A 49009-nucleotide genomic window follows, 5' to 3' on the forward strand; every position below is an offset into this window, starting at 1 on the left:
CGACGCCGCGACGCACTGGCCGGCAATCCGCTGTTCGCTGGTACCGAATTGATCACCGATCCCGACGAATTCACCCGTCGGCTGCCGTTGATGGCCGCAAAACGTGACTTCTCCGAGCCGGTTGCGCTCAACTGGGCCCACAACGGTACCGACGTCGACTTCGGCGCATTGTCGCGACAGCTCATCGGCTTTGCCCTGCGCAACGGCACCCGCGCGCTGTTCGGTCACCAGGTCAGTAACGTGTCCCGGCAATCCGACGGCAGCTGGACGCTGAGCCTCGCCAACCGCCGCACCGGCCAAATGCGCAAGCTGAACGCCAGATTCGTCTTCGTCGGCGCCGGCGGCGACGCGCTGCGGTTGCTGCAGAAGTCGGGCATCAAGGAGGTCAACGGGTTCGCCGGCTTCCCGATCGGCGGCCGGTTTCTGCGTGCCGGAAAGCCGGCGCTCACCGCCGCGCACCGCGCCAAAGTGTATGGCGTTCCGTCGCCGGGGGCTCCTCCGCTGGGTGCGTTGCACTTGGATCTGCGGTTCGTCAACGGCAGACCGTGGCTGGTGTTCGGGCCGTATGCGGGTTGGTCGCCGAAGTTCTTGAAACATGGCCACTTCACCGATCTGCCCCGCTCCATCAAGCCGAACAACGTGATGTCCATGCTCGGGGTGGGCGCTACCCAGCTCCCATTGCTGAACTACCTGATCGGTCAGTTGCGGCTGTCGCAACCCGACCGGATTGCGGTGCTGCGCGAATTCGCGCCCAGCGCAACCGATTCCGACTGGGAGCTGACAGTGGCCGGACAACGCGTTCAGGTGATCCGGCGGGACCGGCGCAAAGGCGGGGTGCTTGAGTTCAGCACTGCCCTCGTCGGCGCTGCCGACGGCAGCATCGTCGGCCTGCTCGGCGGCTCGCCGGGCGCATCGACCGCCGTGCCGATCATGATGGACGTACTGCAGCGGTGCTTCGCCGACCGCTACCAGGCCTGGCTGCCCACCCTGAAGGAGATGGTGCCGTCGCTGGGCGCCAAGCTGTCCGAGGAGCCGGCGTTGTATGACGAAGTGCGGTCCTGGACCGACCAGACCCTGCAGTTGGCGGCCTTATGACTCGCGCCGGCGACGATGCAAAGCGGAGCGATGAGGAGGAGCGGCGCCATTGACTGAAGCCTTGCGCCGCGTCTGGGCCAAAGACCTTGATGCACAGGTACTTTATGAGCTACTCAAATTGCGGGTGGAGGTGTTCGTGGTCGAGCAGGCCTGCCCGTATCCCGAGCTGGACGGCCGTGACCTACTCGCCGAGACGCGGCACTTCTGGCTGGAAACGCCGGAGGGTGAAGTGATCTGCACGCTGCGGCTGATGGAAGAACACGCCGGCGGCGAGAAGGTGTTTCGGCTCGGGCGGCTGTGCACCAAACGCAGCGCGCGCAGTCAGGGCCACGCCACCCGGTTGTTGCGCGCCGCGCTGGCCGAAGTGGGGGACTACCCGTGCCGAATCGACGCCCAGACCTACCTCGCGGACATGTACTCCCAGCACGGCTTCGTGCGTGATGGCGATGATTTCCTCGACGACGGCATTCCGCATGTCCCGATGCTGCGGCCCGGTTCCGGTCAGGCGGCCCAGCGTTGAGGCAGTATCCGTTCAGCGCGATCGTCGGTCACGATCAGCTTCGGCTGGCGTTGCTGTTGTGTGCCGTTCGGCCGGAGATCGGGGGCGCGCTGATCCGCGGCGAGAAGGGCACCGCGAAATCCACCGCAGTGCGCGGGCTGGCCGCGCTGCTGTCGGCGGCGACCGAAGCTACCGGCGCCGGGCTGGTCGAAATGCCTTTGGGGGCAACCGAAGACCGGGTGGTGGGTTCGCTCGATCTGCAGCGTGTGCTGCGTGACGGCGAGCACGCCTTTTCACCGGGACTACTGGCCCGGGCTCATGGCGGCGTGCTCTACGTCGACGAGGTGAACCTGCTGCACGACCATCTGGTCGATATCCTGCTCGACGCCGCCGCGATGGGGCGGGTACACATCGAACGCGACGGTATATCCCATTCGCACGAGTCGCGATTCGTGCTCATCGGCACGATGAATCCCGAAGAGGGCGAACTACGTCCCCAACTGCTGGACCGCTTCGGGTTGACCGTCGACGTGCACGCATCGCGTGACGTCGACGTACGGGTGCAGGTCATCCGCCAGCGGATGGCCTACGAGGCGGACCCGGACGGGTTCGCGCAGCGCTACGCCGATGCGGACGCCGAACTGGCCCGGCGGATCGCCGCGGCGCGGGCCATCGTCGACGATGTGGTGCTGCCCGACAACGAGTTACGCCGCATCGCCGCGTTGTGCGCGGCGTTCGACGTCGACGGTATGCGCGCCGATCTCGTGCTGGCTAGGACCGCCGTCGCGCATGCGGCCTGGCGCGGTGCGCACACCGTCGCCGAAGAGGACATCCGGGTGGCCGCGGAATTGGCGTTGCCGCACCGGCGCCGCCGCGACCCCTTCGACGATCACGGCATCGACCGCGAACAGCTGGATGAGGCGCTGCGCCAGGCCGGTGCGGAATCGCAGCGCGACCCGCAGCCCGAACCGGATCCGCCCGGCGGAGGTGGGCAGTCCGCGGATCAGCCTGAGCCGCAAATGAATTCGACGCCAGCCCAGCCTCCCAAGCCCAGTGCGCCGCCGTCCAAGGTGTTTCGCACCCGCGCCTTGACCGTGCCCGGCGTCGGCGAAGGCGCACCGGGACGACGCTCGCGGGCGCGCAACGCCTCGGGCAGCGTGGTGGCTGCCGCGGACGGCAACGACATCGACTCAGGTGCGCACGGCCTGCATCTGTTCGCCACCCTGCTGTCGGCCGCAGAGCATGCCGCCGGAGCCGGGCCGTTGCGGCTGCGGCCGGACGACATCCGCCGGGCCATCCGCGAGGGGCGGGAAGGAAACCTGGTGATCTTCCTCGTCGACGCCTCGGGGTCGATGGCCGCCCGTGATCGCATGGCCGCCGTCAGCGGTGCCACCATGTCCCTGTTGCGCGACGCCTACCAGCGGCGCGACAAGGTTGCGGTAATCACCTTCCGCCAGCACGAGGCTAGGTTGCTGCTGCCGCCGACGTCGTCGGCGCACATCGCCGGACGGCGGCTGGCCCGGTTCGACACCGGCGGCAAGACGCCGCTGGCCGAAGGGCTGTTGGCCGCGCGCGAGCTGGTGATGCGGGAAAAGGTGCGCGACCGGGCGCGCCGGCCCCTGGTCGTGGTACTCACCGACGGACGGGCCACCGCGGGCCCGGACCCATTGAGCCGCAGCAGGGTTGCGGCGGCCCGGTTGGCCGCAGAAGGTGCGGCGGCGGTCGTGGTGGACTGCGAGACGTCGTATGTGCGGCTGGGTCTGGCCGGGCAGCTGGCACGTCAGCTGGGTGCACCGGCCGTGCGACTGGAGCAGTTGCATGCCGACCATCTGACCCTGGCCGTGCGCAGCGCCGCCTGAAAGCTAACCACTTATGCCACAAGGTAATCCGCTTGAAGTTCCCGACGACGGCCTGACCACCCGGGCGCGGCGCAACACCCCGGTGCTGGCCGTGCATACCGGTGCGGGTAAGGGAAAGTCGACCGCGGCTTTCGGAATGGCGTTGCGGGCCTGGAACATTGGACTTGACGTCGCAGTGTTTCAGTTCGTCAAGAGCGCGAAGTGGAAGGTGGGCGAGGAGGCGGTATTTCGTCAGCTCGGCCAGTTGCACGACGAGCGCGGAGTCGGTGGCGCGGTGGAGTGGCACAAAATGGGCGCCGGGTGGTCTTGGAGCCGCAAGTCGCGTAAGGCCGGTAGCGACATCGATCACGCGGCCGCGGCGGCCGACGGCTGGGCCGAGATCAAACGGCGGATGGCGGCACAACGCCACGACTTCTACGTACTCGACGAATTCACCTACCCGTTGAAGTGGGGCTGGCTCGACGTCGCCGACGTGGTCGACACCCTGCTGTCGCGGCCGGGTTATCAGCATGTCGTGATCACCGGGCGCGACGCGCCGCCCGCGCTGGTCGAGGCCGCGGACCTGGTGACCGACATGACCAAGGTCAAGCACCCGATGGACGCCGGTCGCAAAGGCCAGAAGGGCATCGAGTGGTGACCGCCCCTCCTGTTCGCCGCGAGCGTGCAGGTCGGCCCGCCGACACGGCGCGCAAGGTGGCCTTTTGCGCACCCTCGCGACACCGAGCCGCACCGTGACCGCGACACCGGCGGTGGTCGTCGCAGCCCCGGCGTCCGGTACCGGAAAGACCACGGTGGCAACAGGTTTGATCGGCGCCCTGCGCCAGGCCGGCCATACCGTCGCGCCGTTCAAGGTCGGCCCGGACTTCATCGACCCCGGTTACCACACACTCGCCGCGGGACGGGCCGGGCGCAATCTGGACCCGGTATTGGTGGGGGAGCGGCTCATCGGCCCGCTATATGCCCACGGCACCAGCGGCGCGGACGTCGCCGTGATCGAAGGCGTGATGGGTCTGTTCGACGGCCGCATCGGCCCGGACACCACCCGGCCCGCGGTGGGGTCCACCGCGCACGTCGCCGGTTTGCTCGGTGCCCCGGTGATCCTGGTGATCGATGCCCGTGGCCAGAGCCACAGTCTGGCCGCGCTGCTGCACGGGTTTTCCACGTTCGACGCCGCCACCCGGATTTCCGGGGTGATCCTCAACCGGGTCGGGTCGGCCAGGCACGAGCAGGTGTTGCGACAGGCATGCGAGCAGGCCGGCGTACCGGTGCTGGGCGCCATTCCGCGCCATGCCGAATTGGAGCTGCCGACAAGATATCTGGGCCTGGTCACCGCCGTCGAGTACGGCCGGCGGGCGCGGGAGGCGGTGGAGGCGATGACGGCCCTGCTCGCCAGCCACGTCGATGTCGGCGCGGTGCTGTCGGTGGCCGGTTGTGCGGTAGCCGATGCCCCGTGGGACCCACTGACCGCGGTAGGGGAGCCATCGACGCGGCGGCCGACCGTCGCACTGGCCGGGGGCAAGGCATTCACTTTCGGCTACGCCGAGCATGCCGAGCTGCTGGGCGCCGCCGGAGCCCAGGTCGTCGAGTTCGACCCGCTCAGCGAAACGTTGCCGCACGGTACCGACGCGGTGGTGCTGCCCGGCGGGTTTCCCGAGCAGTTCGCCGCGGAGCTGTCCGGCAACGACGTGGTGCGCGCTCAGATCCGCGAGTTGGCCACCGCCGGTGCGCCCGTACACGCGGAATGCGCCGGACTGATCTATCTGGTCTCCGAACTCGACGGCTACCCGATGTGCGGCGTGCTGGCCGGATCGGCGAAGTTCACCTCGCAGCTCAAACTGGCGTACCGCGACGCGGTTGCCGTCGCCGAGTCGTCGCTGTACGCGGTCGGCCAGCGTGTCGTCGGGCACGAATTCCACCGCACCGCAGTCACCTTCACCGCTGCTTACCAGCCGGCGTGGGCATACCGCGGACACGGTGCCGAAACCGTGCGGGACGGCGTCGTGCGCGCCGGCGTGCACGCTGCCTATCTGCACACGCATCCGGCCGCGACGCCCGGCGCGGTGGCGCGCTTTGTCGCACACGCCGCCGGAGAGGCAACCTCGTCCTGAGGTAGCTCTAAACTTGCCCGGTGACCGAGAACCCCTATCTGGTCGGTTTGCGGCTGACCGGCAAAAAGGTCGTCGTGGTAGGTGGAGGATCGGTTGCCCAGCGCCGGTTGCCCCTCCTCGTCGCCAGCGGTGCCGACGTGCACGTCATCTCCCGCACCGCGACACCCGCCGTCGAGGCGATGGAGCGCATCACCGTGTCGGTGCGCGAATACAACGACGGTGACCTTGACGGAGCCTGGTACGCAATCGCCGCCACCAACGATCCGAAGGTGAACGCCGACGTCGTCGCCGAAGCCGAGCGCCGCCGCATCTTCTGCGTGCGCGCCGACATCGCCGTCGAGGGAACCGCGGTCACTCCTGCGACCTTCAGCTATGCCGGCCTGTCGGTCGGCGTGCTGGCCGGCGGTGCGCATCGCCGTTCAGCGGCCATTCGCTCGGCCATCCGCGAGGCATTACAACAAGGCCTTATTACCGCGGAGAGCTCCGAGACCTCCGACGTCGTCCGCGGCGGGGTAGCGCTGGTCGGCGGCGGTCCCGGCGATCCGGAGCTGATTACCGTCCGCGGCCGCCGGCTGCTCTCCCATGCCGACGTCGTGGTGGCCGACCGGCTCGCGCCCCCTGAGTTGCTCGCAGAGCTGCCGCCACACGTCGAGGTCATCGATGCCGCCAAGATCCCCTACGGCCGGGCCATGGCTCAGGACGCGATCAACACGGTCATGATCGAACGGGCCAAGGCCGGCAAGTTCGTGGTCCGGCTCAAAGGGGGAGACCCCTTCGTGTTCGCACGGGGTTATGAGGAGGTGCTGGCATGCGTCGATGCCGGGATTCCGGTGACCGTGGTGCCGGGTGTGACAAGTGCCATAGCTGTGCCCGCTTTAGCTGGTGTTCCGGTTACTCATCGGGCGACAAATCATGAATTTGTGGTGGTCAGCGGCCATCTCGCGCCCGACCATCCCGAATCGTTAGTGAATTGGAATGCTTTGGCAGCAATGTCCGGCACGATTGTTTTGCTGATGGCGGTCGAACGCATCGAACTTTTCGCCGAAGCTTTGCTGAAAGGCGGCCGACCTGCGGATACGCCGGTAATTGTGGTTCAACACGGAACGACGGCCGACCAGCAGACGTTGCGGGCGACTCTTGCCGACACGCCGGAAAGGGTCCGCGCAGAGGGGATTCGACCTCCCGCGATCATCGTCATCGGGCCCGTGGCGGCGTTCGGGGTTTAAACGATTCTTAAGATTACTGTAAGGTAACCCGTTATGACGGCTCTCAACGACACAGAGCGGGCAGTCCACAACTGGACGTCCGGCCGCCAGGAACGTGCCGCCTCGACGCGCTCATCGCGCTCGGCTGAAACCCCTTCGGAACGCACTAGCAGGTATTACCCCACGTGGCTGCCCTCTCGTCGGTTCATCGCAGCAGTGATCGCGATCGGCGGCATGCAGCTGCTGGCGACCATGGACAGCACTGTCGCTATCGTCGCGCTTCCTAAGATTCAGAACGAGCTGAGCCTGTCCGACGCCGGTCGTAGCTGGGTAATCACCGCCTACGTGCTGACTTTCGGTGGCCTGATGCTGCTGGGTGGCCGCCTCGGCGACACCATCGGCCGCAAGCGCACCTTCATCGTCGGCGTCGCGCTGTTCACCATCTCCTCCGTGCTGTGCGCGGTGGCCTGGGACGAGGTCACGCTGGTTATCGCACGGCTTTCGCAGGGTGTCGGGTCGGCCATCGCCTCGCCGACAGGTCTGGCGCTGGTAGCGACGACCTTCCCGAAGGGGCCGGCGCGTAACGCTGCGACGGCTGTGTTCGCTGCCATGACGGCGATCGGCTCGGTGATGGGCCTGGTGGTCGGCGGAGCGCTGACCGAGGTGTCGTGGCGGCTGGCCTTCATGGTCAACGTGCCGATCGGTCTGGTGATGATCTACCTGGCGCGCACCGCGCTGCGGGAGACCAACCGCGAGCGGATGAAGCTCGATGCCGCCGGAGCCATGCTGGCCACGCTGGCGTGCACCGCAGCGGTGTTTGCTTTCTCGATCGGCCCGGAAAAGGGCTGGATCTCCGTCACCACCATCGGTTCCGGCGTGGTGGCCTTGGCGGCCGCTATTGCTTTCGTCATCGTGGAGCGAACCGCCGAAAACCCCGTCATTCCGTTCGAGTTGTTCCGCGACCGCAACCGGCTGGTCACGTTCGGCGCGATCTTCCTGGCGGGTGGCGTGATGTTCAGCCTGACTGTGTCCATCGGTTTGTACGTGCAGGACATCCTGGGCTACAGCGCCCTGCGTGCCGGCGTGGGCTTCATCCCGTTCGTTATCGCGATGGGAATCGGCCTGGGCATCTCCTCTCAGCTGGTTGCCCGTTTTTCGCCGCGGGTGTTGACCATCGGTGGTGGATGGCTCCTGCTCGGGGCGATGCTCTACGGGTCGATGTTCATGCACCGCGGCGCCCCATATTTCCCCAACCTGGTGCTGCCAATCGTCGTCGGCGGCATCGGTATCGGCATGGTGGTCGTCCCGTTGACGCTGGCGGCGATCGCGGGTGTCGGTTTCGACCAGATCGGTCCGGTATCGGCGATGACGCTGATGTTGCAGAGCCTGGGCGGTCCGCTGGTGCTGGCCGTCATCCAGGCCGTGATCACCTCGCGCACGCTCTACAACGGCGGTATCACCGGTCCGGTGAAGTTTATGAACGACGCGCAGTTAACCGCTCTCGACCACGGCTATACCTACGGCCTGCTGTGGATTGCCGGGGCGGGCGTACTGGTCGGCTGTGCGGCACTGTTCATCGCCTACACCCCTGCTCAGGTCGCGCACGCGCAAGAGGTCAAGGAAGCGATCGACGCCGGCGAGCTGTAGCCGCCGGTAATCGGGCGCGACGCCCGGCCATATCGCCCTTTGAACGCGATATCGGACTCATATCGCGTTTGCAATTTGGCTGTGCCAAGCCGCCGCGGTGCTGCTGCGACTGGTGTGACTGCCAGTGCGCCCAGTGCGCGCGTCCGCCCCGCATCTACCTCAAGTTAGGCTAGCCCGCTGTGATCACCCGGATGTCCGAGCTGTTCCTGCGCACTCTGCGCGACGACCCCGCCGACGCCGAAGTGGCCAGCCACAAGCTGCTGATCCGGGCTGGATACATCCGGCCCGTCGCGCCCGGGCTGTACAGCTGGCTACCGCTGGGCCTGAAGGTGCTGCGCAACATCGAACGCGTCGTCCGTGACGAGATGAACGCGATTGGGGGGCAGGAGATCCTGTTTCCCGCACTGCTGCCCCGCGCCCCGTACGAGACGACCAACCGCTGGACCGAATACGGCGACGGCGTCTTCAGGCTGCAGGACCGCCGCGGCAACGACTACCTGCTGGGACCGACACACGAAGAGCTGTTCACCCTGACGGTGAAGGGCGAGTACAGCTCCTACAAGGACTTTCCGCTCACGCTCTACCAAATCCAGATCAAGTACCGCGATGAGGCGCGCCCGCGAGCCGGCATCTTGCGCGCCCGGGAATTCGTGATGAAGGACTCCTACTCTTTCGATACCGACGCGGCCGGGCTCAAGGCGGCGTACCACGCACACCGCGAGGCCTATCAGCGCATCTTCGACCGGCTGGAAGTGCGCTACGTGATCGTGTCCGCGGTCTCCGGCGCCATGGGCGGCAGCGCCTCAGAAGAGTTTCTGGCCGAGAGTCCCATCGGCGAGGACACGTTTGTGCGGTGCCTGGAATCCGGATATGCCGCCAACGTGGAAGCCGTGCTCACCGCCCGCCCGGAAGCACAGCCGACCGATGGTCTGCCCGAGGCTGTGGTCTATGACACCGGCGATACGCCCACCATTGCCAGTCTGGTGACTTGGGCGAACCAAGCCGACCTGGGCCGCACGATCACCGCTGCGGACACCTTGAAGAACGTGCTGGTCAAGGTGCGCCAGCCCGGCGGGGAGTGGGAGCTGTTGGCCATCGGCGTGCCCGGTGACCGCGAAGTCGACGACAAACGGCTTGGCGCAGCGCTGGAACCGGCCGAATACGCATTGCTCGACGATGGCGATTTCGCCAAGTACCCATTCCTGGTGAAGGGTTACATCGGCCCGAAAGCGCTGCGGGACAATGAAGTCCGTTACCTCGTCGATCCCCGCGTCGTGGACGGCACCAGCTGGATCACCGGCGCCGACGAGCTCGGCCGGCACGTGGTCGGCCTGGTCGCCGGCCGCGATTTCACCGCCGACGGCACCATCGAAGCGGCCGAGGTGCGGGAAGGCGACCCCTCTCCCGACGGCGCCGGGCCGCTGGTCCTGGCGCGCGGCATCGAAATCGGGCACATCTTCCAGCTCGGCCGTAAGTACACCGATGCCTTCACCGCCGATGTGCTGGGCGAGGACGGCAAGCCGGTGCGCCTGACCATGGGCTCCTACGGGATCGGGGTATCGCGGCTGGTCGCCGTCGTTGCCGAACAACACCACGACGAGCTCGGCCTGCGCTGGCCGTCATCGATCGCGCCGTTCGATCTGCACCTGGTGATCGCCAACAAAGACCCCGAAGCCCGCGCCGGGGCTGTGGCCCTGGCCGGCGACCTGGACCGGCTGGGGCTCGAGGTGCTACTCGATGACCGCCAGGCGTCACCCGGCGTGAAGTTCAAGGACGCCGAGTTGCTCGGGATGCCCTGGATCGTGGTGGTAGGCCGAGGCTGGGCCGAGGGCACCGTCGAGCTGCGCAACCGCTTCAGCGGGGAGAAGCGCGAATTGGCGGTCGGCGCCTCGCTGGCCACCGACGTCGCGGCCGCTATTTCCGGCTAGTTACTCGTTGCCGCCCGGGAACGACGTGGTGATGGGCCAGCCGCCCAGCACCTTGTTCCAGCGGGCAGCCATGACGGCGCTCTGGGTCAATGCCGTCGAGGCGAACGCCCGGTCATCGGCCGTGTCGGCATGCTCGACGACGGCCCGCCACGCCGTGGCGCCGTCGTTTTCCATCCGTGCGGCAAGCCGCGCCGCGTCGGCCGGGCTGCCCACCGGCGAGGGCAATTGGTAGCCGGGCGCGGCCGCCTGAGCGCTGGCCTTGCGCGCGGCCAGCATCGCGATGACGTCGTCGCGGCGTTGCCGGTGCTGGTTCAACGCCTCCACCACCAGGTCGTTGACACTGGGCGGCGACATCGCCGACACGATGCCGTAGCCGTAGATGGTGGCGTGTTCGACGGCAAGCGCGTCGTTCAGCGCCGCGATGTCGGCTTCTTTTCCGGCGGGGGAGCGTTTCGGGGTCATATCGACGGACCCCCGGGCACCAGGGCCACCGTGTAGGACGCGGTGCAGGATGCCGCGATGGACGCCAGCAGACCTGCCCGATAGCCCGACGACGTCGCCACCAGCCGGCTCGCGCTTTCCGCCGACGCGCGCAGCGAATCGACCACATCGGACACCGGCGGCGGAGGTGGCGGCGGCGCGGCCGGGTCGGTTGGGCTGGGGCTCGAGCTGCTTGTCTCGCTGGTGGCCGAGACCAGCTTGCCGGCGGCCCGGGCGATCTCGGTGGACAGCGCGCGGGCATGTGCGGCGCGCTGCGAGGCGACGACGGTCAGCGCGGCGGCGATCTGCGGCGGGCTGCCGACGGCACCAGCGGCGGCCGAGGCGAGTGCGCTGTCGCGTCGGGCCTGGTCCAGCGGTCCCAACAGCTCTTCGACTGCGGGTGGCTTGGGCGTGGACTCGCCGCAGGCGGTGGCGACCACCCCAAGTGCAGCAAGAGCGGCACCGCCGGCGAGCACACCCCGCCTATTGACGACGGGTACTGCTCTGGGCACAGCAACATCCTGCCACTAGCGGCCCGGGCGACACGATCACGGCGTCATTTGCGATTACTGGCGTATCGTTGATAGCTGGTTCACGCGGCCACATCCCCCAGTGACCGGACAACTCAAGATGAGGAGCTCGCCGTGACCACCGGGCTACCTTCGCAGACGCAGGTGATCGAGCTACTCGGTGAAGAGTTCGCGCGCGCTGGATACGAGATCGAAGACGTGGTCATCGACACCCGCGCCCGCCCCCCGCGGATCACTGTGGTCGCCGACGGCGACACGCCCCTCGACCTCGACACGGCGTCCGCGCTGTCACGCACAGCGTCGGCTTTGCTGGACGGGCTGAACGGTGGCGACGACCCCTATGTGCTCGAGGTCAGCTCACCAGGTGTGGAACGGCCGCTGACCAGCCAGAAGCACTTTCGCCGCGCGCGTGGCCGCAAGGTCGAGCTGGCGCTGTCGGATGGTTCACAGCTGACCGGTCGGGTCGGCGAAACGAGCGACGACACGATGTCGCTGGTGGTGCGTCAGGGCGGCAATTGGACAGTGCGCCAGATCTCGCTTTCTGAGATTGTGAAAGCTGTTGTCCAGGTTGAATTTTCGCCTCCAGCCCAAGCGGAGCTGGAATTGGCGGGTATGGGTCGGGCCGCTGGGACGGAGGCCGAAGCATGAACCGCGCCGGCGACGATGCAGTGGGGGCGCCCCCAGCCGCGAAGCGGCGAGGGGGACCTAGCGATGAGAAGGAGCGGCGCTGATGAATATCGACATGGCCGCGCTGCATGCGATCGAGGTCGACCGGGGCATCTCGGTCAATGAATTGCTCGAAACCATCAAGTCCGCGCTGCTGACCGCCTATCGGCACACCCAGGGCCACCAGCTCGACGCGCGTATCGAGATCGACCGCAAGACCGGTGTCGTTCGAGTGATCGCCCGCGAGACCGACGACGACGGCAATCTCATCAGTGAATGGGACGACACTCCCGAGGGTTTCGGTCGCATCGCCGCTACCACGGCCCGTCAGGTGATGCTGCAGCGATTCCGCGACGCCGAGAACGAGCGCACCTACGGCGAATTCTCCACCCGCGAAGGCGAGATCGTCGCCGGAGTGATCCAGCGCGACAGCCGGGCCAACGCCCGCGGCCTGGTCGTCGTCCGGATCGGCAGCGAAACCAAGGCATCCGAAGGCGTGATTCCCGCCGCAGAACAGGTGCCCGGTGAAAGCTACGAGCACGGCAACCGGCTGCGCTGCTACGTGGTCGGCGTGAGCCGCGGTGCCCGCGAGCCGTTGATCACGTTGTCGCGCACCCACCCCAACCTGGTGCGCAAGCTGTTTTCCCTGGAAGTCCCTGAGATCGCCGACGGATCGGTGGAGATCGTGGCGGTGGCCCGTGAGGCCGGCCACCGTTCAAAGATCGCCGTGGTGTCACGTGTTCCCGGTCTGAACGCCAAGGGCGCTTGCATCGGTCCGATGGGGCAGCGGGTTCGCAATGTCATGAGCGAGCTCTCCGGAGAGAAGATCGACATCATCGACTACGACGAAGACCCCGCCCGCTTCGTTGCCAATGCGTTGTCGCCGGCCAAGGTGGTGTCGGTATCGGTCATCGACCAGACCGCCCGGGCGGCCCGGGTGGTGGTTCCGGACTTTCAGTTGTCGCTGGCCATTGGCAAGGAGGGGCAGAACGCGAGGCTGGCGGCCAGGCTCACCGGCTGGCGTATCGACATCCGCGGCGATTCGCCGGGCCAGGCGGCCGGCCAGCCCGAACCGGGCGCCACCAGGGGAATGGCGCACGAACGCTAACGGCCACACCCGCATCGCCGGGTGGTTCGGACGGCTTGTTCGGTGACGCTAGACTGAGCCGTGATCCAGCGCGAGCCTTCGGCCCCCCGAACCAGCTGGGCACACAGATGCACCGATGGTCCGGTGCGGACGTGTGTCGGGTGCCGGAAGCGAGAGTTGGCCGCCGAACTGCTTCGAGTGGTGGCTGCGTCGGACGGGAACGGCAAGCACGCCGTGATCGTTGACACTGCCAGAAGCCTGCCGGGCCGGGGTGCGTGGCTGCATCCCTCACCGCAGTGCCTGCAACAAGCGATTCGGCGGCGAGCTTTCACCAGAGCGCTGCGCATCACCGGTTCACCGGATACATCCGCGGTGGTCGAGCACGTCGGTTTTCTCGACGCGCCCGCACCACCAGGCAATAGAACAGGTAGCAACGAACATGAGCACACCGTGAAGTCCCGATGACTCCCACCTTTATGCGTTACAGCTAGCACCCGAGGCGCGGCCCACGACTGTCGCCTCATAGACAGGAGATGTAGTGGCAGGTAAGGCCCGCGTACACGAGTTGGCTAAGGAACTCGGTGTCACCAGCAAGGAAGTTCTCGCCCGGCTGAATGAACAGGGCGAATTCGTTAAATCGGCATCGTCGACGGTGGAGGCACCCGTCGCTCGCCGGCTTCGGGAATCGTTCGGTGGCGGCAAGCCCGCCGCCGGTCCGGCAGCCCAAAAGGGCGGCGCCGCTAAGGCGCCCGAGAGGGTGCCCGGCCCTGCTGCGGCCAAGGCGCCAAGTAAGTCGGTCGATGCAGCCCTAGAGTCGGCGATCGACAACGCGGTGGGCAATGGCGCACCGGCCGGCGCGCCCGCGAAGGCCGACTCCGGCAGGCCCACCACCGCCACTCCAGCCTCGGCGGCCTCCCAGGCCCCGGCGGCTGCTGCCCCAGCGCCCGCTCCCGGGGAGGCTCCGGCGCCGCCGGCCGGGCAGCCGCCCAGCCCGCAGGCCCCGCACCCGGGAATGACGCCCGGTCCGCGGCCAGGCCCGGCGCCCAAGCCAGGGGTTCGCACCCCGCGCGTCGGCAACAACCCGTTCTCGTCGGCGCAGCCCGTCGACCGGCCCATCCCGCGTCCGCATCCGCAGGCGCCGCGTCCCGGCGGCCCCCGTCCTGGTGCACCTCGTCCGGGTGGTGCTTCGCCCGGCAGCATGCCGCCGCGTCCCGGCGGCGCGGCCGGCGGACCCCGTCCGCCTCGCACCGGCGCCCCCCGGCCCGGTGGCGCCCGGCCCGGCGGCGGTCCCGGTGGCGGCCGCACCGATGGTGGCGGCGGTAACTACCGCGGCGGAGGCGGCGGCGTCGGTGCCGCACCCGGCGGCGGTGGCGGTTTCCGGGGCCGTCCCGGCGGCGGTGGTCCCGGCGGTGGCGGCGGTGGCCGTCCCGGCCAGCGCGGCGGTGCCGCCGGCGCGTTCGGTCGTCCCGGCGGCGCGCCCCGGCGCGGCCGTAAGTCCAAGCGGGCCAAACGCGCCGAGTACGAGAACATGCAGGCGCCGGTCGTCGGCGGCGTGCGATTGCCGCACGGCAACGGCGAGACGATCAGGCTGGCCCGCGGCGCGTCACTGTCCGACTTCGCCGACAAGATCAACGCCAACCCGGCGGCGCTGGTGCAGGCTCTGTTCAACCTCGGCGAAATGGTGACGGCCACCCAGTCGGTGGGCGACGAGACGCTCGAGCTGCTGGGCAGCGAGATGAATTACGTCGTGCAGGTCGTCAGCCCCGAGGACGAGGACCGCGAGCTGCTCGAGTCGTTTGACCTGACCTACGGCGAAGACACCGGCGACGAGTCCGAATTGCAGACCCGCCCGCCGGTGGTCACGGTTATGGGCCACGTCGACCATGGCAAGACCCGCTTGCTGGACACCATCCGCAAGGCCAGCGTCCGCGAGGGCGAAGCCGGAGGCATCACCCAGCACATCGGTGCTTACCAGGTCAGCGTCGACCTCGACGGTGACGAGCGGCTGATTACCTTCATCGACACCCCCGGTCACGAGGCGTTCACCGCCATGCGCGCCCGTGGTGCCAAGGCCACCGACATCGCCATCCTGGTGGTCGCGGCCGACGACGGCGTGATGCCCCAGACAGTGGAGGCCATCAACCACGCACAAGCCGCCGATGTGCCGATTGTGGTGGCGGTCAACAAGATCGACAAGGAAGGCGCCGACCCGGCCAAGATTCGCGGCCAGCTCACCGAATACGGTTTGGTGGCAGAGGATTTCGGTGGCGACACCATGTTCGTCGACATCTCGGCGAAGGTGGGCACCAACATCGAGGCGCTGGAAGAAGCGGTGCTGCTGACCGCCGACGCCGCACTGGACCTGCGGGCCAACCCCGACATGGAGGCCCAGGGTGTGGCGATCGAGGCCCACCTGGACCGCGGTCGCGGCCCAGTGGCCACGGTGCTGATTCAGCGCGGCACGTTGCGGGTCGGCGACTCGGTGGTCGCCGGCGACGCCTACGGACGTGTCCGCCGCATGGTCGACGAGCACGGCGAGGACGTCGAGGAGGCGTTGCCGTCGCGTCCGGTTCAGGTCATCGGGTTCACGTCGGTGCCCGGCGCCGGTGACAACTTCCTGGTTGTCGACGAAGACCGCATCGCCCGCCAGATCGCCGACCGGCGCAGCGCGCGCAAGCGCAACGCACTGGCCGCGCGCAGCCGCAAACGGATCAGCCTGGAGGACCTGGACTCGGCGCTGAAGGAAACCAGCCAGCTCAACCTGATCCTCAAGGGCGACAACGCCGGTACAGTCGAGGCGCTGGAAGAGGCCCTGATGGGAATCGAGGTCGACGACGAGGTGGCGCTGCGCGTCATCGACCGCGGTGTGGGTGGCATCACCGAAACCAACGTCAACCTGGCATCGGCGTCGGACGCCATCATCATTGGCTTCAACGTGCGTGCCGAGGGTAAGGCGACCGAGCTGGCCAACCGCGAAGGCGTCGAGATCCGCTACTACTCGGTCATCTACCAGGCGATCGACGAGATCGAGAAGGCCCTGCGCGGCATGCTCAAGCCGATCTACGAGGAAAACCAGCTGGGCCGCGCCGAAATTCGGGCGCTGTTCCGGTCCTCGAAGGTGGGCAACATCGCCGGCTGCCTGATCACCTCCGGCGTGGTGCGCCGCAACGCCAAGGCCCGGCTGCTGCGGGACAACATCGTGGTCACCGAGAACCTGACGATCAACTCGTTGCGGCGGGAGAAGGACGACGTGACCGAGGTCCGTGAGGGCTTCGAGTGCGGTATGACGCTGGGCTATTCCGACATCAAGGAAGGCGACGTCATCGAGTCCTACGAGCTGGTGCAGAAAGAACGGAGCTGATGGCTGATCCCGCGCGGGCACGCCGGCTGGCCAAGCGGATCTCGACAATCGTCGCCTCGGCTATTGAGTACGAGATCAAGGATCCGGGACTGGCCGGGGTGACCATCGTCGACACGAAGTTGACCGCCGACCTGCATGACGCGACGGTCTATTACACGGTGATGGGACGGACACTGGACGACGAGCCGGACTATGCCGCTGCGACGGCGGCGCTGGAACGGGCCAGGGGAGTGCTGCGTTCCAAGGTCGGGGCGGGCACGGGTGTACGATTCACCCCCACCCTGACCTTCGCCCGCGACACGACGTCCGACACCGTGCATCGCATGGAGGAGTTGTTAGCCCGCGCTCGCGCCGCAGATGAGGATCTGGCCCGAGTGCGGGTGGGAGCAAAGCCGGCGGGGGAGGCCGATCCGTACAGGTCGGTGGCATCAGAAGAAGTGTCAGCTGACCCTGAGGAAGCCGGTGACGACGATCGAGCCGAAGACTGAGCTGACCGACATGCCCCGTCGCTCGGCCCTTGAACGAGGGGTCCGCGTCGATGCGGTCGGCGCCGTCGAGCTGCTGTCCGCCTCCGACCGGATCGCGGTGGTCTGTCATGTCCATCCCGACGCCGACACCATCGGGGCCGGGCTGGCATTGGCGTTGGTGCTCGACGAGTGCGACAAGCAGGTGGAGGTCAGCTTCGCAGCGCCCGCGACACTGCCCGAGTCACTGCGGACGCTTCCCGGCTGTCATTTGCTGGTAAGTCCGGATGAGATATGCCGCGACGCGGATCTGGTTGTGACGGTTGACGTTCCGAGTGCCAACCGGCTCGGCAGGCTGATTGATCTGGCGGCTCCGCCTCAGGAGCTGCTGGTCATCGACCATCACGCCTCCAACGACATGTTCGGCACCGCGAACTTTGTTGACCCGACGGCGGACTCCACCACGATGTTGGTTGCCGAGATTCTCGACGCGTGGGGCAAGCCTATAGAAAAGGGTGTCGCACACTGCATCTACGCCGGCTTGACCACCGACACCGGGTCGTTCCGCTGGGCCAGCGCGCGTGCCCTTCGGTTGGCGGCCCGGCTGGTTGAAGCCGGCGTGGACAACGCCGCGATCAGTCGGTCGCTGATGGATACGCACCCGTTTGTGTGGTTGCCGTTGCTATCGCGGGTACTGGGCTCGGCCCGGTTGATTCCCGAGGCGGTTAACGGTCGCGGGCTGGTGTACGCCGTCGTCGACAACCAAGACTGGGTCACTTCGCGTCCGGAGGAAGTCGAAAGCATCGTCGATATCGTGCGCACCACGCAGCAGGCCGAAGTGGCTGCGGTGTTCAAGGAGGTCGAGCCGCAGCGGTGGTCGGTGTCGATGCGGGCCAAGCGCGACGTTGACCTGGCCGCGGTCGCGGCCGGGTTCGGCGGCGGCGGCCACCGCTTGGCGGCGGGGTATACGGCCACCGGCTCGATCGACGACGCGGTCGCCTCGTTGCGCGCCGCCCTTGCCTGAGCAGTCTTGACCGACGCGGCCCGGCCCGCCGCCGGTGGCTGGCTGATCGCGAAGCTGGCCTTGCCCGCGCTTGGAGTGTTGGCCGCCGAGCCCCTCTACTTGTTGTTCGACACCGCCGTGGTCGGACGGCTGGGTGCGCTTTCACTGGCCGGTTTGGCCATCGGCAGCCTGGTGCTGGGCATGGCCAGTTCCCAGTCGACTTTTCTGTCCTATGCCACGACGTCGCGCGCGGCGCGGTACTACGGCGCCGGGAACCGGACGGCCGCGGTCAACGAAGGTGTGCAGGCGACCTGGTTGGCGCTGGCTTTGGGTGCATTGATCATCGCCGTGGTGCAGGTCGCCGCGGTGCCGCTGGCAAAAGTGGTCGCCGGGCCTGATTTCGGAGGCGGCGACATCGCCGCCGCGGCCCTGCCATGGCTGCGGATCGCGATCATGGGTGTTCCGGCGGTTCTCGTCTCGCTGGCCGGCAACGGCTGGATGCGTGGCGTGCAGGACACGGTGCGGCCGCTGCGTTATGTGGTTGCCGGCTTCGGGGTCTCGGCGCTGCTGTGCCCGCCGCTGGTGTACGGCTGGCTGGGCCTGCCGCGGATGGAATTGGCCGGTTCGGCGGTGGCCAATCTGGTCGGCCAGTGGCTGGCGGCGCTGCTGTTCGGGAGTGCATTGCTGGCCGAACAGGTGCCGCTGCGACCGGACCGAATTGCAATGCGCGCCCAGCTGGTGATGGCCCGAGACCTGTTCGTGCGGAGCCTGGCTTTCCAGGCGTGCTTCATCTCGGCTGCGGCGGTGGCCGCCCGGTTCGGCGCGGCGGCGCTGGCCGCCCACCAGGTGGTGCTGCAGGTGTGGGGGTTTCTCGCGCTGGTGCTCGATTCGCTGGCCATCGCGGCACAGTCGCTGGTCGGTGCCGCACTGGGGGCCGGCGATGCCGAGCACGCGAAGTCGGTGGCGTGGCGGGTGACGGTGTTCTCCGCGCTGGCGGCCGCACTGTTGGCGGCGGTATTCGCCGCGGGCGCCCCGGTCATGCCCGCGCTGTTCACCGGCGATCGATCGGTGCTTGCCGCGATCGGCGTGCCATGGTGGTTCATGGTCGCCCAATTACCGCTCGCCGGAATTGTTTTCGCGCTGGACGGGGTCCTGCTGGGCGCGGGCGACGCGAAGTTCATGCGCACCGCGACCGTGGTGAGCGCCCTGGTGGGGTTTTTACCGCTGACCTGGTTGGCGCTGGCGTTCGGCTGGGGGCTCGCGGGCATCTGGTCAGGGTTGAGCACCTTCATTGGCCTGCGGCTGATCTTCGTCGGATGGCGGGCCTTATCCGGGCGCTGGGCGGTGACCGGGACGGCGTAGAGCGCAGGCCCCAGAGCTACACTGCGCGCGTGACCACGACGCGCCGAATGCGGCAAAGGTCGCAGGGCAACGCCCTCAGAAGTGCGGCGCTGTTTGCCGTTCTGGTCGGACCCAATGTGGCCTTGTTGGCGATGTTCGTCTACCGCCCGCTCGCCGACAACATCCGGCTGTCCTTCTTTGACTGGAACATCTCCGATCCCAGAGCAGAGTTCGTCGGGTTGTCCAACTATGTGGAGTGGTTCACCCGGTCCGACACCCGCCAAATCGTGCTCAATACCGCGCTGTTCACCGTGGCCGCGGTCATCGGCTCCATGGTGCTGGGTCTGGTTCTGGCGATGCTGCTCAATCAACCGCTGCGCGGCCGGAACCTGGTGCGCTCAACGGTATTCGCCCCGTTCGTGATCTCCGGTGCTGCGGTCGGACTGGCGGCCCAATTCGTCTTCGATCCGCACTTCGGTCTGGTTCAGGACCTGCTGCACCGCGTCGGCGCCGGCGTGCCCGACTTCTACCAGGACGCGCATTGGGCGCTGTTCATGGTGACCGTCACCTATATATGGAAAAACCTCGGCTACACCTTCGTCATCTATCTGGCGGCGTTACAAGGGGTGCGCCGGGACTTGTTGGAGGCGGCCGAAATTGACGGGGCAGGACGGTGGGTGACCTTCCGTAGCGTGCTACTGCCCCAGCTGCGCCCCACCACGTTCTTCCTGTCCATCACCGTGCTGATCAACTCGTTGCAGGTGTTCGACATCATCAACGTGATGACCCGCGGCGGGCCCGAGGGCACCGGCACCACAACGATGGTCTACCAGGTGTATCTGGAGACGTTCCGAAATTTCCGGGCCGGCTACGGCGCCACCGTCGCCACGATCATGTTCCTGGTGCTGCTGGCTATCACGTATTACCAAGTGCGGGTGATGGATCGGGGGCAGCAATGAAGGCGGATCCTCGCATTGCCAGGCTGCTCGGCTACCTGGCAATGCTGCTGGTTGTCTTAGTCATTGCCGCGCCACTGCTCTTCGTGTTCTTCACGTCGTTCAAGGATCAGCCCGACATCTACTCGCAGCCGACCACCTGGTGGCCGCCGCGCTGGCATCCGCAGAACTACCGGACCGCCACCGAGCAGATTCCGTTCTGGACGTTCCTGCGCAACTCGGTGATCATCACGTCGGCGCTGGCCGCAGTCAAGTTCACGCTCGGTGTGCTCAGTGCGTTCGGCTTGGTGTTCGTCGAGTTTCCGGGCAAGACCGCGGTGTTCTTGTTGATCATCGCCGCGCTGATGGTGCCCAATCAGATCACCGTGATATCCAACTACGCCCTGATCTCACAACTGGGTCTGCGCAACACTTTTCCAGGCATCATCCTGCCCTTGGCCGGCGTGGCGTTCGGAACGTTCTTGATGCGCAACCACTTTCTGTCGCTGCCGGCGGAGATCATCGAAGCGGCCCGGATGGACGGTGCTCGCTGGTGGGAGCTGCTGCTGCGGGTCGTGTTGCCGATGTCGGGGCCCACGATGGTGGCCTTCGGCGTCATCACGATCGTCAATGAATGGAACGAGTACCTGTGGCCGTTCTTGATGTCCGACGACGAATCGGTGGCGCCGCTCCCGGTGGGCCTGACCTTCTTGCAGCAGGCCGAGGGCGTGACGAACTGGGGTCCGGTGATGGCGGTCACCCTGCTCGCCATGCTGCCGATCCTGCTGATTTTCATTGTCCTGCAACGTCAGATGATCAAGGGCCTCACGTCCGGCGCGGTCAAAGGTTAGCGGCATGGATGCATTGAGCCGCCGCGGATTGCTGTGTTTGTCAGCCCTGGCTACCGCCGGCTGCGCCGGCATGGGCGGCACGACTGTGAAGTCGGGGAATGGGCCGATTGCATTCTGGTCCAACCATCCTGGCCAATCGACGGCGGTGGAAAAGGAACTCATCGGCCGGTTCGAGCACGAATTCCCCGGCTTGTCGGTCAAGCTGATCAACGCCGGCAAGGACTACGCCGAGGTGGCCTACAAGTTCAATGCGGCATTGATCGGCAGTGATGTGCCCGATGTTGTTGTGCTATCCGATGTTTGGTGGTTTCATTTCGCCCTCAACGGCGTCATCGCGCCGCTTGACGAAATGTTCGGCCCGGCCGGGGTGGATCCGTCCGACTACGTCGACTCGATGCTGGGCGACTACCTCTTCGATGGCCGGCACTACGCGCTGCCGTATGCGCGCTCGACTCCGTTGTTCTACTACAACAAGGAGCTGTGGTCCCACGTCGGACTGCCCGACCGGGGACCCAACTCCTGGCAGGAGTTCGACCAGTGGGGTCCAGAGTTGCAGCGCGCCGCCGGCTCCGGAAAATGGGCACACGGCTGGGGCAATGCCGAAGTCCTTCCCTGGACTTACCAGGGGCCGGACTGGACGTTCGGCGGCGCATACTCGCGACAATGGAACCTGACATTCACCGATGCGGCCACCGTCGCGGCCGGTGAGTTCCTACGAGACTCCATTCACAGTAAGCGTTATGCCGCGATCGCCATCGATGTCGCCAATCAATTCGCCACCGGCATCCTGGCTTCGACGATGTCCACCACCGGTGATCTGGCCGGTGTGACCCGAACGGCCAGATTCGATTTCGGCGTCGCGCCGTTGCCCACCGGACCCGGTGGGACTCCGGGCTGTCCGACGGGTGGGTCGGGGCTGGCGATCCCGGCCAAGCTCTCGCCGGAGCGAAAGCTGAACGCGCTCAAGTTCATCGCGTTCCTCACCAACCCGGCCAACACCGCTTACTTCGGCCAGCACACCGGGTATCTGGCGGTGCGGAAATCGGCGGTCAATGATCCCAGCGAAAAGAAGTACCTAGCCGAAAATCCGCGCGCCCGAGTGGCGCTCGACCAGCTACCGCATACCCGGTCGCAGGACTACGCGCGGGTCTTCCTACCCGGTGGCGACCGCATCATCGGCGCCGGCCTGGAATCCATCGGACTCAAGGGAGCCGACGTGACGAAGACGTTCACCAGTATCCAAAAGCAGCTGAAGGTCGTCTTCGATCGCCAGATCGTGCGGAAACTCCCGGGTCTGCGCCACGGTTAGCGTGGTTGCCGGCTGGCCGGTCAGATGTCGACCCTGTCGCGTTGCCCCACGGATCGCTGGGACGCGGCATGGGATTTATTGCGGCCGATCAGGTACCAGGTGCGCATGACGCCTTTTCCCTTGATGTCGACTTCGCCGCGCTCTTGCAGAGTGAAGTCGTCCTTGAGGCGTTCGTATATCGCCTGCGGCACCTGGATCCGGCCAACCGAACCGGTCGATTCCATCCGCGACGCGAGGTTTACTACGTCGCCCCATACGTCGTAGAAAAAGCGGCGAGAACCCACGACACCGGCAACCACCGGGCCAGCGGCAAAGCCGATCCGAATTTGGACCGGTTGATCCTGCGCGTCTTTCAAGGTAGCCGCGGTTTCGGCTAGATCGAGAGCAAAGTCGGCCAGCGCGTGGATGTGGTCCGGCGTTGCGTCCGGAACGCCGCTGACGACCATATAAGAGTCACCGGTGACTTTAATCTTTTCCATGCCGTGCTTCTCGGCCAGCTCGTCGAATGCATTGTATTGGCGGTCCAACAATTGCACGAGGTCGGGAGCGGGGGTATGACTGGCGAACTTGGTGAATCCCGCAATGTCGGCGAACAGAACCCCAGCGTCGTCGTATCTATCGGCGATCACCTTTTGTCCGGGCTGTTTGAGGCGATCGGCGATGCTGACGGGCAAGATGTTTGCCAGCAACGCCTCCGAGCGTGCGTACTCCGCTTCTAAAGCGGCCTCGGCGCGAGCGGTGTCTCTTAGCGTGAACCATATCGTCGCGACCACAATCCCGCACGCCGAAACCGTCGTGAGAATAAACGCCACCGAAACTACCCAAGCCGGCTCCAGTCCCGTATTGCGCGGGACGGAGAACTCCAAAATGATGACCAAGCACGCGGCCACGCCGGCGAGTACGGCAGCTAATTTGATGTGCTCAATCCCTAGCAGCACCACCAGCAGCGAGGCGGCTACCAGGTAGAAGAGCTCCGAACCCAAACCGGTGCCCACGTCCCAGCAGCTGGCGAAAATAGACGCATAGGCCGCTATTATCAGCGTAATGGGCGGAACTAATTCTCCGAAGCGCTGTAATGCCGGTACGATGAGAAAAATAAGCGAAGCGCTGATATTCACCCATTCAAGTTGCCAGGACCATGCGCCGATTACGAGCTGAACAATTATAAATCCGCCGCTGATGATTGCCGCTAATAGGGCGGTGATCCGCAGCGCTCGCTTACGCCGGGCTGCACTTTCAGCGTAATGCTGCCGGCGAACACCGCTTCCGGCCTGCACGACTGCTCTACAGTCGCTCGGACAGCGCGGCGTGCAGTCGCCGCCGCATCGACAATCGTCGGGGCAGCCCCCCGACGGGCTAATGCATTTCCCCTCCGCCATGAGCAAAGCCTAGCCGCTGGCTAGCGCCCATTTGAGCGATTGAAGATCGCCTATCCGCGCGCAATTGTCATATCGGTTATCGGCTATCCGCCGATGGGGCAGCGGGGCATCACGGTGGGGCGTATATCGAACCGAGGCGTCGCTCCGGTTGTCTCACTCTCGCCTCGCCTGCCTGAGGCTGCCAGCGGAGGAGCAAGCAGGGCAGGGGCCCCCTGACCTGCTCCCGCCTCGTAGGGCCGCCCCGCCAGGAACGGCTTAAGTCCTAACGACGGCGCGGCGCCCGGGTGGCTGGCAGTAGCCCAACTAGGCGGGACGGACAACGCGCCGATCGTGCCGGACGCACCGACTGAGGCGACTGGAGCCGAGGCCCCGGCCGCAAAGCTGGTCGAGGCTGCGGGGCTCGTCGCCGCGGCAATCCCATTGGCGGCGGCTGCCTCGAGCCCACTGACTCCCTTGTCAATTGTCGTGGCCGTGTTGCCCGTCGACTTTATGACCGACGACAACGACGACATGGTCGACATGATCGAACTCAAACCGTACAGCGGTATGACCATCGGTGACATCAGCGATGCCAACGAGGTCAACCACGACAGATACGACGGCGGCGAAGACGCCGGCGATGCGAGCTGTTGCAACGCGCCGGGTAGGGCGGCAGTCAGTTCGGTCAGGGCGGCGTAGTTGTTCGCTGCGGCTTGCTGGGCGGTTGACAGTTGGCCGGCTGAACTGCCGAGATTTGTGTTCGCCGGTGGAGATCTGAAGGACGACAACCTCGCCGCGGCTCCCGAGTTGCCGGCATAGCAATACATCGCGTCCACATCCTGCGTCCACATTCGGTCGTACACGGCTTCCGCGGTGGCAATGGCGGGGCTGTTTTGCCCGAATGTATTCGACTCGATGAGAGACATCACCAGACTGCGGTTGGCACTGATCAATGACGGTGGCACTGTCATCGCGAGCGCCGTGTCGAACGCCGCCGCGGCCGCCCGAGCCTGGCATGCGGTCTGCTGTGCCACGTCGGCGGTGGTCATGAGCCACACCGCATAGGGTTCGGCCGCCAACGCCATTGCCGTCGCTGCCGGTCCTAGCCACGGTCCGCTGATCAGCTGTGTGATCACCGAAGAGTAGGCAGTCGACGACGAATACAGCTGCTCACCAAGTCGGTCCCATGTTGCCGCGACGGTCAGCATCGGCTGCGCGCCGGGACCGGTGTACATCCTCGCCGAAATGACTTCCGGCGGCAATAGCGCGAAATCCATTGCAGAGGCCGATTACTCAGCCGCCAGCGCGAGTATTTGCGCGGCGGCCCTCCGGCGCACACCGGGTGAATACGTGTCCAGCTGATGCAGTCCGACTACCGTCACCAGGCCGACCACAATTAACGTCAACCAGATTATTTCATCGATACCGAATTGATGCGCCGCGCTCATCAACGAGCCCATAGCGAGGTTGCCGAAAAGAACCCCGACACCCACGACGGTGCTATAGAACCCGTAGTGCGTGGCTACGAGTTGGTCGTCTGCCAGCGCTGCGACCTTACGCATCTCGAAAGGAAACATGGTCGCGGAAGCGGTGTTAAGCAACGCGGTCGACAACAACAATGCGGCCACCGCGGGCAGCAAGCCGAACCGCGCGGCATTGGGCACCACCGCGAGCGGTACGAATGAAGCCGCCATGGCAATCGCTGTAATCACCAGGCTGCCGCCCGTTCCCCATCTTGTGGCAAGCCACTGGGTGATGCGCAATTGGCTCGCGATAGCGACCACGCCCGACACCGCGAACATTGCTGCCACCAAAACGGAGTGGTTTTGCGGCGCTATGAACGCGGCCTGAATTGGCAGAACAAAATGGATCTGGAAAGACAGCACGTAACGGCCTGCCATGGTAGCGGCGAACCACATGAAACGCCGATTGCGGATAACGACCCACCAGCTCTGACGAACAGATTTTCGTGCCGCAGTTGTCGGTTCGGGATCGGCGGCCCGCTGCGGCAGTACAAGCAGTTGGGTGAGGGTCAGCATCGCGAAGACAGCAGCTGCGGCCAAGATGGCAATCCTGAAGTTGAGTGTCAGCAGCGCCACACCCAAGAGTGGTCCGAGCAGGATACCCGCCTGGTAGAAGACGTTGAACACTGCAAAGGCTTCAATTTTCCGGTCCGCGGAGTCGGCTGCGACATACGCACGTACCGCGGGGTTGAATAGCGCCCCTGCCAAACCCGTTGCCGCAGCAGCAGTCAACAAACTCGGCAACGACTGCGCGATTCCCAGAAGCGCAAATGCGCCGGTCTGCAGCAGACACCCGCCCACAATTACCGGCTTGTATCCGAACCGGTCGGCGAGAGAGCCGCCCAGAAAAAACATGCCCTGCTGTGTGAAGTTGCGGACACCAAGCACTAAGCCGACGGCCCACGCGGCTAATCCAAGAGGCCCGGCCAGGTAGCCGGCCATGTACGGCATCAACATGTAGAAACCGACGTTGATACCCAAGTGGTTAACCATCAAAACCTGGGTGGGCCTGTTAAAGGTGCGAAATCGGTCAACGATTTCCCTCATGGCGCCGACCCCGTTGGAACGATCCATGGAACGCGCGTGAAGCCACGCTCGCCGTGCATTTTTACCGTCGTGAATAAACGATCTATCATTACTTTTACTTTCCGGCATGCTGCTAATGCGCCGCGGCATCATGCCGGACGCATACGACAGATTTATTGGGAAGCAGGAGTGCTCCCGCCACTCGTGGTCGCGCACAGCACGCGCACATACCTCGGTGACCTCGCGTTACCTGGTTCGATTATGACACGGCGATATCGGCGGAAGGCAGGGCGCGATGCATCAACTGTTAGCCGCGGCGCCGCCGAATTGGCCTGACAGTGACTGATATGTCAGGATTTTGCACAAAATCGCCCGCCGCGTCCCGGCAATGGTGGCAATATGCCCTCAATCCTTCGGGGAAATTGCGGCGGAAAACAGCAGCTATTCGTAAAGTTATTTGACAGGGGCCGGCTTCGCCGCGCTTGCGATCGCCGCTTGGCCCGATGGCGGCGACCCGCCGCGCCCGGCTTCGCCGCGCTTGCGATCGCCGCTTGGCCCGATGGCGGCGACCCGCCGCGCCCGGCTAGCGCACCTGGGAACGCCCGCGCTGCAGCACGGCCTCGCGGTTGGCGGCGATGTCGTCGCCGCTGGTGCGAAACTGCCTGGCGGCCATCGCTTCCTGCCACAACCCCGCTGCGTTCTGCGACTCGTCGATCCGGTGGTAGGAGGCAAGCAACGCGCGCACCGCGTCCTGGTTGTTGCCGACGATCGAGGCCGCCACCTGGCGGGCGGTGGCAAGCAGTTGTTCGTGCGGCACCACTTCGGTGACCAGACCGGCCCGCAGCGCGTCGGCGGCCGACAGGTAGTCCCCGGTCATGCTCATCCGCCGGGCCAGCCCCACACCCACCTTCTGCGGCAATCGCACGCTGAGTCCCCAGGTGGGCAGCAACCCGACGCGGGCGTGCGTATCGGCAAACCGCGCCTGTTCGGAAGCGATCAGGATGTCGCAGTAGAGCGCCAGCTCCAGCCCACCCGTTACCGCGGCGCCGTTGATCGCGCCAATCACCGGCTTGGTCAGGGCCGGCCAGCGCGGTGAGATGTCCGGCAGCGCCGATTGTCCGCCCAGCTCCTTAAGGTCCAATCCGGCGCAGAACACCGGATCGGTGCCGGTAACGATTACGACGTCGACGCTGTGGTCGGTCTCTGTGTCGGCCAGGGCGCCGAAGAATTGATCTCGCAGAGCCGAAGACAGTGCATTGCGTGATTGCGGCCGGTTCAGGGTCAGCGTGCGCACCCGCTCGGTTGTGTCGATTAACAGGATGTCGTCGGCCATGTGAATCCTCCTTTGTCGCCCGGGCGGGGGTGCGCCCCGGTCAACACGTTACCGACCAGCGGTTTTGTCCGCGTACACCGCGAGGGCTAAGGTCCCTGCACTGCACGAATCAGTTTGGCGTTTTCAGAAACTCGTGGCGGCGCGAGGTGTACGCCGGATGAACAATTGTCAACGATCTTTGACTTTTGGCGGTGGACCGTTACCTTGGTCTCGAAGCGCCAATAGGTGCAGATGACAACGGTTTCATTAAAATACTGTTACCGACTCACTCTTTGAGATCAACGGTTAGTGCGAGCGCCAACGGTGAACGCCGCCACTTCCCTCAGCAAGGAGACGAAGCGATGGATTTTGGTGGTTTACCACCGGAAATCAATTCCGCGCGAATGTATACCGGCCCGGGGTCGATGCCGATGACGGCCGCGGCATCTGCCTGGAACGGGCTTGCAGTAGAACTGGATTCGGCCGCCACCTGCTATGAAACCCTGATCACGCAGCTGACTGGGGAAGAGTGGCTGGGTCCGGCGTCGACGGCGATGGCCGATGCCGTCACACCCTACGTCGTGTGGACCAGGGCCGCCGCCGCCCAAGCCGAGCAGACGGCCATGCAGGCCAGAGCATCGGTGGCTGCCTACGAGACCGCCCTCGCCGCGATGGTGCCACCGCCGCAGATTCTGGCCAACCGGATGCAGCTGGCCGAGTTGCGCTCGACGAATATCTACGGCCATAACAGTGCAGCCATCGCCGCTCTGGAAGCCGAGTACGGCCAAATGTGGGCCCAAGACGCCGCGGCGATGTACGAGTACGCCGCCGCTAACGCATCGGCCACGCGGTTGACCCCGTTCGAGCAGCCGCCGCACATCGTCAATCCCGCCGCCGGTGCCGGACAGGGCGCTGCGGTCGCTCACGCCGCCGCCACCGCAGCCGGTGCCAGCCAGTCGGCGCTCGCTCGTCTCATTTCGGGCGTTCCCCAGGCGCTGTCCGGCCTGTCCGGGCCGATCGCCTCGCATCTGCTGGCGGACAACCCACTGCAGTGGCTTTGGCAGATTCTGTTCGGCACCACCGTTTTTCCCACCTCGCTCGCGGCGCTGCTCACCGACCTGCAGCCCTATGCCAGCTTCTTCTACAACACCGAGGGTTTGCCCTACTTCAGCATCGGTATGGCCAACAACTTCGTTCAGTCGAGCAAGACGTTGGGGTTGCTCGGCGGCAGTACCGCCGCAGCCGCCAGCGCGGCCGCCCCAAGCGGTTTGGCGGGGCTCGGCGGCTTGTTGGGCAGCGGTGGGCCGGTCTCGGCCAGCATGGGCCATTCCTCCTCGCTCGGCCGGCTGTCGGTTCCGCCGTCCTGGGCAGGAGCCGGACCGCAGCCCGAGCCAATGCCGGTGCGCATGCCGATCGAAACGCTGAAATTCACTCCCGACGCAGCCGCGGGCACCGGAAACATGTTGGGCGGCATGCCGTTTGCCGGACCAGGGCACAGCGCATCTGGCTCCGGACCGCGATACGGTGTGCGCCCCACCGTCATGGCGCGCCCACCGTTTGCCGGATAAGACTTCTGCCGCAGATGGCTATGGATTACGGGGCGTTGCCCCCGGAGATCAATTCCGCGCGCATGTACTCCGGTCCCGGTTCGGGATCCCTGCTCTCAGCCGCGGCTGCCTGGGATGGCTTGGCTGCCGAACTGGGCGCGACGGCGTCTGGCTACGCGTCGGTGATCGCCGAGCTGACCAGCGGACCGTGGATCGGCCCGGCGGCCGCGGCGATGGTGTCGGCCGCCAACCCCTTCGTCACGTGGCTCGGCGCCACCGCCACCCAGGCCGAAGAGACTGCCAGCCGCGCACGGATGGCCGCCGCCGCCTATGAGACGGCATTCGCCATGACCGTGCCTCCGCCGGCCGTCGCCGCCAATCGCGCCTTGTTGATGGCGCTCGTCGCCACCAATTTCTTCGGGCAGAACACCGCTGCGATCGCGGCCACCGAGGCCGAATATGCCGAGATGTGGGCTCAAGACGCAGCCGCGATGTACTGCTATGCGGGTTCCTCGGCAACCGCGACCGTGCTCACCGCGTTCACGCCCGCGCCGGCGACGACCGACCTGACTGGACCACAGCGGCAAGCGGCCGCGGTAGCCAAGGCTACGTTCGAATCGACGATGTCGTCGAGGGCTTGGCAGTTTGTCTCCAGCTCTGCCGTATCCCTTGCGCTGCAGCAATTGTCGACGCACTCGGTGCTCTCGTGGTGGGAAGAATTCGTGCAGTGGCTCGAGGCGCATCTGCCCGACCTCACGCCCGCCGAACGGACCACGCTGGTTCGGCTCCTCGGGCAGAGTTATTTACTGTTGGGGGCAACGCTGTATAGCGTCTCCATCGTGCAGCAGGCCATACCGGGGACACCCGGTGGCGCCGGTGACTCAGGGTCTTCGGTGCTGGACAACTGGGGCGCAAAATTTCCGATCGGGGCGCGCGGTGGTGCCGGGCAAGTCCAGCCCTATTTCGATGAGCTGGACCACCTCGAGAGGATGGCCAGACCGGTGTCGGCGGTGATGGGCAAGGCCGGCTCGACGGGATCCTTGTCGACACCGAGAAGTTGGGAAGCCACCGTCCGGGCGTTTCAGGGCGGCCCGTGGGAGGAGCAGCTCGACATCGTGGGCAAAATGGCCGCCGCTAAGACGAACGCGGTCCTGTCGGGTGTGCCGATGACCTCGGCCGCCCGGCATAGCTCGGTGGCCGACCAAAGATACGGATTCCGTTACCGCGTGATGCACCGTTGCCCCTCTGCCGGGTAGCCCCGCACACCTATCGTTGAGACATGTGCCGGAACATCACCGAATTGCGTGGGCTGGAACCACCGGCCACAGCTCAGGAGATCGCGGCCGCGGCGCGCCAGTACGTGCGCAAGGTCAGCGGCATCACCCATCCGTCAGCGGCTAACGCCGAAGCCTTCGAAGCCGCCGTCGCCGAGGTCACTGCCACCACCACGCGGCTACTGGACGCCCTGCCGCCGCGGCGCCAGCCGCCCAAGACCATGCCGCCGCTGCGCCGCCCCGAGGTGCTGGCCCGGCTGGCGAGATCGCAATGACGCCCGCGCTCAAAGAGTGGAGTGCGGCAGTGCATGCGCTGCTGGACGGCCGCCAGACCGTGCTGCTGCGCAAGGGCGGCATCGGCGAAAAGCGGTTCGAAGTAGCCGCCCAGGAGTTCTTGTTGTTCCCGACGGTGGCGCACAGCCACGCCGAACGGGTTCGACCCGAACACCAGGACTTGCTGGGGCCCGCGGCCGCCGACAGCACCGACGAGCGGTTGCTGGTACGCGCGGCGGCGAAAGTTGTTGCCGCACTAACAGTTAGCCGGCCCGAAGGACTGGAAGAGATCGAGGACCTGCATATCTGGACCACTGAGTCGGTGCGCGCTGACCGGCTCGATTTCCGGCCCAAGCACAAGCTCGCCGTACTGGTGGTCTCCGCCATTGCGCTGACGCGACCGGTGCCACTGGCCAGGATCCCCGACTACGCCGGCTGTACCAGTTGGGTTCAGCTCGACGTGTGTCCGCCGTTGGCGTCGCCGGTGCACGACGATGCGACGCTAGCCCAGGTCGCTGCCCGGGTTCGCGACGCCGTCGGCTGAGAGTTCGCCCACCGGGAGCAATAACCGCGAGTCGCCGAAGTGCACCGCGTGGGTGACCGGCGTGACCTGCCGGGCGGTCAAGGCCGGTTCGTGGTTGCCGAGATTGCGCGCGTAGCGGGGAAACCAGCTGCCGGCGATCAGCACCCGAATGCGTGAGCCCGCCTTGAATCGGTGTGCGATCGCGTCGAGTTCGACTGTGACGGTCTGCGGGGCGTCACCGAGACGTTGGTAGCCGTCGCTGACGTTGCGCGACCTGCCCCGCGCGTCGACCTCGCTGACCCGGGCGAACAGATCGACGTGTGGGTTGTCCGAAGAGTGCCTCAGCTCGATGACGGGGTTTCCGTAGACGTACAAGTCGTGGGTCAGGGTGGGGCCCGTGAAGGCCAGCACATCGTCGCGCAACGCCAGCCGGCTGTCGTCGCGGTAGCCGCCGGTCGGCGCCAGCAGCGGACCGCCCGTGGTCGGGGTCGGGTCGGCCGGGTCGTAGCGGAACGTTGCCGGCGGCGGTTGTCCAGTTGAGGTGGCCGCCGGTGCGGATTCGCCGAGGCGGCCGTTGGGCTGTAGATACAGTGCACGCCGGCGGGTTTGCGGCGGCCAATCCGAGAGGTGACGCCAGCCTTGGCCGGTCACGAAGATCCGCACGGTGCTGGGGCGCTGTAGCGCTGGCGCGCCGCCCAGGTGGGCGCCGAGCCAGTCCAGTGACTCCTGCGCGCCGATCGCCAGGCCCTTGGTGAGCATCTGGGTGTGTGTCCATGGCCCGATGGTCAGCGCGACGTTCACGCCCCGGTCCCGCAAATGCCGGTATTGCTGCAGCGTCTGGTGCAAAAAGATGTCCTGCCAGCCGCCGATGAGCAGCACTGGTACCTGAACGCGGTCCAATGCCGCAGGAAAGCGCAACCGGTCCCAGAACGGGTGGTCGCCGTCGGCGTGTTCCAACCACGATTCGAACCACGGTGCGCCTTCACCGAGCAATGCCCGCGCCGCGGGGCCCATCGGCACCGCCTCAAGGGCGCGCGCCACCCGCCGCGGGGACGTCAGCTGGCGGATCCCAGCGCGGATGCGCACCGGATCTTCCTGGCGGGCAACCAGATCGCTCCACCCCAGGAAGTCGTTGACCGCGAACGACCCGGTGCCCCACGTCGAGGCCCGGAAATCGTGCGGCCCCACGGTGATGACGGCCGCGGCCAGCTCCGGCGGCGGATCGTGCAGCAGCGCCCACTGCGTGAAGCCCAGGTAGGACAGGCCGATGGTGCCGAACTGGCCGGTGAACCAGGGTTGCTCACGCAGCCACTTGACCGTGTCGGCACCGTCGGCTGCTTCATTGACCATGGGCTCGAACTCGCCGGCGGATCCGAAGGTGCCCCGCACGCTTTGCAGCACCACGTGATACCCGCGGGCTGCGTACAACCTGGCGAAAACCAGTGAGAACGGAAGCCTGCGCCCATAGGGACCCCGCACCAGCAAGGTGCCGGCCGGCTCGTCGGTGATCGGTGCGTAGTGGTCGGCCACCAGGTTGACCCCGTCGCGCATCGGGATCCGGACGCGGCGTACGGAGTAGCGGGCGGTCGCAGGCGGCAGACCCAGCAGTCTGCCGACAGCGGCGCGGATCGGGTTGGTCAACCTGTAACTTGCTAGAACTTGTAGAACGGGACGAGGTCGTTCGCGCGTTGCAGGTTGGTCGAAGGGCAGTCCACATCGGGCTCCGAGTAGACCGTCGAGTAGAACAGCGCCTGCTGGATCACTCCGTAGCTGGTCTTGAAGGCGACCATGCAGGAGGCGAACCAGTAGCTGTTGTGATAGGTCGGCTTCAAAACCCAGTACTGCGCGGCGCGGTGCCCGGCGATCGTGGTCTCGATGGCGTCGGCCGGCAGCGTCTGGGCGTAGGTTCGCCAGGTGATGGGTTCAACGGCGAGCTGGTAGTTGCCGGCGTCGTAGTGGCACCGCAACCCCTCCTCGGCTTCCGGCGGGGTGAATGCCAGGCCGAGGCGTTGCACCGCATCGAAGGGAATCTGGTTGCAGGGGTCGAAGGGGCTCGGATCGTTGGTCGCCACGATCGGGCTCTTCATGGTGGTCGACATCGGTTCGGCGGTCGACCGCAACTCGAACGTCGCGCCGCCGGCCGGCGAAGGCGGCATGCTCTGCCAGCTCGCGACACCGATTACCACCGCGGCAACCACTGCACCAAGCGCTCCGAGCAAACGCACCCTGGCGAACACGACACCCCCTGGCGTTGGCGGTCCCTTTGCCGGGAGTGTACAAGTCGCGTGCGCGCCGTCACAGTCGAACCTGGACGTTAGGGTGGTTAGTCGTGACGAGACACGAGTCGGGCGGTGGCGGACAGCCGACGCTGTGGGCGGTCTCCGATCTGCACACCGGTCATCTGGGCAACAAGCCCGTCACCGAATCGCTGCACCCGTCGTCACCCGACGACTGGCTGATCGTCGCCGGGGATGTCGCCGAACGCACCGACGAGATCCGTTGGGCTCTCGACCTGCTGCGACGGCGGTTCGCGAAGGTGATCTGGGTGCCCGGCAACCACGAACTGTGGACCACTAACCGGGATCCGATGCAGATCTTCGGCCGGGCGCGCTACGAGTATCTGGTCAACATCTGTGACGAGATGGGCGTCGTCACACCCGAGCATCCGTTCCCGGTCTGGACGGAGCGGGGCGGGCCGGCCACCATCGTGCCGATGTTCTTGCTGTACGACTATTCGTTCTTGCCGGCCGGGGCGACGAGCAAAGCCGAGGGCGTGACCATCGCCCGGGAACGCAATGTGGTGGCCACCGACGAATATCTGCTCTCGCCCGAGCCGTATCCCACCCGCGAAGCCTGGTGTCGCGAGCGGGTGGCAGCCACCCGGGCCCGGCTAGAACAGCTCGACTGGATGCAACCGACCGTGCTGGTCAACCACTTTCCGATGGTGCGAGAACCCTGCGAAGCGCTGTTCTACCCGGAGTTCTCGCTGTGGTGCGGAACTACCAAGACCGCCGACTGGCACACGCGCTACAACGCCGTCTGTTCGGTCTACGGCCACCTACACATTCCGCGGACCACCTGGTACGACGGCGTGCGCTTCGAAGAGGTGTCGGTGGGCTACCCGCGCGAGTGGCGCCGTCGCAAGCCCTACAGCTGGCTGCGCCAAGTACTGCCGGATCCTGAGTACGCGCCTGGCTACCTCAACGACTTCGGCGGTCATTTCGTGATCACGCCCGAAATGAAGGCGCAGGCCACCAAGTTCCGGGAACGATTGCGGCAGCGGCAGTCACGATGACCGCAAGCATGCTGGTGCCGTCGGTGTTGCCGGGCACCGTGGTCGACGAGCTGGCGTACGCCGAGTTGTATTCCGATCCGCCCGGGCTGACGCCGCTGCCCGAAGAGGAGCCGCTGATCGCTAAATCGGTGGCCAAGCGGCGCAACGAATTCATCACCGTCCGGCACTGCGCCCGCACCGCACTGCGTCAGCTCGGCGTGCCACCGGTGCCAATCCTCAAGGGCGACAAGGGCGAACCGTGCTGGCCCGACGGCGTGGTGGGCAGCCTCACGCACTGCACCGGCTACCGGGGTGCCGTGGTGGGGCGCAACGGCGCGCTGCGTTCGGTGGGTATCGACGCCGAACCGCACGACGTCCTGCCCGGTGGTGTGCTGGATGCAATCAGCCTGCCGGCCGAGCGCAGCGAGATGCCTAATGCCATGCCCGACGGGCTGCATTGGGATCGAATCCTGTTCTGCGCCAAGGAGGCGACGTACAAGGCGTGGTTTCCGCTGACCAAGCGGTGGCTGGGATTCGAAGACGCGCACATCAGCTTCGAAGCCGACAGCTCGACGACGGGTCGCTTTACCTCTCGGATTCTGATCGACCCGGCCGCCCTTTCCGGTCCGCCGCTGCGAACGTTGGCCGGGCGCTGGTCGGTCGAACGCGGACTGGTGCTGACCGCGATCGTGCTATGAGTTCGGCGGGTCCGGGCATCGTCGTTGTCGACAAACCGGCGGGGATGACCAGTCACGACGTGGTGGGCCGGTGCCGGCGCATCTTCGCCACCCGCCGGGTGGGCCATGCGGGCACGCTGGACCCGATGGCCACCGGCGTGCTGGTGATCGGCATCGAGCGTGCCACCAAGATCCTGGGCTTGCTGACGGCAGCCACCAAGTCGTATGCCGCCACCATTCGCCTGGGGCAGACCACCTCCACCGAAGACGCCGAAGGTGACCTGCTGCGAGCGGTTCCGGCCGAGGCGATTACCGATGAGGAGATTGCGGCAGCGATCGCGGGGCTGCGTGGCGACATCAGCCAGGTGCCGTCGGCGGTCAGTGCGATCAAGGTCGGCGGTCAGCGCGCTTATCAGTTGGTACGCCAGGGTCAGGCCGTCGAGCTCGCATCCCGGCCGGTGCGTGTCGATCGGTTCGAGGTGCTGGCGGCCCGACGCCAGGATCAGCTCGTCGATCTCGATGTCGAAGTCGACTGCTCGTCGGGGACCTACATCCGCGCGCTGGCACGCGATCTGGGCGATGCGCTGGCCGTCGGCGGCCATCTGACGTCGCTGCGCCGCACCCGCGTCGGCAGTTTCGATCTGGCGCAAGCGCTGACGCTGGACGATTTAGCCGAGCGGCCGCGGCTGAGCCTGAGTCTCGACGAGGCTTGCCTGCTGTTGTTTACCCGCCGCGACCTCAGCGCCGAGGAGGTTGACGCCGCGCGCAATGGCAGGCCGCTGTCGGCGGCCGGTATCGAAGGCGTGTACGCGGCCGCCGACGCCGACGACCGGGTGATCGCGCTGCTGCGCGACGAGGGTGTACGCACCAAGTCGGTAGTCGTGATCCGCCCGTCGACCCTGTAAATCTGCAGACAACGTGCGAGTAGGGGCCTGCGAAATTGCAGGCTCGGCGATAACGCAACAGGCCCCGGTCCGTAGCTGCACACGACCAGGTTGCACACTTGGGATCGAGTCGCTTCTCCGGTGAAGGGGGCAATGATGCCTAGCAAGTCAGCTCATAGGGTCTATGTCGTCGGCGTCGGCATGACGAAGTTCGAAAAGCCCGGCCGTCGCGAAGGCTGGGACTACCCGCAGATGGCCAAGGAGTCCGGCACCAAAGCGCTCGAGGACGCCGGCATCGACTACAGCGAGATCGAGCAGGGCTATGTCGGCTACGTTGCGGGCGACTCAACCTCCGGGCAGCGCGCTCTCTACGAACTCGGCATGACGGGCATCCCGATCGTCAACGTGAACAACAACTGCTCTACCGGGTCCACCGCGCTGTTCCTCGGCGCGCAGGCCATCCGCGGGGGAGTGGCCGACTGCGTGCTGGCGCTGGGCTTCGAGAAGATGCAGCCCGGTGCGCTGCAGGGCGGCGCACAGGATCGGGAGTCGCCGATGGGTAGGCACGTCAAGGCATTGGCCGAGATCGATGAATTCGCATTTCCGGTCGCGCCGTGGATGTTCGGGGCAGCCGGCCGGGAGCACATGAAGAAATACGGCACCACCGCCGAGCATTTCGCGAAGATCGGTCTCAAGAACCACAAGCATTCGGTGAACAACCCCAATGCGCAGTTCCAGGAGGAGTACACCCTCGAGGACATCCTGGCCGCCAAGATGATCTCCGATCCGCTCACCAAGTTGCAGTGCTCGCCGACCTCTGACGGCTCGGCCGCGGTGGTGCTGGCCAGTGAGGATTACGTCGCCAAGCACAACCTGGCCGGTCAAGCCGTGGAGATTGTCGGGCAGGCGATGACCACCGACTTCGCCTCCACGTTCGACGGCAGCGCCCGTAACATCATCGGGTACGACATGAATGTGCAAGCCGCCCAACAGGTTTACCACCAGTCCGGGCTCGGGCCGGAAGACTTCCAGGTGATCGAGCTGCACGACTGCTTCTCCGCGAACGAACTGCTGCTCTACGAGGCACTGGGGCTGTGTGGCGAGGGCGAGGCACCCAAACTGATCGACGACAACCAGACCACCTACGGCGGGCGCTGGGTGGTCAACCCCTCCGGCGGGCTGATCTCCAAGGGCCACCCGCTGGGCGCGACCGGACTGGCCCAGTGCAGCGAGCTGACGTGGCAGTTGCGCGGCACCGCCGACAAGAGACAGGTCGACAACGTCACCGCGGCACTGCAACACAACATCGGGCTGGGCGGCGCCGCCGTCGTCACCGCCTACCAGCGCGCCGAACGCTAGGGAGCCAACCTTGATCGAGTGGTCCGACACCGACTTGATGGTCCGCGACGCCGTTCGCCAGTTCGTCGATAAGGAGATCCGTCCGCACCTGGACGAATTGGAAACCGGCGCGCTGTCGCCCTACCCGATCATGCGCAAGCTGTACAGCCAGTTCGGGCTCGACGTGATGGGCGCCGAGTCGGTCAAAAAGATGTTGGACCGCGAACGCGCGGGCGGCGGCGAAAAGCGGGGCAGCTCAGATGGTTTGGGCGGCGGCGCGCAGGGATCGATGATGGCGGTGCTGGTGTCCGAACTCGCGAGGGTCAGCATCGGTGTGCTGAGCACCGCAACCGTCAGCATCGGCCTGGGTGCGGCGACCATCGCCAGCCGCGGGACGCTAGCCCAGAAGGAACGCTGGTTGCCCGACCTGATGTCGCTGACGAAGATCGCGGCATGGGCCATCACCGAGCCAGACTCGGGCTCGGACGCGTTTGGCGGCATGAAGAGTTACGTCAAACGCGACGGGGAAGACTACATCCTCAACGGGCACAAGACGTTTATCACCAATGGGCCCTACGCCGACGTCCTGGTGGTCTACGCGAAACTCGACGAGGGTGACTCCTCGGTCGACAAACGCAACCGGCCCGTGCTGGTATTTGTGCTCGACGCGGGAATGCCGGGCCTGACCCAGGGCAAACCGTTCAAGAAGATGGGCATGATGTCCTCGCCGACGGGCGAATTGTTCTTCGACAACGTGCGGCTGAGCCCGGATCGGCTGCTCGGCGAGAGCGAACAGGCCAGCGGGGACGGCCGTGACAGCGCCCGCGCCAATTTCACCGTCGAACGGATTGGGATCGCGACGATGGCGCTGGGCATCATCAACGAATGCCACCGGCTGTGCGTGGATTACGCGAAGGCTCGCACGCTGTGGGGCAAGAACATCGGGCAGTTCCAGCTGATTCAGCTCAAGCTGGCCAAGATGGAGATCGCCCGGATGAACGTGCAGAACATGGTGTTTCAGTCGATCGAGCGGGAGCGGGCGGGAAAACCGCTGACGCTGGCCGAAGCATCGGCGATCAAGTTGTACTCCTCGGAGACCGCCACCGACGTCGCGATGGATGCCGTGCAGTTGTTCGGCGGCAACGGGTACATGGCCGAGTACCGCGTGGAACAGCTAGCCCGCGATGCGAAGTCACTGATGATCTACGCGGGCAGCAACGAGGTACAGGTGACCCACATCGCCAAGGGCCTGTTGTCGGGTTAAAGCCCGAATTAGCCAACTACCCAGATGGCTCGGGCCGCCGGGCTACCCAGATCCACGGTGGATGCCGCGCCGTCCGCTGACTCGATGGCAACCGAGACCATGCCGGCGAATTCCCGGCGGGTCAGCACGCGCAGCCGCGAGTCCAGGCTGATCCCGACGCTGTCGAAGTAGCGCAGCATTTCCGGGTCGGAGTCGGAGATGCGCGCAACTGTTCCGGTCTCGCCGTCGCGGCAGGCCCATAGCTGACGCGCCGGCGGCGTCGGCACCTGACCATCGGTGGCCGGGATCGGATCGCCGTGCGGATCGCGCCGCGGGAAGCCCAGTTTGGCGTCGATGCGTGCCATCAGGCGATCGGATACCGCGTGCTCGAGCACCTCGGCCTCGTCGTGCACTTCGTCCCAGCTGTAGCCGAGTTCATTGACCAGAAAGGTCTCCAGCAGCCGGTGCCGGCGCACCATGGCCAGGGCCGCGCGCCGCCCCGAGTCGGTCAGCGTCACCGCGCCGTACTTCTCGTGATCGACCAGGCCCTGCTCGGCGAGCTTGCGGATGGACTCCGAAGCGGTGCTGGCCGACACCCCGATCTTCTCGGCCAGCATCTTGGTGCTGACCTTCTCCCGCGACCACTCCTGAGCGGTCCAGATGACTTTCAGATAGTCCTGGGCAACCGCGGTGAGACCGCCACGTTCGTCGTCAGCCTTCACAACCAGAAAGTTTAGGCAACCCTGCGCCGGATGGGTTTTTTATTACCCCACGCGCGGGGTCGGGTCGTAGGCTGGCGATCGTGCAGCGGTGGCGTGGGCAAGACGAAATCCCCACAGACTGGGGCAGATGCGTGCTTACCGTCGGGGTGTTCGACGGGGTGCATCGCGGGCACGCCGAACTGATCGCACACGCGGTAAAGGCCGGCCGCACCCGCGGTGTGCCGTCGGTGCTGATGACCTTCGACCCGCACCCCATGGAGGTCGTCTATCCCGGCAGCCACCCGGCGCAGCTGACGACGCTGACCCGCCGCGCCGAGCTGGTCGAGGAGCTCGGCATCGACGTATTCCTGGTGATGCCGTTCACCACCGACTTCATGAAACTCACGCCCGAGCGCTACATCCACGAGCTACTTGTCGAGCACCTGCACGTGGTCGAGGTCGTGGTCGGGGAGAACTTCACCTTCGGCAAGAAGGCGGCCGGCAACGTCAACCTGCTGCGTAAGGCCGGCGAGCGATTCGGGTTCGCCGTGGAGGGCATGTCATTGCTCTCCGAGCACCACAGCAACGAGACCGTCACCTTTTCCTCCACCTACATCCGGTCGTGCGTGGACGCGGGCGACGTGGTTGCGGCCACCGAAGCGCTGGGCCGCCCACACCGCGTCGAGGGTGTGGTCGTTCGCGGATACGGGCGGGGCGCCCAGCTGGGGTTTCCCACGGCGAACGTCGCGCCGCCGATGTATTCGGCAATCCCGGCCGACGGTGTGTACGCCGCGTGGTTCACCGTGCTCGGGCATGCACCGGTGCCCGGCACCGTCGTTCCGGGGGAGCGTTACCAGGCCGCGGTATCGATTGGCACCAATCCGACCTTCTCCGGACGCACCCGCACCGTCGAGGCGTTCGTGCTGGACACCACGGCCGACCTGTACGGTCAGCACGTCGCGCTGGATTTCGTGGCGCGGGTGCGGGGTCAGAAGATGTTCGACTCGGTTCGCGATCTCGTCGCCGAAATCGGCGCCGACACCGAGCGGACCCGGGCGCTGCTGGCCGCGAGTTAACCCGCGGTGCGGGTGCGCTGCTAAACTGCCCGACGACATCGGCGCGTGCTGCGGTTCGCGGTGGCCGCGCCGTAAGAATCTGATCGCGGACCCCAATGATGGAGATATTTCGTGGCGCTTACCGCCGAGCAGAAGAAAGAAATTCTGAAGTCCTACGGACTGCACGAGACCGACACCGGGTCGCCGGAAGCGCAGATCGCGCTGTTGACCAAGCGGATCGCCGATTTGACCGAGCACCTCAAGGTGCACAAGCACGACCACCACTCCCGGCGTGGGTTGCTGCTGCTGGTGGGTCGCCGCAAGCGGCTGGTCAAGTACCTCACACAGGTTGACGTGGAGCGCTACCGTTCGCTCATCGAGCGCCTGGGCCTGCGTCGCTGACCGTCGGCGCCATGCGCGCCTTGCTCTTGGCGGTGTGCGCCGCCGCGGCAGTGGCCGGATGCTCGACCGCAAACAACGTCGCCGATTTCAAAGTGGGCGATTGCCTCAAACTCGGCGGCACACCGGATCGGCCGCAGGCCGCGAAGGCACAGTGCGGCAGCCCGACGTCGAACTTCAAGGTCGTCGCCGCGGTGGCCGAACGGGCGCAGTGCCCGGCCGACATCGATTCCTCCTATTCGATGCACAATTCGATCAGCGGCTCGAACAACACCGTCTGCCTGGACATCGACTGGGTGATCGGTGGCTGCATGAGCGTCGACCCCCGCCATATCGCCGACCCGGTCCGGGTGGACTGCAACGACGCGTCGGTGCCGCATCGTCAGCGCGCCACCCAGATCCTCAATGACCTTGACCCGCCTGTCACCGTCTATCAGTGCGCCAGCGGTCTGGGCTACGCCTATAGCCAGCGGCGGTTTGCGGTTTGTGTCGAGAACGTGTCCGGCTAGTTCTCGCAATGCTGCGATATTGCCCGTGTAGAGTGAGGCTGTTCTGGGCCTGATCGGTCCAGCAAATGGTGCGGTCCACGCAGATCCGCGAGTTCCGTTCCAGCGAGTCACTATGCATGGTCAAGGGAGCAGCCCAGCCTGTCTCGGGCGGTCCTCGGTAGTGGCTGCCGGGCTCTCCGGATCTGGGGTAAGGTCGGCCGCTTCGATCGATGGCCGTAGCCGCATTCAGGTTTTGCTGTTAGGGATTCCTTCGGCGTGCGTGACGCGCGAAACAGCTGAATTACTCAGAGAGGCCGCACGGACACACATGTCTGCAGCTGAAATTGAAGAAGGCGTGTTCGAATCAACCGCCATCATCGACAACGGGAGCTTTGGCACCCGCACCATTCGTTTCGAGACCGGCCGGATGGCCCGACAGGCCGCCGGAGCCGTGGTCGCGTATCTGGACGACGAGAACATGTTGCTGTCGGCAACCACCGCCAGCAAGAGCCCCAAGGAGCACTTCGACTTCTTCCCGTTGACGGTTGATGTTGAGGAGCGGATGTATGCCGCCGGCCGCATCCCCGGTTCGTTCTTCCGGCGCGAGGGCCGTCCGTCCACCGACGCGATCCTGACCTGCCGGCTCATCGACCGCCCCCTGCGCCCGTCGTTCGTCGACGGCCTGCGCAACGAGATCCAGGTCGTGGTGACGATCCTGAGCCTGGATCCCAACGACCTCTACGACGTGCTGGCAATCAACGCCGCGTCGGCCTCCACCCAGATAAGCGGGCTGCCGTTCTCGGGACCCGTCGGGGGCGTGCGGGTGGCGCTGATCGATGGCACCTGGGTCGCGTTCCCCACCGTCGAGCAGCTCGAGCGCGCCGTGTTCGACATGGTGGTGGCCGGCCGGACAGCCGGCGATGGTGACCAAAAAGACGTCGCGATCATGATGGTCGAGGCTGAGGCCACCGAAAAGGTCATCGAGCTGGTCGAGGGCGGCGCCCCCGCGCCGACGGAAACCGTTGTGGCCGAAGGCCTGGAGGCCGCCAAGCCGTTCATCGCCGCGCTGTGCACCGCTCAGCAGGAGCTGGCCGACGCGGCCGCCAAGCCCGTCGGTGATTACCCGACCTTCCCCGACTACCACGAAGACGTGTACTACTCGGTCGCCTCGGTGGCCACCGACGAGCTGGCCAAGGCTCTGACCATCGGTGGCAAGGCCGAACGCGAGCAGCGCACGGACGAGATCAAGGCCGAGGTCATCGAGCGGCTCGCCGCCACCTACGAGGGCCGGGAGAAGGAGATCAGCGCCGCGTTCCGGTCGTTGACCAAGAAGCTGGTTCGCCAGCGCATCCTCACCGACCACTTCCGCATCGACGGCCGGGGCATCACCGACATTCGGGCGTTGTCGGCCGAGGTCGCGGTGGTGCCGCGGGCGCACGGCAGCGCGCTCTTCGAGCGTGGCGAGACCCAGATCCTGGGCGTGACCACGCTGGACATGGTCAAGATGGCCCAGCAGATCGACTCGCTGGGGCCCGAGACGTCCAAGCGCTACATGCACCACTACAACTTCCCGCCGTTCTCCACCGGCGAGACGGGCCGGGTCGGCTCGCCCAAGCGGCGTGAGATCGGGCACGGCGCGCTGGCCGAGCGGGCCCTGATTCCGGTGCTGCCCGGCGTCGAGGAATTCCCCTACGCCATCCGCCAGGTATCCGAAGCGCTGGGTTCAAATGGCTCGACGTCGATGGGTTCGGTGTGCGCGTCCACGCTCGCTCTGCTCAACGCCGGTGTGCCGCTGAAGGCGCCGGTGGCCGGCATCGCGATGGGCCTGGTGTCCGACGACATTGAGGGTGAAACCCGCTATGTCACCCTGACCGACATCCTGGGTGCTGAAGATGCATTCGGCGACATGGACTTCAAGTGCGCCGGCACCAAGGACTTCGTCACCGCGTTGCAGCTGGACACCAAGCTCGACGGCATCCCGTCAAAGGTGCTCGCGGGCGCGCTCGCGCAGGCCAAGGATGCCCGCTTGACCATTCTCGAGGTCATGGCCGAGGCCATCGATTCGCCCGATGAGATGAGCCCGTTCGCTCCCCGGGTGACCACCATCAAGGTCCCGGTGGACAAGATCGGCGAGGTCATCGGACCCAAGGGCAAGGTGATCAACGCGATCACCGAGGAGACCGGCGCGCAGATCTCCATCGAGGACGACGGGACGGTGTTCGTCGGCGCCACCGATGGGCCCTCGGCGCAGGCCGCGATCGACAAGATCAACGCCATCGCCAACCCCCAGTTGCCGACGGTAGGCGAGCGGTTCCTCGGAACCGTGGTCAAGACAACGGATTTCGGTGCCTTCGTTTCGCTGCTGCCCGGACGCGACGGTTTGGTGCACATCTCCAAACTCGGCAAGGGCAAGCGGATCGCGAAGGTCGAGGACGTAGTCAACGTCGGCGACAAGCTGCGGGTGGAGATCGCCGATATCGACAAGCGGGGCAAGATCTCGCTCGTCCTGGTAGCCGAAGACGACACTGCAGAGGCCGCAGCGCCCGCTGATTCGGGGGCAGCGCCAGCCGATGCCGCGACGGTCACCAGCTGATCCAGAGACCGCCCGTGCCGTGCGTCGCACGACGCTGCCGGGCGGTCTGCGGGTTGTCACCGAATACCTTCCAGCGGTGCGCTCGGCGTCGGTCGGCGTCTGGGTCGGGGTGGGCTCACGCGACGAGGGAAGCACGGTAGCCGGGGCAGCGCATTTCCTCGAGCACCTGCTGTTCAAGTCCACACCGACGCGCACGGCCGTGGATATCGCGCAGGCAATGGACGCCGTGGGCGGCGAACTCAACGCGTTCACCGCCAAAGAGCACACCTGCTACTACGCGCATGTGCTCGATAGCGACCTGGCGTTGGCCGTCGACCTGGTTGCCGATGTGGTACTCAACGGGCGCTGTGCGGCCGGTGACGTCGAGTTGGAACGCGACGTCGTCCTCGAAGAGATCGCGATGCGCGACGACGACCCTGAGGACGCGCTGGCCGACATATTCCTGAGCGCATTGTTCGGCGACCACCCGGTGGGCCGCCCGGTGATCGGCAGCGCGCAATCCGTGTCGGCGATGACGCGGGCTCAGTTGCACTCGTTTCACCAGCGGCGCTACACGCCGGACCGGATGGTCGTCGCGGTGGCCGGCAATGTCGACCATGCCGAGGTGGTAGCGCTGGTGCGCGAACATTTCCGGGCGCGGCTGGTCCGCGGGCGACGGCCGGTGGCCCCGCGCAAGGGCGGCGGGCGGGTCAACGGAAGTCCGGGGCTGACGTTGGTCAATCGCGACGCCGAGCAAACCCACGTGTCGATGGGCGTCCGGACGCCCGGTCGCGGCTGGGAGCATCGCTGGGCGCTGTCGGTGCTGCATACCGCGCTGGGCGGCGGCCTGAGCTCGCGGTTGTTCCAGGAGATCCGGGAAGCCCGCGGGCTGGCCTACTCGGTTTACTCAGCGCTGGACATCTTCGCCGACAGCGGGGCGCTCTCGGTGTATGCGGCATGCCTGCCAGAACGTTTCGCCGACGTCATGCGGGTAACCGCCGAAGTGCTGGAGTCGGTGGCACGCGATGGCATCACGGAGGAGGAGTGCCGGATCGCCAAAGGGTCGTTGCGGGGTGGGCTGGTGCTCGGGCTGGAGGACTCCAGTTCGAGGATGAGCCGAATCGGGCGCAGCGAATTGAACTACGGCATGCATCGCAGCATCGAGCACACTCTGCAGCAGATTGAGCAGGTTACCGTCGAGGAGGTCAATGCGGTGGCCCACCGCCTGCTGAGCAAGCGCTACGGTGCCGCGGTCCTCGGCCCCTATGCCTCGAAACGGTCACTGCCGCAACAACTTCGAGCGATGGTAAGTTAAGCCGATGGTACTGGGTTTCTGGGATATCGCGGTGCCGATCGTCGGTGCACCGATGGCCGGCGGTCCCGGCACGCCGGCATTGGCCGCGGCGGTGTCCAACGCCGGTGGGCTGGGCTTCGTGGCCGGCGGCTACCTCACCGCCGAGCGGTTCGCCGAAGACATCACCGCGGCGCGTGCGGCGACCACCGGCCCCATCGGAGCCAATCTGTTCGTCCCGCAGCCCAGCGTCGCCGATTGGCTGCAGCTGGAGTACTACGCCGAAGAACTCGAAGAGGTCGCCGATTTCTATCACGTCGAGGTGGGTCGCCCGACTTACGGGGATAACGACGACTGGGACCGCAAGCTCGAAGTCGTCGCCGACATCCGCCCGGAATTGGTCTCCTTCACCTTCGGCGCGCCAGCACCGGATGTCATTCGCCGGTTGAGCGCGCTGGGACTGCTGGTGTCGGTCACCGTGACGTCAGCCTATGAGGCCGGGGTGGCTGTCGCGGCGGGGGCGGACAACTTGGTGGTCCAGGGCCCGGGCGCCGGTGGGCACCGGGGCACCTTCGCACCGGATATGGAGCCCGGCGAGGAGTCACTGAATCAGCTGCTCGAGCGGATCGGCAGCGCACACGATGTTCCGCTCATCGCGGCCGGCGGTCTGGGCACCGCCGACGACGTCGCGGCCGTGCTGCGCCGGGGTGCGGTCGCTGCACAAGTCGGTACCGCGCTGCTACTCGCCGACGAAGCCGGCACCAACTCCGCACACCGGGTCGCCCTGAAGAATCCCGAATTCGACTCGACTCTGGTCACCCGGGCGTTCTCGGGCAGGTATGCGCGCGGGTTGGCCAACAACTTCACGCGGCTGCTCGACCACCTGGCGCCGCTGGGCTATCCCGAGGTCAACCAGATGACGAAGCCGATCCGCGCGGCGGCGATCCAGGCCGAAGATCCGCACGGAACCAACCTGTGGGCGGGAACGTCCTACCGCGACGCCTGTGCCGGGCCAGCGGCCGACATCATCGCTGCCCTGACGCCCGATCCGCGCGCGTTGTAGTTGTCCCGGCCGGCGGTTAAGCCAGTACGCTTTCCGGTTGGGTGAACGGCATACCCAGGTCGGTGGCCACCTGCTCGGATAGCAGTGCGCCGTCGTGTGTCGAAAGGCCTTTGGCCAGAGCATGATCCGACCGGCAGGCCGCTTGCCAGCCCTGGTCGGCGAGCTTGAGCACATACGGCATGGTTGCGTTGGTTAAGGCGAATGTCGACGTCTTGGGGGTTGCGCTCGGCATGTTCGCCACGCAATAAAACAGCGTGTCGTGCACGGCGAACGTGGGGTCGTCGTGGGTGGTAGGCCGCGAATCTTCGAAACAGCCACCCTGATCGATGGCGATGTCCACCAGCACCGCTCCGGATTTCATATGTGCGACAAGCGAATTCGAAATCAGCTTGGGCGCCCTGGCGCCGGGCAGCAGAACGGCTCCGATCACAAGGTCGGCACGCTTGACGGCGTCCTCGAGCTCGTAGGGCAGCGAATAGCGGGTACGGATGCCGACGCCGAATTCGGCGTCGAGAGCTCGAAGCGTGGCGATGTTGACGTCGAAAACCGTGACCGCAGCACCCATGCCGCTGGCGATCCGTGCGGCGTTGTGGCCCGCGCTGCCGCCGCCGATCACCACGACGTCAGCGGGCTCCACTCCGGGGACACCGCCCATCAGCACGCCCCGCCCGCCGTGTGTCCGCATCAGGTGGTAGGCGCCCACCTGGGCGGACAGCCGCCCGGCGACTTCGCTCATCGGGGCCAGCAACGGTAGTGCGCCGTCGGGCGTCTGGACGGTCTCGTAGGCGATCGAGGTGGTGCCGGAAGCCAGCAGTGCATCGGTGCACGGTCGCGATGCGGCCAGATGCAGGTAGGTGAACAGGGTCTGGCCACGGCGCAGCCGGTCGTATTCGACCGGCATCGGCTCTTTGACCTTGAGCAGCAGATCGGCCTCTGCCCACACCTGTTCGGCGGTCGTAATCAATTGGGCGCCCGCCGCTTTGAAATCTGAGTCGGTGATGGCTGAACCTTCTCCGGCGCCGGACTGGATTAGTACTTCGTGGCCGCGATGGGTCAACGCGGCCACGCCGGCGGGGGTGATGGCCACCCGGAATTCGTTGTTCTTGGTCTCGGTAGGAATGCCGATTCGCATGGGTCTTAGTGTGAAGAAACTTCGGTATAAGCGCAATCTGAACGATGAAGATTCTATATGATGGCTGCATGGCTGATGATTCACCGACGCGAGAGCATTATTCCGGCGACTTGCCGAAGGATGTTCGGCCGGCTGATCTTGATGACGTGGATCGCGCCATTCTGAGCGCGCTGCACGGTGATGCCAGGATCACCAACAATGCGCTGGCCGAGGCGGTGGGGATTGCGCCCTCAACCTGTCATGGCCGGTTCAAGCGCTTGGTAGACCTGGGCGTGATTCGCGGCTTCTACACCGACATCGATCCGGTCGCAGTGGGGTTGCCGCTGCAAGCCATGATCGCAGTGACCCTGCAGTCGCACGCGCGGGGAAAGATCCGCAGCTTCATCCAGCAGATCCGGCGCAGGCGTCAGGTGATGGACGTCTATTTCCTGGCCGGCGCCGACGATTTCATCCTGCATGTCGCGGCACGCGACACCGACGACTTGCGTTCGTTCGTGGTCGAGAACCTCAACGCCGACGCCGACGTCGCGGGTACCCAGACGTCGCTGATTTTCGAGCATCTGCGCGGGGCCGCCCCGATCTGACGGCTGGCTATGATCAGCCAATGACTGATCCTTCGGCAACGGAGACCGTGCAGATCGACGCCAGTCCGGATGAGGTGTATCGACTGGTCACCGACTTACCGACGTTGGCCACGCTGGCCGAGGAAGCGGTGGCGATGGAATGGCGCAAGGGCGGTGGCGTCGCGCAGGGGGCCGTCTTCGTCGGACACAACGAAAACAACGGCAAGCGCTGGACCACCAAGTGCACCGTCACCGATGCAGATCCGGGTCGCACGTTCGCGTTCGATGTCAGCCACACCCTGCTGCCGATCGCGCGCTGGCAGTACGACATCGTCGCGGCCGACGGCGGGTGCCGGGTCACCGAGAGCACCTGGGATCGGCGGCCGGGGTGGTTCCGCAAAATCGCGAGCAGGGCCACCGGTGTCCCGGATCGCGCCGCCGCCAACGCCGAGCACATCCGGCTCACCCTGCAGCGCCTCAAGCAACGCGCTGAGGCCGGTTAGCAGGAACTCCGTCCGGCGTTGCGCATAGGCCCTGCGCTGCCTGCCGGCTATGGCGATCCAGATACTCCGGCGTGACCGTAGAGCGCCCCGGGATGGCCGCCCGCCCCGCCCGCCGCCCCGCCAGCACCGGCTCCGCCGTCACCGCCGTCGCCGATGAGATCGGCGTTGCCGCCATTGCCGCCGGAGCCGCCGGACCCGCTGGCCAGACCGGAGCCGCCGGCGCCACCGGCCCCGCCGGCGCCACCGTTGCCCACTCGCCCGCTGTCGCCGCCGTTAGCGCCGTTGCCGCCGCCACCGCCGATTCCGGCGGCCCCGTCAGCGCCGTCGCCTATGCCGCCTGCGCCGCCTTGGCCGCCGTTGCCACCGGATCCGCCAGCTCCACCTGCCCCGTACAGCAAGCCACCGTGGCCGCCGTTGCCACCGCCACCGCCGGTGTCGCCATTGCCGCCGGTGCCGCCGGCCCCGCCGACACCGCCGCCGATTCCGCCTGTACCACCCGCGCCGCCCAGGCCGCCAGTCCCGCCTGCGCCGCCGGTGCCCCCCTTGCCGCCGGCCCCGGCGATACCGCCCGCCCCGCCGTCGCCGCCGTCGCCGAAGAGCAGCCCGCCGGCGCCGCCATGAC

General features: G+C 66.1%; 45 protein-coding genes and 1 pseudogene (1 of these 46 only partly in view). 35 read left to right on the plus strand and 11 right to left on the minus strand.

The genetic code is table 11. The annotated features are described in order from the left end of the window. The 8 genes and pseudogenes from mqo to AWC27_RS04150 form a co-directional block, all read left to right on the plus strand. Nucleotides 1–1095: the 3' portion of a malate dehydrogenase (quinone) gene (gene mqo / locus AWC27_RS04115; RefSeq protein WP_085669329.1), read on the plus strand. Its footprint begins 387 nt before the window's first position; the window shows 1095 of its 1482 coding nt (coding positions 388–1482); the start codon falls outside the window, past its left edge; it ends in the stop codon at nt 1093–1095. Between the two features lie 49 nt (nt 1096–1144). Then, nucleotides 1145–1615, plus strand: a complete 471-nt coding sequence (locus AWC27_RS04120) for a GNAT family N-acetyltransferase (protein WP_083111569.1) — start codon at nt 1145–1147, stop codon at nt 1613–1615. Further along, nucleotides 1612–3453 (plus strand): magnesium chelatase subunit D family protein, encoded by a 1842-nt coding sequence (locus AWC27_RS04125; RefSeq protein WP_085669330.1) that lies wholly within the window; start codon nt 1612–1614, stop codon nt 3451–3453. The genes AWC27_RS04120 and AWC27_RS04125 overlap by 4 nt, the downstream gene beginning before the upstream one ends. Nucleotides 3454–3466: 13 nt before the next feature. Next, nucleotides 3467–4090, plus strand: coding sequence for a cob(I)yrinic acid a,c-diamide adenosyltransferase (gene cobO / locus AWC27_RS04130; RefSeq protein ID WP_085669331.1), 624 nt, complete (start codon nt 3467–3469; stop codon nt 4088–4090). A 94-nt stretch (nt 4091–4184) separates the two neighbouring features. Continuing rightward, complete coding sequence (locus AWC27_RS04135; protein WP_139836757.1) at nt 4185–5561, plus strand: cobyrinic acid a,c-diamide synthase CobB; 1377 nt, start codon at nt 4185–4187, stop codon at nt 5559–5561. Between the two features lie 20 nt (nt 5562–5581). Beyond that, nucleotides 5582–6798 (plus strand): annotated as a pseudogene (gene cobA / locus AWC27_RS04140) (uroporphyrinogen-III C-methyltransferase). 22 nt (nt 6799–6820) lie between these two features. Beyond that, nucleotides 6821–8413 carry an MFS transporter gene (locus AWC27_RS04145; protein ID WP_085669333.1) on the plus strand — a complete coding sequence of 531 codons (1593 nt, stop codon included), beginning with the start codon at nt 6821–6823 and terminating at the stop codon, nt 8411–8413. Nucleotides 8414–8592: 179 nt separating this feature from the next. After that, nucleotides 8593–10341, plus strand: a complete 1749-nt coding sequence (locus AWC27_RS04150; RefSeq protein ID WP_085669334.1) for a proline--tRNA ligase — start codon at nt 8593–8595, stop codon at nt 10339–10341. Here the strand turns inward: AWC27_RS04150 and AWC27_RS04155 are convergent, their stop codons facing one another. Together AWC27_RS04155 and AWC27_RS04160 are read right to left on the minus strand one after the other, a co-directional pair. Beyond that, nucleotides 10342–10803, minus strand: coding sequence for a ferritin-like domain-containing protein (locus AWC27_RS04155; protein ID WP_083111562.1), 462 nt, complete (start codon nt 10801–10803; stop codon nt 10342–10344). It lies immediately after the preceding gene. Then, nucleotides 10800–11333, minus strand: a complete 534-nt coding sequence (locus tag AWC27_RS04160; protein WP_085669335.1) for a hypothetical protein — start codon at nt 11331–11333, stop codon at nt 10800–10802. Before AWC27_RS04160 ends, AWC27_RS04155 begins: the two co-directional genes overlap by 4 nt. A gap of 132 nt (nt 11334–11465) precedes the next feature. On the opposite strand from AWC27_RS04160, the gene rimP reads away from it, so the two are divergent. From rimP to AWC27_RS04210, 10 genes are all read left to right on the plus strand, one after another. Further along, complete coding sequence (gene rimP / locus AWC27_RS04165; RefSeq protein WP_085669336.1) at nt 11466–11999, plus strand: ribosome maturation factor RimP; 534 nt, start codon at nt 11466–11468, stop codon at nt 11997–11999. Nucleotides 12000–12081: 82 nt separating this feature from the next. After that, a complete protein-coding gene (nusA, locus tag AWC27_RS04170) occupies nt 12082–13125 on the plus strand; it encodes a transcription termination factor NusA (RefSeq protein ID WP_085669337.1) in 1044 nt (347 codons plus the stop codon). 180 nt (nt 13126–13305) lie between these two features. Further along, nucleotides 13306–13569 carry a YlxR family protein gene (locus AWC27_RS04175; protein ID WP_425437468.1) on the plus strand — a complete coding sequence of 88 codons (264 nt, stop codon included), beginning with the start codon at nt 13306–13308 and terminating at the stop codon, nt 13567–13569. A 73-nt stretch (nt 13570–13642) separates the two neighbouring features. Next, nucleotides 13643–16465, plus strand: a complete 2823-nt coding sequence (gene infB / locus AWC27_RS04180; RefSeq protein ID WP_085669338.1) for a translation initiation factor IF-2 — start codon at nt 13643–13645, stop codon at nt 16463–16465. After that, the gene (gene rbfA, locus AWC27_RS04185; protein WP_085669339.1) at nt 16465–16953 is read left to right on the plus strand and encodes a 30S ribosome-binding factor RbfA; all 489 of its coding nucleotides are present in this window, start codon (nt 16465–16467) and stop codon (nt 16951–16953) included. Before infB ends, rbfA begins: the two co-directional genes overlap by 1 nt. Further along, on the plus strand, nt 16928–17953 hold the full coding sequence (locus AWC27_RS04190; protein WP_139836753.1) for a DHH family phosphoesterase: 1026 nt from the start codon (nt 16928–16930) through the stop codon (nt 17951–17953). Before rbfA ends, AWC27_RS04190 begins: the two co-directional genes overlap by 26 nt. A 6-nt stretch (nt 17954–17959) precedes the next feature. Continuing rightward, complete coding sequence (locus tag AWC27_RS04195; RefSeq protein ID WP_085669340.1) at nt 17960–19294, plus strand: MATE family efflux transporter; 1335 nt, start codon at nt 17960–17962, stop codon at nt 19292–19294. 47 nt (nt 19295–19341) lie between these two features. Further along, entirely contained in the window at nt 19342–20232 is an 891-nt protein-coding gene (locus AWC27_RS04200; RefSeq protein WP_139836758.1) for a carbohydrate ABC transporter permease, read from the plus strand. Beyond that, the gene (locus tag AWC27_RS04205) at nt 20229–21059 is read left to right on the plus strand and encodes a carbohydrate ABC transporter permease (RefSeq protein ID WP_085669342.1); all 831 of its coding nucleotides are present in this window, start codon (nt 20229–20231) and stop codon (nt 21057–21059) included. The genes AWC27_RS04200 and AWC27_RS04205 overlap by 4 nt, the downstream gene beginning before the upstream one ends. A 4-nt stretch (nt 21060–21063) precedes the next feature. Further along, a complete protein-coding gene (locus tag AWC27_RS04210; RefSeq protein ID WP_085669343.1) occupies nt 21064–22368 on the plus strand; it encodes an ABC transporter substrate-binding protein in 1305 nt (434 codons plus the stop codon). Between the two features lie 20 nt (nt 22369–22388). Here AWC27_RS04210 and AWC27_RS04215 read toward each other — a convergent pair whose 3' ends face one another. From AWC27_RS04215 to AWC27_RS04230, 4 genes are all read right to left on the minus strand, one after another. Next, nucleotides 22389–23747, minus strand: coding sequence for an adenylate/guanylate cyclase domain-containing protein (locus AWC27_RS04215; RefSeq protein WP_085669344.1), 1359 nt, complete (start codon nt 23745–23747; stop codon nt 22389–22391). Nucleotides 23748–23830: 83 nt separating this feature from the next. Then, the gene (locus AWC27_RS04220; protein ID WP_085669345.1) at nt 23831–25003 is read right to left on the minus strand and encodes a PPE family protein; all 1173 of its coding nucleotides are present in this window, start codon (nt 25001–25003) and stop codon (nt 23831–23833) included. 12 nt (nt 25004–25015) lie between these two features. Beyond that, nucleotides 25016–26296, minus strand: a complete 1281-nt coding sequence (locus AWC27_RS04225) for an MFS transporter (RefSeq protein WP_085669346.1) — start codon at nt 26294–26296, stop codon at nt 25016–25018. A gap of 562 nt (nt 26297–26858) precedes the next feature. Further along, nucleotides 26859–27608, minus strand: a complete 750-nt coding sequence (locus tag AWC27_RS04230; RefSeq protein WP_085669347.1) for an enoyl-CoA hydratase — start codon at nt 27606–27608, stop codon at nt 26859–26861. 341 nt (nt 27609–27949) lie between these two features. Between AWC27_RS04230 and AWC27_RS04235 the strand changes: the two genes are divergently transcribed. The 4 genes from AWC27_RS04235 to AWC27_RS04250 are packed head-to-tail and all read left to right on the plus strand — an operon-like array spanning nt 27950 to nt 31225. Continuing rightward, nucleotides 27950–29155 (plus strand): PPE family protein, encoded by a 1206-nt coding sequence (locus AWC27_RS04235; RefSeq protein WP_085669348.1) that lies wholly within the window; start codon nt 27950–27952, stop codon nt 29153–29155. 20 nt (nt 29156–29175) lie between these two features. Continuing rightward, nucleotides 29176–30390 (plus strand): PPE family protein, encoded by a 1215-nt coding sequence (locus AWC27_RS04240; RefSeq protein WP_139836759.1) that lies wholly within the window; start codon nt 29176–29178, stop codon nt 30388–30390. A gap of 23 nt (nt 30391–30413) precedes the next feature. Beyond that, entirely contained in the window at nt 30414–30683 is a 270-nt protein-coding gene (locus AWC27_RS04245) for a DUF2277 domain-containing protein (protein WP_085669350.1), read from the plus strand. Then, nucleotides 30680–31225, plus strand: a complete 546-nt coding sequence (locus AWC27_RS04250) for a DUF1802 family protein (RefSeq protein WP_085669351.1) — start codon at nt 30680–30682, stop codon at nt 31223–31225. The genes AWC27_RS04245 and AWC27_RS04250 overlap by 4 nt, the downstream gene beginning before the upstream one ends. Here AWC27_RS04250 and AWC27_RS04255 read toward each other — a convergent pair. Then, the gene (locus AWC27_RS04255; RefSeq protein WP_085669352.1) at nt 31184–32845 is read right to left on the minus strand and encodes a CocE/NonD family hydrolase; all 1662 of its coding nucleotides are present in this window, start codon (nt 32843–32845) and stop codon (nt 31184–31186) included. The two genes, AWC27_RS04250 and AWC27_RS04255, sit on opposite strands and share 42 nt — an antisense overlap. Nucleotides 32846–32856: 11 nt before the next feature. Continuing rightward, entirely contained in the window at nt 32857–33441 is a 585-nt protein-coding gene (locus AWC27_RS04260) for a DUF3558 domain-containing protein (RefSeq protein ID WP_085669353.1), read from the minus strand. A 92-nt stretch (nt 33442–33533) separates the two neighbouring features. On the opposite strand from AWC27_RS04260, the gene AWC27_RS04265 reads away from it, so the two are divergent. The 5 genes from AWC27_RS04265 (at nt 33534) to AWC27_RS04285 (ending at nt 38641) form a co-directional block, all read left to right on the plus strand. Further along, a complete protein-coding gene (locus tag AWC27_RS04265; RefSeq protein ID WP_083111542.1) occupies nt 33534–34499 on the plus strand; it encodes a metallophosphoesterase family protein in 966 nt (321 codons plus the stop codon). Further along, on the plus strand, nt 34496–35176 hold the full coding sequence (gene pptT, locus AWC27_RS04270) for a 4'-phosphopantetheinyl transferase PptT (RefSeq protein WP_085669354.1): 681 nt from the start codon (nt 34496–34498) through the stop codon (nt 35174–35176). Before AWC27_RS04265 ends, pptT begins: the two co-directional genes overlap by 4 nt. Continuing rightward, the gene (gene truB, locus AWC27_RS04275; RefSeq protein ID WP_085669355.1) at nt 35173–36060 is read left to right on the plus strand and encodes a tRNA pseudouridine(55) synthase TruB; all 888 of its coding nucleotides are present in this window, start codon (nt 35173–35175) and stop codon (nt 36058–36060) included. Before pptT ends, truB begins: the two co-directional genes overlap by 4 nt. A 132-nt stretch (nt 36061–36192) precedes the next feature. Beyond that, nucleotides 36193–37398 (plus strand): lipid-transfer protein, encoded by a 1206-nt coding sequence (locus tag AWC27_RS04280; protein ID WP_372516807.1) that lies wholly within the window; start codon nt 36193–36195, stop codon nt 37396–37398. Between the two features lie 10 nt (nt 37399–37408). Beyond that, on the plus strand, nt 37409–38641 hold the full coding sequence (locus AWC27_RS04285; RefSeq protein WP_085669356.1) for an acyl-CoA dehydrogenase family protein: 1233 nt from the start codon (nt 37409–37411) through the stop codon (nt 38639–38641). An 8-nt stretch (nt 38642–38649) separates the two neighbouring features. On the opposite strand, the gene mntR is transcribed toward AWC27_RS04285, so the two are convergent. Beyond that, nucleotides 38650–39342, minus strand: a complete 693-nt coding sequence (mntR, locus tag AWC27_RS04290; RefSeq protein ID WP_085669357.1) for a manganese-binding transcriptional regulator MntR — start codon at nt 39340–39342, stop codon at nt 38650–38652. An 80-nt stretch (nt 39343–39422) separates the two neighbouring features. Between mntR and AWC27_RS04295 the strand changes: the two genes are divergently transcribed. From AWC27_RS04295 to AWC27_RS04320, 6 genes are all read left to right on the plus strand, one after another. Then, a complete protein-coding gene (locus tag AWC27_RS04295) occupies nt 39423–40397 on the plus strand; it encodes a bifunctional riboflavin kinase/FAD synthetase (RefSeq protein ID WP_085669358.1) in 975 nt (324 codons plus the stop codon). Between the two features lie 111 nt (nt 40398–40508). After that, nucleotides 40509–40778, plus strand: a complete 270-nt coding sequence (gene rpsO, locus AWC27_RS04300; protein ID WP_036354818.1) for a 30S ribosomal protein S15 — start codon at nt 40509–40511, stop codon at nt 40776–40778. An 11-nt stretch (nt 40779–40789) separates the two neighbouring features. Further along, nucleotides 40790–41284 (plus strand): LppU family putative lipoprotein, encoded by a 495-nt coding sequence (gene lppU, locus AWC27_RS04305; RefSeq protein WP_085669359.1) that lies wholly within the window; start codon nt 40790–40792, stop codon nt 41282–41284. A 307-nt stretch (nt 41285–41591) separates the two neighbouring features. Further along, nucleotides 41592–43856 (plus strand): polyribonucleotide nucleotidyltransferase, encoded by a 2265-nt coding sequence (locus AWC27_RS04310; RefSeq protein ID WP_169726708.1) that lies wholly within the window; start codon nt 41592–41594, stop codon nt 43854–43856. Next, nucleotides 43834–45150 carry a M16 family metallopeptidase gene (locus tag AWC27_RS04315; RefSeq protein WP_085669360.1) on the plus strand — a complete coding sequence of 439 codons (1317 nt, stop codon included), beginning with the start codon at nt 43834–43836 and terminating at the stop codon, nt 45148–45150. Before AWC27_RS04310 ends, AWC27_RS04315 begins: the two co-directional genes overlap by 23 nt. Before the next feature lie 4 nt (nt 45151–45154). Then, the gene (locus tag AWC27_RS04320) at nt 45155–46189 is read left to right on the plus strand and encodes a nitronate monooxygenase (RefSeq protein WP_085669361.1); all 1035 of its coding nucleotides are present in this window, start codon (nt 45155–45157) and stop codon (nt 46187–46189) included. Between the two features lie 16 nt (nt 46190–46205). Here AWC27_RS04320 and ald read toward each other — a convergent pair whose 3' ends face one another. Next, entirely contained in the window at nt 46206–47321 is a 1116-nt protein-coding gene (ald, locus tag AWC27_RS04325) for an alanine dehydrogenase (RefSeq protein WP_085669362.1), read from the minus strand. 68 nt (nt 47322–47389) lie between these two features. Between ald and aldR the strand changes: the two genes are divergently transcribed. Together aldR and AWC27_RS04335 are read left to right on the plus strand one after the other, a co-directional pair. Then, nucleotides 47390–47905, plus strand: a complete 516-nt coding sequence (aldR, locus tag AWC27_RS04330; RefSeq protein WP_085669377.1) for an HTH-type transcriptional regulator AldR — start codon at nt 47390–47392, stop codon at nt 47903–47905. Between the two features lie 20 nt (nt 47906–47925). Beyond that, nucleotides 47926–48387, plus strand: coding sequence for an SRPBCC family protein (locus tag AWC27_RS04335; RefSeq protein ID WP_085669363.1), 462 nt, complete (start codon nt 47926–47928; stop codon nt 48385–48387). 47 nt (nt 48388–48434) lie between these two features. Here AWC27_RS04335 and AWC27_RS30795 read toward each other — a convergent pair. Further along, on the minus strand, nt 48435–49009 hold a 575-nt coding region (locus AWC27_RS30795; protein ID WP_085669364.1), incomplete at its 5' end, for a PE family protein.

The sequence above is a fragment of the Mycobacterium szulgai genome (assembly GCF_002116635.1).
Classification (GTDB): domain Bacteria; phylum Actinomycetota; class Actinomycetes; order Mycobacteriales; family Mycobacteriaceae; genus Mycobacterium; species Mycobacterium szulgai.

Coding starts and splice junctions, on each gene's coding strand:
- truB (WP_085669355.1), top strand. CDS start 35,173: ATGAGTTCGGCGGGTCCGGGCATCGTCGTTGTCGACAAACCGGCGGGG.
- AWC27_RS04155 (WP_083111562.1), bottom strand. CDS start 10,803: ATGACCCCGAAACGCTCCCCCGCCGGAAAAGAAGCCGACATCGCGGCG.
- aldR (WP_085669377.1), top strand. CDS start 47,390: ATGGCTGATGATTCACCGACGCGAGAGCATTATTCCGGCGACTTGCCG.
- AWC27_RS04145 (WP_085669333.1), top strand. CDS start 6,821: ATGACGGCTCTCAACGACACAGAGCGGGCAGTCCACAACTGGACGTCC.
- AWC27_RS04230 (WP_085669347.1), bottom strand. CDS start 27,608: ATGGCCGACGACATCCTGTTAATCGACACAACCGAGCGGGTGCGCACG.
- AWC27_RS04215 (WP_085669344.1), bottom strand. CDS start 23,747: ATGGCGGAGGGGAAATGCATTAGCCCGTCGGGGGGCTGCCCCGACGAT.
- AWC27_RS04200 (WP_139836758.1), top strand. CDS start 19,342: ATGCGGCAAAGGTCGCAGGGCAACGCCCTCAGAAGTGCGGCGCTGTTT.
- AWC27_RS04220 (WP_085669345.1), bottom strand. CDS start 25,003: ATGGATTTCGCGCTATTGCCGCCGGAAGTCATTTCGGCGAGGATGTAC.
- cobO (WP_085669331.1), top strand. CDS start 3,467: ATGCCACAAGGTAATCCGCTTGAAGTTCCCGACGACGGCCTGACCACC.
- nusA (WP_085669337.1), top strand. CDS start 12,082: ATGAATATCGACATGGCCGCGCTGCATGCGATCGAGGTCGACCGGGGC.
- AWC27_RS04250 (WP_085669351.1), top strand. CDS start 30,680: ATGACGCCCGCGCTCAAAGAGTGGAGTGCGGCAGTGCATGCGCTGCTG.
- AWC27_RS04205 (WP_085669342.1), top strand. CDS start 20,229: ATGAAGGCGGATCCTCGCATTGCCAGGCTGCTCGGCTACCTGGCAATG.
- AWC27_RS04280 (WP_372516807.1), top strand. CDS start 36,193: ATGATGCCTAGCAAGTCAGCTCATAGGGTCTATGTCGTCGGCGTCGGC.
- AWC27_RS04235 (WP_085669348.1), top strand. CDS start 27,950: ATGGATTTTGGTGGTTTACCACCGGAAATCAATTCCGCGCGAATGTAT.
- AWC27_RS04225 (WP_085669346.1), bottom strand. CDS start 26,296: ATGAGGGAAATCGTTGACCGATTTCGCACCTTTAACAGGCCCACCCAG.
- AWC27_RS04315 (WP_085669360.1), top strand. CDS start 43,834: ATGCCGCGACGGTCACCAGCTGATCCAGAGACCGCCCGTGCCGTGCGT.
- AWC27_RS04240 (WP_139836759.1), top strand. CDS start 29,176: ATGGATTACGGGGCGTTGCCCCCGGAGATCAATTCCGCGCGCATGTAC.
- AWC27_RS04335 (WP_085669363.1), top strand. CDS start 47,926: ATGACTGATCCTTCGGCAACGGAGACCGTGCAGATCGACGCCAGTCCG.
- AWC27_RS04320 (WP_085669361.1), top strand. CDS start 45,155: ATGGTACTGGGTTTCTGGGATATCGCGGTGCCGATCGTCGGTGCACCG.
- rbfA (WP_085669339.1), top strand. CDS start 16,465: ATGGCTGATCCCGCGCGGGCACGCCGGCTGGCCAAGCGGATCTCGACA.
- lppU (WP_085669359.1), top strand. CDS start 40,790: ATGCGCGCCTTGCTCTTGGCGGTGTGCGCCGCCGCGGCAGTGGCCGGA.
- AWC27_RS04245 (WP_085669350.1), top strand. CDS start 30,414: ATGTGCCGGAACATCACCGAATTGCGTGGGCTGGAACCACCGGCCACA.
- AWC27_RS04310 (WP_169726708.1), top strand. CDS start 41,592: ATGTCTGCAGCTGAAATTGAAGAAGGCGTGTTCGAATCAACCGCCATC.
- pptT (WP_085669354.1), top strand. CDS start 34,496: ATGACCGCAAGCATGCTGGTGCCGTCGGTGTTGCCGGGCACCGTGGTC.
- ald (WP_085669362.1), bottom strand. CDS start 47,321: ATGCGAATCGGCATTCCTACCGAGACCAAGAACAACGAATTCCGGGTG.
- AWC27_RS04210 (WP_085669343.1), top strand. CDS start 21,064: ATGGATGCATTGAGCCGCCGCGGATTGCTGTGTTTGTCAGCCCTGGCT.